Genomic DNA, 56189 nt, shown 5'->3' on the forward strand with positions numbered 1-56189 from the left:
GATTGAATTCCAGAAACCCTCATCGCTTACGCGTTGAGGGTTTTTGTTTGTCTGGGGTTTATTGTTCGATGTGCGTTCCCTGCCTGACTCTCCGCTGCAATGCAGCCAGAGACTCCGCGAGGTTTAGTGGAACGCCCCCATCCCTGCCAGTCTGCTGCCGGGTCGCAGGTGGAAGCTGTGCAGCACCGGCAGGCTTCCGTCTGACTGACGCGGCGCATCCCACCCCGTATCGGAGACATCCTCAAAGTCTGCGTCGGTTACCGGCGTTGGCAACGTCCAGGAGTTGTGTGCCATATCCAGTCCTTCGGTGTTAACGGTCAACCGTCCCTTGTAGGCGATATTGTTGGACAGGTTGCCGAGAGGGATCAGCGAACCATCCGGGGCGATACCTGCCATGTTGTAGTTCACGCCATTTGCAAAAGCCGTGTTGTTGATGAAGTCCAGTGCCAGGGTATGGTGATTGGCATAGAAACCAGCGGACTTATTGTCAAAGGCAACGGAATTACGGACGATGTGTTTCACGCCGTCAGGCACATACTTGCCACCGTATCCACCGGCTTTGATGCCATTGCCGTTACCTGCTTCAAGTTTTGTGCGCGTGCCAGGCAGGTAACCTTGCTGCCATGCCCATGAGCTTTCGATAGTGACTGGCGAGAAGGCATTGATCAGGTCAAAGCCGTCGTCGGAATTGGCCCACGCTCTGCAACCGCGGAATACATTGCCAGGATGGCCCGCCTTGATATGCGCGCCGAAGCCGTCTGCACTCTGACCTGCGCCGTTTGAGGTGTAAGGATCGTAGTTGTGGTGGGAGTCGGTATTCAGTACCAGGTTATAGCCGCCGTTCTGAATGAACAGGCCGGGTCCCATGTTGTGATGCAGATTGAGTTGCTCGAAGGTATTGTGGCTGCCGCTGTTCCAGATGCCCCATGACTCGTGGTTGAGATGGTTTTCCGGTTGTTGCGGCACGCCGGTCACCTCCAGCCCCTTCAGGTGTAGCCAGCTACCGGTAACGTTGAAGCCTTTGACGCGACAATCGTCTTTCATGGCTGAGAAATCGAAAACCGGTGTTTCGCCTGGATAGGCCCAGTAGCGTATAGGTTTGTTTTCGCTGCCGCTGTTGTTCAGGGTGATGGCATTGACGGTGTCTGTACGGGTGGCGCAGCGGTTGATGCCGGCTGTGTAGGCATAGAGGCCGCCGCGAAAGTACACCGTGTCGCCGGCTTTTGCGGCTTGCTGTGCTTGCATGATGGTACGTAACGGTGCGCCTTTGCTACCCGCCGCGTGATCATCGCCATCGGGGGCCACGTAGTAGTCAGTTGCTTGCGCTGTTGCAGCACCGACCAGCAAGACCGTCAACAGTATCGTTCTCATGGGGTCACTCCAAGCCTGCCTGGTGTAATCGTATGCGTGTTTGCTGCACCTCATTATGAATTCGATGAATAAAGAGTCTGCTCGCCTGAGGCCTGCAACAGGGCCTTCTCAATTCAAAGACAATAAAAAAGGCCGCACTCACATGCGGCCTTCTGGTTACGTCAATCAGCCCTTAAGAGGCCAGTTCCGGAACCTCTGGTTTCACATCGTCACGACGCTGAATGTACTTCCAGTCCGCTTCATCAATGTAAATACCATTGGGTCCGCTGCCGCCTTCCAGGTCGATGGCGACGTGGGCCGAGACCTGTGGCTTCACACTGGCCAGAATTGGAACGAAGCCCAGTTGCAAACTCGTTTCCAGCAGGGCTGCCTGATTCTTCTCGTCGATGTCTGCGGCTTCGTCGAGGTAGTAAGGCAAACGCACCCGACCGGCCTGATCGCGATCCATCAAGTGCAACAGCAGGTACATGTTGGTCAATGCCTTGATGGTCATCGTGGTGCCGTTGGAGGCTGCGCCATCGATATCGGTGTGGATAACCGGCTGGCCATTGACCTTGGTGATTTCGAAGGCCAGCTCGAACAGGTCTTTCAAGCCCAATTGGTTGTGGTTGGCAGCCACAAGCCGCGCCAGATATTCCTTGGCTTCTTCGTTCTTGTTGTCCTGCTCTGCGCTCTGGCTCAGGTCAAAGACCGACAGCGTTTCGCCTTCTTCGTACTGCCCGGCACTGTGGATGATCTGGTCAATGTGCTTGAGCGCTTCCTTGTTAGGAGCGAGCACGATACGGAAGCTTGCCAGGTTCGAGACCTGACGCTTGTTGATCTCGCGGTTGAACAGCGCCAGTTGATGCTCAAGGCTGTCGTAGTCGCTACGGATGTTGCGCAGGGTACGTGCGATATCCGTGACCGCAGCGCGACGAGCCTTGCCCAGCGTAAGCGCTTCGTCGGTACGGTGCGCATAGGCATTGATCAATAACTGCAGACGACGCTCCATGTCGTCCTCGCTGTCGAACTTGGCCACACCCTTGAGGCGAACCTGTGCATACAGCGCTTCGATCTGCCCATCGCAGCGCAACAGACCCTGCCAACTGTCCTGATAGTCGTTGAGCAGCGGCAACAGGTTATCCATGGAATCATCGATAGGGTCCATGAACGGTGTGCCGAACGGCAGGTCTGCGGGCAGCAACTGACGGCGACGTAGCGCGTCGTCCAGCGTGCGTTGCTTGGATTCCATATCGCCGATCTGACGTGCGATCAATTGCAGCTTGGCGGACAGTTGCTGCACGCGCTCGGTGAACGCGTCGCTGGAGCGTTTCAGTTCATCCTGAGCGGCTTCCATCTGCGCCAGCTCTTCCAGCTTGGTGGATTCCTCTGCGCTCAAGGTCTGGCAACGGCGGAAGTCTTCAAGCGCCTTTTGCGCATCCAGCACCTGCTGATACAACGCTTCGGTCTGGGTCTTGCTCGCCGAACGGTCGGCAGCGACAGCCTGCTGGGTTTTCAGTTGTTTGAGTTCTTTCTCCAGTCGCTCTTTCTGATCGCGCAACGCGGCACGATCGGCCAGCGCCTGCAGGGCAGGAGGCTCGATGCTCGACAGGTTGATGGTCAGCCCCGGTACCGCGAACTGATCGCCCTTGAAGCCATCCAGAATGGTCTCAAGCGACTTGACCCACGCATCGCCATCATCCAGTGCAATACCTTGCTCACCCAACGGCAAGCTGAACAGCGCGCTGTTGAACAGGCGCATCAGACGTTCTACATCCGGCTGGGAAAACTCTTCACGCAGACGGGCATAGCTGTTGTTGTCCGCATGGTCGAGCTGTTGCTTGACCGACTTGAGGCGTTTTTCCAGATCGCGCAGACGCTCGTCCAGGTCTTCGGCGCTGAACTGCCGGGACTGCGCCAGCGCACCGGCCAGCTCATCGTGAGCGTCCTTGGCGGCGAGCAGCTGTTGCTCCAGCACCTTGACGTCATCGACCAGCGCAAAACGATTCTTCAGCACCGACAGCTCGCCGACCCAGCGCTGGATGCTGCTGATCTCGCGCTCCAGGCGCATCAGCTCCTGAGTGCTGCTGCGCTGATCGTTTTGCATCTCATCCTGCTGGGCACGGTAATGCTCAGCCTGAATGACCAGCTCTTCCTTGCGCGCACCGGAGTAATCTGACCAGGTGCCGAGCAGTGAGTCGAGGATCGGTGAGAGACGATGCAGCTTGCCGCGCAATACATCGCGCTGCTTGACGCCAGCGGCCAGCGCCTCGACCAGAGGACCCGCCAGCACCAGCGAGTTGTAGTCCTGTTCCATACGCCGCACATCGCGGAAGGCTTCTTCGCAGGCGGCAATATAGTCGACGCTGCCCGAACGCAGGCTGTGCTCGAAGGCATCCAGAAACAGCTGCTTGAGTTTGGCGGCGGTGATTTCACGCATGTGCAGCAGGTTGATGAACAGCGCGCGGAAGGTCTTGAGGCTCTGCTCGCTGGTGGAGCGCAGCGGGATCAAGGTCAGGTCCAGCGGGATCGACGTGTGGCCGCCGACCAGCAGACGGCGCAGTTCGTCAGGCTTCAGCTCGTAGGCTTTCAGGCCCTGGCTTTCCAGGTTGCTGAACAGCTCTTTCTGACGCAGGCAGGTGTCGTTCTTCTGGTAATGACCCAGATCCAGCTCGCCGGCATAGGCGAAGAACTGATGACCGAAGCCGCCGCCCGGACCGCGACCCACGACGCCGATGACATGCGGGCCGTGAGGCAGGGAGACTTCCACCAGAATGTAGCTGGTGTCGGAGGCGAAGTAGAAGCGCCGCGACTGCTCCAGGCTGTACTTGCCGAAGCTCATGTCCGACATGCGCGCCAGAATCGGAAATTGCAGGGCGTTGATCGAGGCGCTTTTGCCGAGGTTGTTCGCGCCATACACCGACAGCGGGTTTTCCAGCGGGAACAGGCCGAGGCTGTAACCGGCAGTGTTCAACAGGGCAAAGCGGCGGATGCCATAACGTTCCTGGCTCATGTGTCCATCTCCTGTCGTTGCTCATCGGCGATTGCCCGGGCCAGCGCCTCTTCCTCGGTCTCTTCGCCGAATTCAGCCAGGTCCAGCGGGTCATCGGTTTCCAGCAGCTTCTCGTCGCTGTCGTCATCGATGAGCACAGGCGTTGGCAGGGGCAGGGCGCTATACAGGCTTGCTGCCAGATCGCGGTCCTGTTGCACCGACAGGCACACATCGAGAAAACGGTGCATCGGCGGCAGGAAGCGGTAGATACCCACTTCCTCACTGGCAAAGCCCAACTGCGTCATGCGGCGCATGATCTTTTCTTCAAGCTCTTCAGGGGTCTGTACTTCAGCCTGGAGAAACAGGTCGCGGTACTTTTCCAGCATCGAAGGCAGTTCGTCGCGGCCCAGGCTGCCACCGTCGAGCACCGACATGGGGTCACGGCCCTGATCTGCCAGGTGTTCAACGAGGATGAAGGTGAACAGCGCCAGACGCTGGGCGGTCTTGTTGACCTGTGCGGCAGCCAGTTCAGGCACGAAGTAATAAAAGCCACGCGTGTCGCAGACCAGTTCAAAGCCCAGTGCCTTGAACAGCGTACGGTACTGGTCCTGGCAGTTGGAGAGCTGGGCGTACAGCTCCGGATCGCGGCGGCTGATGTGATAGCCCTTGAACAGCTCGCGAAAGATCGGCGCGAGCTGGGACATTTCGGATAGATCAAGATGCATGAACGGTGCTCTCGGAATGCTCGGCCTGCTCGTCTTTTGCAGCGAGCAGGGCAAAGGAGCGCAGGCTGACGCGGTGCTCCCGGGTGAAATATTCGCGACGCTCGAGGCGTTCACGGGCGAAGCGCTTGTCCCGCGACAGGCGCGAGAACCAGTAGAGCAGCTCGTCGGTTTCGCCGGTCGGCTCCTGCTCCAGCAGCCAGACCATCAGGTCAGGCATCGGCAAGGCGTCTTCACAGCGTTCGAGCATCTCCTTGACCGTCCGCGGTGCGCGTGGCGCCTGGCCCTTGCGGGTGCCGCTGGCCTTGGGGAATCTCGCGGGTTTGGGTTCAAAGCGCGCCAGGGCATACACGTAAGCCTCGACCTGACTGGCACTGCCCAGAAACGTGCTTTGCGGACGGGTAAACATCGGCATGGCAGCCTGAGGCACCGCATCCAGCCCCTTGCGGCGAATGGCAGACAAGGCCAGCGCCGCGCCGCGTGTAACCGCGTTATGGCGACGCGCTTCTTCGCGCAACGGCAGCAGCAGTTCGCGCGCATGGCGCAAGGTCAGCTGGGCGCTGGTCTGCATTTCCAGAATGCGCGCGTGGGTGCGCAGCAGCATGTCGTCGTCGACCAGGTGACCGAGACGTTGTTGCTCGGTCAGCAGGCGCAGCAGGACGTTCTCGACCTTGCGCACGCCCTGTTCGAACGCGCCATCCGCGTTGACCAGCTGAATCATCGGCTCGACGTATTCGTCCCACGTCGCCAGCACTTCGGCATAACGCTGGCGCAACGGGATCTGCCGGTCACTGGTCTTGGCCCGGTCGGCCACGGCGACCAGCGCCTGTTCGTCGTTGGCGAGCTTCTTCAGTACGTCGCGCACGCGCATGTCCAGCAGCCGCAGCTGTCTGGCCAGGTCGTTGGCGTCGCGAACCTCGAATGCGTCCTGAATGTAGCCGGCCAGTCGCTCCAGGTGGCGCAGGTAGGCTTCGATTTCCAGGCACAGGCCCAGACGGTGCTCGCGGCGCAGGTACGACAGGAAGTCATGGATCTGTGCGTTGAGCTCGAAACGGTTCGGGCTTTTCGCGACGGGCACCAGAATGTCCAGACGGATCCACACGTCCAGCAGATTGGTGATGTCTTGCGGAGTGCTGTCCTGCTGCTGAGCGCCCAATTGCAGGCGCAGCTCGCTCAGGCTCAACGTACCCTGGTCGAAATGTTCGCATAAGGGCTCAAGAAGCGCCCAATGCTCGGCAAGGGCGCGCAGAACGCGCTTGGGTTCGATCATCGTTAGGCCGACTGTTGGCAAGTGAAAAGCGGCAATTGTACTGCATCAGCCGACTGATATTTCACCTGCGGGCGATATGCTGCAGCGCAAAAAGGCGAACAACGCTAGAATTGCGCGCTTAACTTATCCACAGGTGGCTGACCCTTGCTCAACGAGTCCCGTCGCCGCGCTTATTTGACTGCCATGCAGGTGGTCAACTGGCTGCCGCGCACAGAACTGCCATTCGCCGCGCCGTCGCGTCCGCAACTGCTTGTGCCGTTGCCGCCGCCGGTCGAGGTGCAACGTGTCGCGCTTGCTGCTTCGCCAGCGGAGCACGCTGCGCCTGCCGAAACGTCGAACGTCGAGCCGATTGCCCGGCAGCCCGAGCGCCCGAGGGTCGAGGTGCCGCGCCCTTCACTGGCCAGCACGCGCACAGCGCCCCCGGCCGCCGAAGAAGCCGAGCCGGCGCCGCCCAAGGCGCCGGTGGTACCGCCACCGCGCTTTGCCCTGCAATTGTTGCGCGCCGGACGCTGCCTGTTACTGGTCGAACTGACCACCGGTCAACCGTTTCAGAGCCGTGATCCTTCCTACCTGCTGCTCAAGGACATGCTGCGCGCCGCCGGTCTGCCCGACAGCCCGCAGATCATCGGCGAGCCCGTGCGCTGGCCGTTGCTGGTCCGCGGCCAGATGGACCAGGGCCCGGAAGCGGCGCGTGATTTCGTGCAGGGCTTCGTCGGCGCGCGGCTCGAGGACGAGCCCTGCGCCTGCCTGTGGCTGATCGGTCTGCCGTCGATGAAATACGCCGGTGAAGCCGATGCCGAGTCTTACCACCGTGAACTGCAGATCGAGGGTCTGGGCACTGCCTGGGCGCTGCCAGGTCTTGAATTACTGATGGACGAGCCTGAGCGCAAGGCGGATGTCTGGAAAGCCATGCGTCGGCTGATGACGCGCTGGAAATCGATCGATGAGTGATGCCGTAACCTTCCGCCGCATGACCGAAGCCGACATGGACGCGGTGCTGAAAATCGAATACGCGGCGTTCAGTCATCCCTGGACACGCGGCATCTTTCTCGACGGGCTAAAGTCCTACGAGATCTGGCTGTTGTTCGAGGGCGCGCAGCAGGTCGGGCACGGCGTCATTCAGGTCATCATCGACGAAGCGCACCTGCTCAACATCACGGTCAAACCTGAAAACCAGGGGCGTGGTCTTGGCCTGTTGCTGCTCGACCACCTGATGAAACGCGCTTACCAGCTCAATGCACGGGAATGCTTTCTGGAACTGCGTGACAGCAACCGTCCAGCCTATCGTCTGTATGAAAACTACGGTTTCAACGAGATAGGCCGGCGTCGCGATTACTACCCGGCGGTCGGCGGCCGTGAAGACGCAGTAGTCATGGCCTGCACGCTTTTCGAGTAGTACGGCGCTGTCAGCGCTGGGTGTTGCCGTCCAGCGGTTCGACAATGGCCAGTTCTTCTTCGTCCAGGCCGTTGCCACCGCCAATGTCATCTTCATCGACAACCGTAACGTCCAGGTCGGCCGGGACGTCTTCGCTTGGCTCGTTCGGTGAGCGAGCGCCGTCTTCATGGATCAGGGTTTCCGGAGACAGATCATCGTCAGTCGAATGATGGTCATCCGTGGAAGCCCCCGTCAGGCCTGCCTCACGCACGCGTTGATCCGGAATTTCATGTTGCAGCTCGCCTTCAGGGATAAGATCGCCGATACGGCCCGGTTCTTCCTCGTCGAAATCGAGTGTTTCCATGGAGCCCATGCGGTCTTCGTTATCGTCGATGGGTTCCGGTTCGGTGGCACCGAACGGACGGCGTGAATCATTCATGGGAAATCCTCATTTCAGGTGGTCGTAAAAAGTGGACCGGCCATGACTTTGAAGATTCCTTTTTTGTTGACCGTGACTTGAAGGATCTGACACCAGTCCAAGGCTGGGCATCATTATCGAGGCGTCAAAGCATGAACGAGCTACAAGACCTGATTGATAACAATGCACGCTGGGCCGATGCGATAAAGCAGGAAGATCCTGAGTTCTTCGCCAAACTGGCCCGCCAGCAAACCCCTGAGTTCCTGTGGATCGGTTGCTCCGATGCACGCGTTCCGGCCAACGAAATCGTCGGCATGCTGCCGGGTGATCTGTTCGTGCACCGCAACGTGGCCAACGTCGTGCTGCATACCGACCTGAATTGCCTGTCAGTGATTCAGTACGCAGTGGACGTATTGAAGGTCAAACACATTCTGGTCACAGGCCACTACGGTTGCGGTGGTGTGCGGGCGTCCATGCAGGACCGCCAGTTCGGCCTGATCGACGGCTGGTTGCGCACGATTCGTGACCTGTATTACGAAAACCGCGAGTTGCTGGCCAAGCTGCCGACCGAGGAAGAGCGCGTCGACCGCCTGTGTGAGTTGAACGTGATTCAGCAAGTGGCCAACGTCGGTCACACCAGCATTGTGCAGAACGCCTGGCACCGTGGGCAGAGCCTGTCCGTGCATGGCTGCATCTATGGCATCAAGGATGGCCGCTGGAAAAGCCTCGACGTGACCATCAGTGGTTTCGAGCAATTGCCCCCGCAGTACCGTCTGCGTCCGCAGGACTGACAGCTGCTTATCGTCAGCCAGCCTGTGGCGCAGGCTGGCTGGCGAGTTTCAACCCATCACAGCACGAAACGCTGCACCATCAGGTTCAGATCAGTCGCCAGCATCGACAGTGCGTTACTCGCGACGGTGGTCTGCTGCGCGCCCGATGCGGTCTGGCTGGACAGGTCGCGAATACTGCTCAGGTTGCGGTCCACTTCAGTCGCCACTTGGGCCTGCTGCTCTGCGGCACTGGCAATCAGCAGGTTGCGGTCGTTGATGGTGGCGGTTGACTGGATGATCACTTGCAAGGCTTCGCCGGTCGAGGCGGCCTGTTCCATTGTCAGATTGGCCTGCGTCGCCGTGTGGCGCAGCGAGCTGGCGGTTTGTTGGGTGCTTTGCTGCACGCCGCTGATCAGCCCTTCGATTTCCGCGGTGGATGCACTGGTGCGCTGCGCCAGTGAGCGGACTTCATCGGCCACCACGGCAAAGCCTCGCCCGGCTTCGCCTGCACGAGCCGCTTCGATAGCCGCGTTCAGCGCCAGCAGGTTGGTCTGATTGGCGATTGCGCGAATCACGTCGAGGATGCTGCTGATGCTCTGGGTACGTTCGGCCAGCCCTTCAGCCTGATGCGACGAATCCAGCACATTCTCGGTCAACGCCTTGATCGACAGAATGGTTGCCGACAGCTTTTCCTGCCCTTGTGCCGCCGCCCGGGTTGACGCCTCCGATTCGGTCACGGTATTGCTGGCGTTGCCTGCCACTTCGATGGCCGCCTGGCTCATCTGATTGACCGCGACAGCGGCCTGCTCGATTTCAGTGTTCTGCAGCTGCAGATTGAGCGCACTGGCTTCGGCGATGCTGCCCATTTCCTGAACCGACTGCGACAACTGCGTCGCCGCTGCGTAGATCTGGTCGATCGTACTGTGCAGGTTGGTACGCATGCGCCCGAGCGTGATCAATAATTGTGCGGTCTCGTCCTTGCCGTCCGGTATCGGGTGTTCGCTCAGGTCACCATCGGCAATGGTGCTGGCGATGTGTAAGGCCTGCCGCACCGGATGGATGATGCTGACGCTCAGGCGCCAAGCCAGCAACAGGGTCAGTACCAGAACCAGGCCGATGGCGCTCAGCGCGATGATCCGGGTCTGTTCATAGCTGGCACCTGCGGCCTCTACAGCGGCGGCCGCACTCTGCTTGTTCAGTTCGCGCAACAGCTGCACCTGCATGTCCATCAGGTCACCCTGCAGCGAGAGCACGGTGTTGGCCAGCGTCCTGGCCTCGTCCAGCTTGTTCTGCTCGATCAGCGCGATCTGATCCTGCAAGCCGGGCATGAAGGCCTTGTAGGCATCCTGCAACGCGACAATCGAGTCATGCTCAGTGCTCGACTGAACACGCGCCAGGTATTCCGAGAAGCCTTTCTCGACCTCGTTCCTGAGTTGTTCGACATTGATCTTGCTGTTGATAACGGCACCCGGATCGTCGGCGTTGGCGATCAGACGGGTGGTTTCGCTGCGCAGTTTGACCAGGCCGATAGCGATGGCATCGGCGGTGGCGATACTGGGCAGGGCGCCGCTCTCGACCGCCTCGCCCTGGGTGCGGATAGCCTGCATCTGCAACAGGCAGAATACGCCAAGCGCGACCATCAGCAGGGAGGTTATAGCGAAGCAGATCACCAGGCGCAGCGTGATTTTGAAGCGGCGCAAGAGTGTTGGCGTTGTGGCTTGCCGACGTAGGAAACGAGGCAGAAATCTTTTCACGGCACACAACCCCTATAAACACACGGACCTTCTCGGAGAGCCGTTTATAGGGCAATTGTGTGATGTCTTTATGACATCTACTGAATGATGGGTAGGCAGCCGACGATTCATGGCTGAGGGGTCGCAACTTCCTCCATCAGCTCATCCAGGAAGCGCTTGAGCCGGTGGTGCCGGACTTTCGCCAGCTGTGCGCCGGTATCGGTCTGAAAACCGTCAGCCAGGTGCAGCAGCTTGGTGTGGAAATGATCGACGGCGAAATTCAGGTCGTCATAGGGGCGCCGGCTGGCATGCGGGTCATACGGGTCGTAGAGCGCTTTGCCGAGCCGCCCTGATACGTAAAAGGTGCGTGCCACACCGATCATGCCCAGCGAGTCGAGGCGGTCGGCGTCCTGCAGTATTCTGGCCTCGAGGGTCAAGGGGGTGATCGCCGCCGAGAAGCTGTGCGCTTCGATGGCGTGGGCGACAGAGGCGATGCTTTGTTCATCCCAACTCATCTCGGTCAATAATTCACTGGCCCGCGCCGCCGCCAGTCGCGATGCGCTGGCGCGAAACGGCGAGTCTTTCTCGACCGAAACGCAATCATGCAGCAGCGTCGCGGCAATCAGGACGCGGGCATCGCCGCCTTCACGGTCACGAATGGCGCAGACGTTCTTCCAGACACGCAGCAAATGCGAGACATCGTGCGAGCCGTCGATTTTCTCTGCATGAGTGTGGGGTATCAGCAGGTTGGCCAGATCCTCGAAGGGGGTGAAGCTGGCGGCGGTCATGCGGTGGTCCTCGGGCGTCTGGTCAGGCATCAGCATTACAGACAATGCCGCCCGATAAAACCCTGTCACTGATCAAGAATATGGCTGATCTGGCCGACAAGCAGCCCCGCACCCCGGGCGTTGAGGTGGTTGAAGTCCTTGTAGTACGAATGCAGGTCGCCGATCAGGCATTGCCTGTCCTTGCAGAACGCGTCATCCAGCGTGATCAGGCTGATGTGTTTCGATTGGCTGGCACGCAGGAACAGCTGGCGGGTGAAACGCTGCAACAGGTCGTGTTTGTCCATCGGCACCGACAGTTCGCTGACCCGCTTCAATGCCTGCTCATCGCTGTCCGAAGCGTCGCGCGCCAAGCGATAGTAGAGACTTTCAGGGTTGATCATTTGCTGCGGCACCTGCGCAACGATGAACACCTCGGCGCCGATACTGCGGTAGGCCTCGATCGTGTGTTCAAGGGCCTGGCTGAATACCCTGCGCGAGGTTTCCCGGCTTTTCTGCGGATCGGTGCGCGAGGTCAGGAAATACTTGCTCATCGTCCTCTCGCTGTAGTCGTCGCCGGTATACAGCGTCCAGCGCGCCACCAGCACGACCTTTTTGATCCGCTGCCGCTTCACGTAGTCGAATTCCCGATCGGCCAGCGCTTCGCAGACCCCGGCAGCGTAGTTGCCGTTGGCCACGTCCACGCCGAGCAAGGGCAGGCAGCCGCCCAGACCGATGTGCGCGAGGGTTCTGCCCTGATCCCGGGCGGCGGCGTCGAACGTCGATAACAGCGCTTCAGAATGGCTGTCGCCGAACAGCGCCATGTCCGGCGCGGCCTGATCGTCAGCGAGTCCGAACAGGCAAAAATCGACTTTGCCGCCTTTGCCGGCCAGTGGCTGGTCGCATTTGTCGCGTATCAACGGGTCGGCGAATGCCTGATGCAACTCCGGATCGACGGCGAAACGCTGGGGAAAGCCGTTATTCACATAGCCGAGCAGCCCCAGCGCGACAAAGAATGTGGAGGCGGCGCCTGCCGTGGTGAAAATCTGACTGCGATTGAAGGTGCCGGCCTTGCGAAACGGCTGCTCGACGAAACGCCAGCTCAGCCAGGCCAGCACCAGAGACACAAGGGTAAGCGCCAGCATGAACGGCAGGCCCGGCTCAGTCAGGTTGTACTGGCGGGCAAAGGCAAAGACGGGCTGATGCCACAGGTAGGCGCTGTAGCTGAGCATACCGATCGCGACGGGCACACGTGAACTCAGCGCTCTTCCAACCCAGGTCTTGCCATGGGCGAAGACGATGATCAACACCGCGCCCAGTACGGGCACCAGTGCATTAAGGCCGGGGAAGGGCGTGCTGCTGTCGAAACCGACCACGGCATAACCGATCAGCAAAAGCCCCAGTAAAGTCGCCGCCTGATCTACAACGCTCGCGCGCCCGATGCTGCGCGGCCGCCAGGCAAAGTAGAAGGCGATAAACGAGCCCGCCAGCAATTCCCAGGCGCGTGCCGGCAGCAGATAAAACGCGTTGCTGGCGTCTTGATGGGCGCCCAGTTGCGCCAGCGCCAGGCTGGCCAGGGCGACGACCATCAGCAGTACGATCAACCTCTTGCGGCCCAGGCCCCAGGCCAGCATCAAGAGCAGTGGGAAGAACAGGTAATACTGTTCCTCCACCGCGAGCGTCCAGGTGTGCAACAGCGGTTTGAGTTCTGCCGTGGCGTCGAAATAGCCGCTTTCCAGCCAGAACAGCACGTTGGATGAAAAGGTCGGCACCGCCACCAGACTCTTGGCGAAGTATTTCAGGTCCGACGGATCGAGCGTCAACCACGCGACAGGCAGGCAGATCAGCATCACCACGAACAGCGCAGGCAGGATGCGCCGCGCGCGTCGTTCATAAAAGTTGATCAGCGAGAACCGGCCTCTGATCTTCTCCGCGAGGATGATCGAAGTGATCAGATAGCCGGAGATCACGAAAAAGATGTCGACGCCCACGAATCCGCCGCTGAACAGCGGCATGCCCGCGTGGAACAGAATGACCGGGATGACCGCGAGCGCGCGCAGGCCATCGATCTCGGATCGATAGCCGAGCGCCGGGTTGTGAGGGATGCCCATGTGATGTGCTCATGCAGTAAGTGGCAAGAGACGGTAAATGCACGCTGCAATAGCTACCGCCAACGCGAGGCGCAGGGGTCGTGTAGCGAGAGGAAGAAGAGGCGTTGCCAGACAGAGCGTGCTGTATTTTTTAGTTCAGGTCCTCGCTTCTGTCCAATGACTGAAGCAGGTTTATGACGACAGATCAGTCTCTTCCCACCTGAAACGGGAAAAGCCCTTTATAATGCATGGTTTTACCCCTCCTCGATGCGAGAACCATTGTGAGCTTACCGTCCTGCCCGAAATGCAATTCCGAATACACCTACGAAGACGGCAGCCTGCTGATCTGCCCGGAATGCGCCCATGAATGGTCTGCCGACGCCGCTGGCACCGATGCGTCCGACGAGGTGAAAGTCATCAAGGACTCAACGGGCAACGTGCTGCAGGACGGCGATACCATCACCGTGATCAAGGACCTGAAAGTCAAAGGCTCCTCGCTGGTGGTCAAGGTCGGCACCAAGGTCAAGAACATCCGCCTGGTCGATGGCGACCATGACATCGACTGCAAGATCGACGGCATCGGCGCGATGAAGCTGAAGTCGGAGTTCGTCCGCAAGGTTTGATTCTGCCGGGTAATGGCTTTAGCCTGAACGCCTCGCCGGTCCTTCGACTGGCGGGGCGTTCATGTTTCCGGGCGCGCCAAGGCTGTTTTTCCTGAACAGGTGAATACCGTGCCGAAAACCCCCGCCCCCTATCTGAAGCCCGATGAATGTGTCGTGCTGTTCGATGGCGTCTGCAAGCTGTGCAATGGCGTGGTGAAGTTTCTGATTCGCCATGACCCGCATCAACGTCTGCGCTTGGCCGCAGTGCAGTCGGAACAAGGTCAGGCATTGCTGAAGTGGGCCGGGCTGCCACTGGACGATTTTCATACCATCGCGGTCATCGTCAACAATCGGGTGTTCGTGCGCTCGGATGCCTTTCTGCACATCATGGGGCTGTTGCCTGCGCCGTGGCCGCTGCTCAAGGTGCTGGGAATTTTTCCACGCTTTCTGCGGGACTGGGCCTACAACCGCATCGCGCTCAACCGATATCGCCTGTTCGGGCGCTATGATCACTGCCTGTCGCCATCACCCGAGGACCGGCAGCGCTTCCTGGGTGACTGACGACCGGCGGTCATTTGTAAAGTCTGTCACGCACGCACGGGTTGTGATCCACTCTGGCGGTCCGTAGAATTCGAGTCATCTGGCTTCACTCCCCATATCCACAATAATCCACTTTGCACACTGCGCCCGATTCAGAAGGTCGAGCGGAGCGTTTTTGCGTTGGTTTTTCAGTGGGGCGAGCCGCGGTTTTGCATACAGGTGTCAGGCGTGGTGTTCATGCGTGGCGATCGGCCTTCGGGTCGGAACATTTTCAGGGCGTTGTGATTCTTGATAACTTCACCTCCAAACGAGCAGGCAGGTAGCTGGCTTGGCGTATTCGCGCTGGCCTTGGCGGCCTTCATTTTCAATACCACCGAGTTCGTGCCGATCGGTCTGCTGAGTAACATCGGCCAGAGCTTCGAAATGACCCCGGCCCAGGTCGGGCTGATGCTCACGATCTATGCCTGGGTTGTGTCGCTGATGTCGTTGCCGATGATGCTGGCGACGCGCAACATCGAGCGCCGCAAGTTGCTGATGTTCGTGTTCGGCCTGTTCGTGGTCAGCCACGTCCTTTCCGCGATTGCCCCCAGCTTCGCGATCCTGCTGGTAAGCCGGGTCGGTATCGCGTTTGCACATGCGGTGTTCTGGTCGGTCACGGCGTCGCTGGCCGTGCGCATCGCACCGCCCGGCAAGCAGGTTCAGGCGCTGGGCCTGCTGGCAACCGGTACGTCGCTGGCGATGGTATTGGGTATTCCGCTGGGCCGCGTGCTGGGTGAAGCCTTGGGCTGGCGCACCACCTTTCTGGGCATCGCCGCCATCGCTGCGCTGGTAGTCTTCCTGCTGGTTCGTGCGCTGCCCTTGTTGCCCAGTCAGAACTCAGGCTCGTTGCGCAGCCTGCCGATCCTGTTCAAGCGCCCACGGCTGATGGCGATCTACCTGCTGACCGCCATCGTGGTGACCGCTCATTTCACCGCCTACAGCTATATCGAACCGTTCACTCAGACCGTGTCCCTGCTCAGCGGCGAAATGACCACGATCCTGCTGCTGGTCTTTGGCGGGGCCGGGATCATGGGCTCGATCATCTTCAGCCTGTTCAGCGATCGCTTCCCCAACGGGCTGTTGATCACGGCCATTGGCACGCTGACCCTGTGCCTGCTGATGCTGTTGCCGCTCTCCGGTGATGCCGTGACGCTCGGCACGCTGACCATTATCTGGGGCATGGCGATCATGTGCTTCGGCCTGACCTTGCAGGCGCGCGTACTGTCGCTGGCACCCGATGCGACCGATGTGGCGATGGCGCTGTTCTCGGGCATCTTCAATATCGGTATCGGCGGCGGCGCGCTGCTCGGCAGTGTGGTCAGCAGCCATCTCGGGGTTGCCAATGTCGGCATCGTCGGCGGCCTGCTGGCCCTCGGCGGGTTGGGGCTGTGCTGCTACACAACGCATCACTTCGGCAAGATCCGGCCTGCTGCCGAGATGCAGGCCGAGAGCAAATAGGACGGGCATAAAAAAGCTCGCTGACGCGCAATGCGTTCAGCGAGCTTTTTGGTCTGACTTGAGGGTCAGGCTTTAAGACGACCCAGCCACTCCAGCGACGTTCTCCAGATACAAATCCCCAGGAAATACGCCGACATCGCCAGCCACAGACCCATGACCACCGGGCCATTGTGCGGGTGGTTGATGATCAGCAGTGCGCTGGACAGCAACCATACGGTGGTCACCGCGATATTGAGCGGCATGAAGCGGCGCACGCGGAACGGGTGCAGGAACTTCATGCGGGTCATGGTCAGCAGCGCCAGGGCGATGATGGTGATGAACGTCAGCCATGGGGCCGGTGACAGAATGTACAGGCACAGTGCAACCACGTTCCAGGCAGCGGGGAAGCCTTGAAAGTAGTTGTCCTTGCTTTTCATGTCGACGTTGCAGAAACAGAACAGCGACGAAACCAGGATGACCGAGACGCTCAGCAGCAGCGTGTAATCCGGCACCGGTATGTAGCGGTAGATGAACAATGCCGGGATGAACACGTAGGTCAGGTAGTCTATGACCAGGTCCAGTACCGAGCCGTCGAAGTGTGGCAGTACCGACGTGGTGTTGACCTTGCGAGCCAGTGAGCCGTCGACTCCATCCACGATCAGGGCCGCGCCCAGCCACAACAGGCAGGCTTTGGGTTCATTGTTGAACAAGGCAATGGTCGCCAGGAACGCAAGGACTACGCCGGTGGCGGTGAAGCCATGCGCCCCCCATGCGTTGAGTCTGGCTATGCGTTGATTGGTTATCACGGGGGCGCTCTCCAGGAAGTAATGCTTGCCAGGGTGTGCCGCAACCTGACCGGTAGCAACTATCGACCCGGCAATTGCCGATAAGTTTAGCGGTGACTATCCCTTGTTTCCCGGTTGTTTTCCAGAAAGCCACGCTCTGGGTCAGATCGCTGGTCTCTGTATTCTTCCGGTTCGACGAAACAGGTAGGCGCATCACCGTTGGCATTGAGTTGGTTGATCAGGGTCGGCTGGCCCTGTTCATTGAACAGTACCTGCCCGACACCCGCCGAGTTCCATAAGCGTTCACCGACCTTGCTGTGCTCGGGCGTGCGCGGAACAACCTTCATCAGGCGGCGCTTGGTGAACCAGTTAAGAGGTGAGCGGGGAGAGTATAACCAGCGATTCAGCCGATCAAAAGTGTCCAGCAGACGACGGGGGAATTCATTCTTGATGCCACTGCTGGTGATTTGCCAGATATGAGGCCCGCCACTGCGTTGGCGAATCAGGATTTCGTAGACGAACGAGTAATGCACATCGCCCGACAGAATCACGTAATTGCCCGGGGTTCTGGAATGGCGAAAGATGTTCAGAATCACGTTGGCGGCACCGCGATGTGCCATCCAGTTTTCTGCATCGACCAGTAACGGATAGCCGCACCAACTGAAGATGCGTTGTATCGCCTCGATCAACTTGACGCCGAACACCGGGGCAGGTGAGACGATGATCGCTGATTTATGGTCGATCAGCTCCTGCTGCAGTTCGCTGAGCGCTTCCCAGTCGAGCAGGCCGGACGGGTGATTGAAGTTCGACTCGCTGCGCCAGCGCCGGGTGCGGGTATCCAGTACCACCAGTGCCGGGCTGGTGGGTAACACGTAATGCCATTGCTGAAACTTCAACAACTGATCAATCAACTGGTCCTGGGCCTGGCTGTCCAGCCAGTTGTCGTTCGACACGGCGTCGGTGCTCAGGGCATGAGCCTGCTTGACCAGACCGTTGAGCGCATCCGGGTTATTGCCCCAGCCCTGGCACAGCAGGTAGGCGAGCAGGGCGTTGCCGATGATGCGTTTGGAGAATGGATGGCCGTACGCGGTTTGCTCCCAGTTCGCCGACAGGTTCCAGTCATCGGTGATGTCGTGGTCATCGAAAATCATCATGCACGGCAGATGCGCCATCGCCCGTGCCACGCCGCTCAGGCCGGCGGCAAACGCCTCGACCAGGTGCTGTTCCCTGGCGTAGCGCTCGACTTCCCCGTCTTCCAGTTGCGGCCTGCCGGGTTCGATCAGGGTCCAGGGCGTGGGTGACCAGACCAGCAGGTACATCGCCATGACTTCCGCCAGGGTAACCAGATGGTTATCCGCTGTGCTGCTGGTGAATACCGGTTTGCTGGTGCCGCCGAAGAAGCGCTCGCGCAGTGTGTCGTTGCTTTTCAGGGCCGGCAGCAGGTCGGCACGCTGGTAATAGCTGGCCGGATGCGCATAGAGACGAGGACTGTCATCGACGATGGCACCGTCGAGTCGCTCATCGAACAACCCCAGCCGTTCGATCAAGACATGGATGGCGCGCAGCATCGGCCCGGCAACATCGTCGGCGTAAATCTGATCGCCGCTCATCATCAACAGCGCAGGGCGTTGCAGCGGTTCCTTGATATCAGCCAGCAGGCGGTCTACGCAAAGCAGACCTTCGGCTGCGCTGTGGTGCGGCTTGCGGCACGAGCCATGCAGCAGGTGATCAATGCTGCTGCGCACCACGAAGTTCGGGTAGCGGTTGCCCTCGTACAGCAGGTGCGGCGCCCACTCGGCAATACCGCCTTCGTCCTCCACCCGCAGGTCGTAATCGATCCAGGTGTCGCGGGGCAGTTCGGCTTCCAGTTGCAGGTCGATCAGGTGAATGAACGCCTGGCGCCCGACTGCAATGACCTGACATTGACTGTCGTCGAGTACGTAATCGTTGAAGCCCGCAGAGGGATCATCAGTAGCGGCATGGCGTAGGCGCACGGTAAGGCGCAACCGACGGGACCCTACCAGCCACAACACCAGGCGGCCGGCTTCCTGACGGCGCAATAACGGGCCGGCAAGGATGGACGGCAGCGAAGTGAGTTGTTCGATGGAAGAAGCGGACATCCTGGCTTATGGCTCTGGCGGGACACAGGCGGGGATGGTAACGCAACAGGCCCGGAAAGTTCTTGTTACACCACGCGAGCGCATGTTTCCGGACATTGCAGACAATGCGAAACGGTGCGCTCAGCCTTGCTCATATGAAGACTTTGTTAACCGCCTGCAGAGTGCTCTGAAAATGCCGAAATACACCTATGCAGAGGGCATCAGAATTCCATAAAGTTTTATGGCGTTATGCCATGTTCGCTCATGAGGGTTCCGCTATGAAATGGTTTTACAACGCAAGGCTGTCCGCCAAGCTTTTCATGTCTTTTGCGCTGTGTGCGCTTTTCACCCTTGGGGTGGGCGTAATAGGCAGTCGCGGCATCAGTGCCTTGTCCAGCAGCCTGGATAACGTGTTTACCAACAGCCTGCTGTCGGTCACAAAATCCGGAGAGGTCACGGCCTCGGTCATTGCTCAGAACCGTGATCTCTATCGTTTATTGGCCGCCATGGCAGGCAATGCGCCGCAAAGCGTCAAGGACGATATTCTCGCGAGCATGAGCGCCAACAAGACTCAAGCTGAAAAAAGCTACGCCACCTACCGGGCTACGCCGCTTGACGATGACGAGCGCGCTGCCGGTGATCAGATGGACAGAGACTGGCCTGGCTATCAGGCACTCATCGAGCAAGCCAAAAGCGTTGCCCTGTCCGGGGATATTGCCGGGGCAAGAGCGATCATCGACGGTGATGTACGCAGCGGTTACCTGAAGGTCATGGATCAGCTGACCACCATAGTCAACTCCAATAATCGTCAGGCGGGCGAGGCCGCTGTGGCTTCTGACCAGACACAGAACTCTGCGCAACGAAACCTGTACATCGGCATCGGCTTGTCATTCTTTGCCGCGTTTGTGATGGGCCTGTTCATAAGTCGTGCCATCAGCACACCAATCAATACTGCGGTGACCAATGCCCGGCGAATTGCCAGCGGTGACCTGACCCTGCCGATTGCCAGTCAATATCACGACGAAGCCGGCATGATGCTGGTCGCTCTGAGCGATATGCAGGACAACCTGAAAAGCACGATCGGGCAAATATCCAGTGCTGCCGACCAGTTGGCCTCGGCTGCTGAAGAACTGAATGCCGTGACTGAAGAAAGCAGTCGCGGTCTGATCCGTCAGAACGATGAGATTCAGCAGGCCGCTTCGGCTGTGAACGAGATGACCGCTGCGGTCGAAGAGGTCGCGCGTAACGCCATGTCGACGTCGGAAGCGTCCCGCCAGACCAGTACCGACGCTGCCGCCGGTCGTGATCAGGCCCGCGATGCGGTGAATGCGATCAACACCGTCAGTGCCGAGATCAGCAGTTCGACCACCATGGTCGAAGAGCTTGCCGGGCGCGTCCGTGAGATCGGGCAGGTGCTGGACGTGATCCGTGGGATCGCCGAGCAGACCAACCTGCTGGCCCTCAACGCTGCCATCGAGGCCGCGCGTGCCGGCGAACAGGGGCGCGGCTTTGCTGTGGTGGCAGACGAGGTGCGGGCGCTGGCCGCTCGAACCCAGGCGTCCACTGGCGAAATCGAAACCATGATCGGCAGTGTTCAGGCCAGTGCCGATCAGGCCGTGCGGGCCATGGCCAACAGCCGCACCCTGACCAGCAACACGCAAACCCTGGCTCAGGCCACAGGGCAGTCGCTGGAGCGCATTGCGCAGAGCGTCGCCGAGATCAACGACCGCAACATGTTGATTGCGACGGCCTCCGAAGAGCAGTCCCACGTTGCGCGCGAGGTGGATCGCAACCTGGTCAACATTCAGGACCTCTCCGCCCAGACTGCCGCAGGTGCTCATCAGACCAGTGCTTCAAGCCAGGAACTGTCGCGTCTGGCCATTTCCTTCAACAATCTGGTAGGCAAGTTCAAGGTCTGACGTAAGTCTCAGGCCGTTGTGTTCGGCAGGCGCTTCTGGAAAAAGAAGCGCTTGTTGCCGGGTGGATAGTCGTCAATCTGGCCGAACTCGGTGTAACCGTGGCGGCGATAGAAATCGGGGGCCTGGAAGTCGAAAGTGTCCAGCCAGATCCCCGTGCAGCCCTTTTCGACCGCCAGATCCTCGGCCATCTGCATCAAACGCGAGCCCATGCCTTGCCCGCGGGCTTGTTCGGGAACGACCAGCAGTTCGATGAACAGCCACTCATAAAGAATGCGAGCGTGCAGCCCGCCGAGGACTTCCCGGGTTTGATCATCGCGAATGAACATCGCCACTTTCTCGGACTTGCCGTCGCCCGCCTGCTCGGCGTTGAAACGTTTCAGTGGTTCCAGAATCGCCAGACGATCCTCTTCCGTAGGGTTGGTGCTGACGTCAATGTGAATGCTCATGCGATGGCTCCCAGCCTGGGTGTGCGCCGAGATTAAAGTGGCAGGGGCGCGGCGTAAAGCAGGATCCTGCGGGGTGTCATTTCACGCGAAGCACACGCAATTACGTCCGGCGCGCTTGGCTGCGTAGAGGGCATTGTCAGCCGCGCCAATCAGGTTCTCGGCACTGGTCAGAGGCGCTGTCGCACAGGCCACGCCGAGGCTGATGGTGACCAGCGCGTTTTCGCCCAGCACCGGATGCGGCAACTTGAGCTCGGCAACCGCACTCTGCAGGGCCCCGGCCACTTCCCTGGCCTGCACGACATCGCCGATCATCAGCACCAGCACCTCTTCGCCGCCGAACCGGAACGCCACAGCACCATGGTCATGCGCGCTTTGCTGGAGTTTCTGACAGAGCAATCTGAGGCAGGTATCCCCTTGTGGATGACCGTAGTTGTCGTTGTAGGATTTGAAGTGATCGATGTCCAGCAGGATGATGGCCACGTTCGCCGGTGCATTGCGAGCGTGTTCCCAGACTGACGCCATCACTTCGTCCTGATAGCGTCGATTGAACAGTCGGGTCAGCCCATCGGTACGCGCGAACTCCATCAATTGCACTTGAAGCAGGCGTCCGCGAAGCGCAAACAGGTAGCTCATGCGGCTTGCCCGCTCCAGAAAGTAGGAGGCCATCAGCAACAGTGCCACTGTCGAAACAAACAACACGGCATTGGCCTGCCAGATCACAAAATCGGCGAAGTCGGCAATGTAGGTGGTCACCAACTGGATGATCAGCATGCATGACATGGCGACAGCGGCATGGCGCAACGGCAATTGCTGGATCATGGTGCAGTAGACCATGATCAACAGCATGCCGAGTTGATAAAAGATTTGATAAGGGCTGTCGCTGTGAATCATGACCAGCATTGGCATGAGCGAGCACACTACCGTGGCGAATGCTGCAATCGTTTCCATCGCCCAGCGCGTAGCAACCCGTTGGGCCAGCATCAGCAGCGCGATAAACATCGGCGTAATCAGGCACAGACGGCCCACCGCGACATAGGCAAAGACATCCCGCAATATCAACCAGTCGCTGATCAGAAACAGGTTGTAGACCAGACTGCCGCCAATCCCTACCGCCGTCAGGAACTCGCGCCGCGGCAGCCGGGTTTCTTCCTGATAGCGTTGCTCAAGAACACGGCTGAAGCGTAACGAGCCAACACCTGAAGTGATCGTCTGCTCGACCTCGGCAAGGAGTTGCGCATCTTCAAGGCTGGGACGTTCAAGGGCAGAAACGAGCATGTGACACCGGGACATTAACATCGAGAGACATAGGACATCACGGATGATGTCTTAGTGCTATCAATGTATCTTGCTGCCATACCAAAGTCGACCGGTGGTGGCTGCTGCCTCTATGGGTAAGGCTGCAACCAGCGTTCTGCATCTTTGGTCATATCGTGCAGGAGAACGGTGGGTTTCTCGTCGCAACATCAGCCGGCAGCAGGGCGAGGCAGAGGTATCTGAAAAATGACTGCTTGCACTTCAGATTCCGCATCTATAGTGGTCTTATGCTTCGACTCAAACAAGGTGGGCTGCTTTCGAAGCGGGCGCGTCGGGATGCATGAATTTATCTCGGCATAATAAATGAAGCCAAGCGAACCCAGATCGAGCTCCTATTTATGAATACACCTGAAGAATCTGTAATTATCACGGGCATCACTGGCCAGGATGGCGCGTACTTGACTCAACTTCTGCTGGAGAAAGGTTATAAGGTTTACGGCACCTACCGCCGCACCAGCTCGGTCAATTTCTGGCGTCTCGAAGAGCTTGGCGTAGCCAGCCATCCGAATCTGCACCTGGTTGAACATGACCTGACTGATTTGAGTGCCAGCATTCGCTTGTTGCAAAAAGCCGAACCTACCCAGATTTACAACCTGGCGGCGCAGAGTTTTGTCGGTGTTTCCTTCGATCAACCGATAACGACTGCCGAAATTACCGGCTTGGGGGCAGTCAACCTGCTCGAAGCGATACGCATCGTGGACCCGAAGATACGTTTTTATCAGGCATCGACTTCCGAAATGTTCGGCAAGGTGCAAGAAGTCCCGCAGGTCGAAAGCACATCGTTCTATCCGCGCAGCCCTTATGGCGTTGCCAAGCTTTATGCCCACTGGATGACGGTCAACTATCGGGAGTCTTATGGGATTTTTGGTGCCAGCGGCATTTTGTTCAACCATGAGTCTCCGCTGCGCGGCAAAGAGTTCGTCACCCGCAAGATAACGGATTCTGCCGCACGCATTTCACTGGGTATGTCGCAACTTCTGGAGTTAGGTAACCTGGACGCCAAGCGTGACTGGGGGTTTGCCAAAGAGTACGTGGAAGGCATGTGGCGCATGTTGCAAGCCGACGAGCCCGACTCATTTGTACTGGCGACCCACAGATCCGAAACGGTTCGTGACTTTGTGGCAATGGCGTTCAAGGCTGTCGACATAGATCTGGAATGGAAAGGTAGCGCGGAGAACGAGCGGGGCATCAATGTGGCGACGGGCGAGACGCTCGTTCAGGTCAATCCCAGGTTCTACCGCCCTTCTGAAGTCGAGTTGCTGATAGGCAATCCGGAAAAAGCCAAACGGGTGCTTGGTTGGGAAGCAAGCACTAACCTTGAGCAGCTCTGTCGGTTGATGGTGGACGCAGATCTGAAGCGTAATCAGCAAGGTAGATCGTTTTGAGCAACCCTTTCCAGGCTGTCCGACTCGAGCACTCAGGTGCTACTGATCACCACGGCACGTGCAACGGGGCCTGATGAATCAGGCCATTTCAGTTACCTCATCGCGCCAGTAATTCAATAGCGTTGCGAGCGTATCCTGCAGCTTGGTAGCAGGCTCCCAGTCAGTCGCCCTGCGGATAGCGGAGTTATCGCCGAACGCGCTGGGTATGTCGGACGGCCGCATTCGGTCAGGATCGTTGACCACCTCTATCGTGCTTGAGCTCAGAGCCGTGAGTTGATTGAGTATGGCCTCCATACGTATGGGCTCGCCGCGGCAAATATTCAGGCACCGAGGGTGGGCTTGTTGCGTGTCGGCCATTTTCAACAGGGCGACGTACGCATCGCACACATCACTTACATCGAGAAAGTCTCGCGCTGCTTGCAGGTTGCCGACTTTCAACTGTGGTGCCTGCCTGCCTGCTTCTATCAAGGCGATCTGACGAGCAAATGAGGCGGTTGCGAAGTCGGCTGATTGCCCGGCACCAATATGATTGAAAGGGCGTACGACGATACCTCTCTGTCCGCGACGAAAGCTCTCGTGGAAGGCCGTTTCAGCAGCGAGTTTGCTGGCGGCATACGGGTTCATAGGCCTGCATACGCTGTTCTCGTCGAGGGCAATACCCTGCTTGAATGCCTCGCCATAGACTTCCGATGAGCTCACAAACAGCACAAATGCCTGCGGACTCTGGCGTTGCAATGCCTGCAGAAGATTCATACTTCCCATGACATTGGTTTGCCAGGTCATCAAGGGGTCCTCAAAACTAGTGGGTACGTGAGTGATTGCAGCCAAATGTACAACATGAGTGAGGTTTGATCGGGACACTGCACGCTCTAAGCCAGAGGCATCGCGAATGTCACAATGCAGCGATTCGGTAGCATGAGCGGACTCAGGAGACTCAGGACTCACCAGTGCAACCACATGATGTCCTGCCTGCTGTAGCTTTCGACACAGCATCTGCCCGACGAAACCGTTTGCACCAGTGATCAGAATGCGTTGCATCGTGTGGCCTCCTCATGGGCATGCTGCAAGTAAGTGAGTTTAGCAAGGGCGGGTCGATCCGTTTGACCTGCTGCGCATGCCCTTTGTTTCGCCTTCAAGGCGCTCTTCAGTAGGCTGGTATATTCCAGGGTTTTGCCGTTACAGCCCGCACGTGCCGGGACAACATACACCAACCCCATCTGCCACCATCAGACGAAATGCCTTAATCCCGTCTACGCTTGTGTCGATATATACGTACAACCTCACTATGGGTGCCGTCATGTTCAACACTCGCTTGAAAAAGGAATTACAGGCACAAAAGGCCGAGTTATCCATGTACCGGCAGATGCAGAAAGGGATGGATGCGCAAATGGTCTGTCTGACTCTGGACGCCAGCTACCACATCGTCCACGCCAACGACAACCTTCTCAGTACGCTTGGCTACTCGCTCGAGCAAGTGCTGGGCAAGGATCTGGACCACTTGGTGCCCACTTACGTCAAACAGCTTGATTGCTACCGCAGTCTCAAAGTGGCGGTGCAGAAGGGCGAGTCGGTCATCGACAGGTACCGTTTTCTGCATGCCGATGGCCGGCTGATATGGATTCGCGCCCTCTGGCAGCCGGTGCTGGATGAGCAGGGCAGACTGATGACGTTGCAATGCTACGGATCGGACATCACCCAGATCGTCGAGACCGCTGCCGAGAACTCTGCGTTTATTCAGGCATTGTTGCGCTCCACCGCCGTGATCGAGTTCAACCTGAGCGGCCAGGTACTGACTGCCAACGATCAGTTCCTGCGTGGCATGGGTTACAGCCTGGCGCAGATCAAGGGTAAGCATCACAGCATGTTCTGTGATCCGGCAGAAACCTCTCAGGCGTCGTACCGGGAATTCTGGGCGATGCTTAACCGTGGCGAGTTCGTGGCCGGACGCTTCAAGCGTATCGATAGCAACGGGCGTGAGGTCTGGCTGGAAGCAACCTACAACCCGGTCCACGATGCTCAGGGCAAACTCTACAAGGTGGTCAAGTTCGCCACGATGGTGACCGACCAGGTGGCGCGCGAAGAAGAGGTCAGTCAGGCCGCCAGCGTGGCGTTTGAAATCTCCCAGCAGACCGACGTCAGCGCCCAGCGCGGCGCGGATGTGGTGCAAAACACTGTCCAGACCATGCGCAAGATTTCCGAAGAAATGCAGACGGCCTCCTCGGGCATTGAAGCGTTGGGCAAACAGTCACTGCTGATCAATTCTATCGTGCAGACCATTGGTGGCATTGCCCAGCAGACCAACCTGCTGGCGCTCAACGCCGCCATCGAGGCCGCGCGTGCCGGTGAGCAGGGCCGTGGCTTTGCCGTGGTGGCTGACGAAGTCCGCCAACTGGCAGGCCGCACCAGCGCCGCAACCGAAGAAATCGTCAGCGTCGTGCAGCAAAACCAGACGCTGGCCGATGAGGCGGTACGCGGCATGGCCAACAGCCGCACTCAGGCGGAGCAGGGATTGGTGCTGGCCAACGAGGCCGGTGCAGTGATCGTCGAGATTCAGGAGGGGGCCAAGCAGGTGGTGGGCGCCGTGGGGCGGTTTGCCAATCAGTTGAAATGATCCTGCTGTGCCTCCGCTGCATGGCGCAAACGCCTAAGGCCCGTCAATGCGGGCTTTAGGCGTTTCAATGTTGACTCATGTTCAGGCGTCACACCGCAACAGCCCCCGCCTTGCCAGCCTCCACCACAAAACGCTTCAGCGTCGACAAGCTCGCCGCAGGGGCCAGCACATCCGACACCACTTGAAAGCGGGTCTGCATGTGCTGTTCGTTCAGGTCGACTGCCACGTAGCCGCGTTGACGGCTGTCGAAGAACTTCACGTGTGGGTTGAGGCCGAGAATGCTGTTGAAGGCGTCGAACGGTGGCCCGCTGGAGGTTACCGAAGTGCCGACGAATTCGGTGGCGACGATGGCTGAATCCGGATTGCCTGCGTCGGCGTGCAGGTCGGTGGTCCAGAACGAATGGATATCGCCACCCCAGAACACCGGGTTGCGGGTCTGGTGGCGTTGCAGGGAGGCCAGCACGCGCTCGCGGGTGGTCATGTAGCCGTCCCAGCCGTCGGTCCAGTGGCCCTGCGCCTGGGTCTTGAGATCGCGCTGTTCCAGTGGCGCGACCAGCAAATCCTGGGCAATGACATTCCACTGTCCGGGAGACTCGGCGAAGCTGCGGTCCAGCCAGGTTTCCTGTTCCCAGCCGAGCATGGTGCGTTTCGGGTCACGCAGATCCGGGCAGTCGCTGGGCGCGACGTGACCTCGACGGCTGCCGTTGGCCTGGATGCAGGGTTGCTCTGAGCGGTACTGTCGACCATCCAGAACGTGAAAACGTGCCAGACGCCCATAGTCGAGGTTGCGGTAGATACGCATTTCCTGTCCTTTGGGCAGGCTGCTGGCGCGCAACGGCATGTGTTCGTAAAACGCCTGATAGGCGGCGGACCTGCGGCGCAGGAAACTGTCCACCGGCACGTTGGGGTCCTGTGACCACTGGGCGGCGTAGTCATTTTGCACTTCGTGGTCGTCCCAGGTGGCGACGCTCGGCGCACAGGCATGCAGCGCTTGCAGGTCGGGGTCGGTCTTGTACTGCGCGTATCGATTGCGATAGCCCGCCAGGTCCATAGGGTCAGGTGTCGCGTGGTGACGCGGGAACCGAGGGATTTCCGAGGACACGTTCATCTCATAGATGTAGTCGCCAAGAAAGAACACCAGATCCGGGCGCTCCGCGGCCAGGTGTCGATAGGCGCTAAAGTACCCTGCTTCCCAGTGCGAGCACGACACGAAGCCGAACCGCGCCGAGACCATCGCGCTTGCCAGCGGTGCAGTGCAGGCCTGACCGACAGCGCTTTGCGCCCCCAGGCTCTCGAACTGATACCAATAAGGACGCCCAGGCTGCAAGCCGCTTACTTCGACATGCACCGAATGGGCAAGGCGCGGGTGGGCGGTGGCCTGTCCTGTGCGGACTACGTGAACCATGGCCGCATCGCTGGCGATCTTCCAACGCACCTCAACGGGTTTGTTCAGCCCGCCATCACCCGAGGGCGTCATCACCTTGGGCGCCAGGCGTGTCCATATCACGAAGCCGTCCGGCAACGGATCGCCAGACGCCACGCCGAGCGTGAACGGGTAATCGACCCCCGCGCTGCGCGCAAACGGGCTGAGGATCGACAGCAACGTGGCACCGGCGACTCCGGTAATGATGCGTCGACGGTCCGGGTTGAAATCGGTCATGACGTGGCCTCCGATGATGCGTATTCGGAGCGCAACAGTCCGAACAGCAGCATGTTCTTGAACACACCGTTTTTCAGAAATGCCTCTCTGGTACAGCCCTCATACGATAACCCGCACTTCTCCAGGACCCTGGCGCTGGCCGGGTTGTCGCTGAAGCACTGGCCGGCGATGCGGTTGAGGTTCATGTCCGTGAAGCCATGCCTCAGCAAGCCTTTAGCCGCTTCGCAGGCATAACCCTGATTTTGGTATTGGATTCCTGTCCAGTAACCCAGATGGCCGCTGCGATGCGACAGCGAAAGGCGTAGCGAGACGATCCCGGTCAACGCTCCGCTTTCCTGAAGGTGAACCCCGAGGCTCACCGTCTGACCGGCGGCGTACTGGTCATGGGTCTGTGCGATGAATGCCCGCGCATGCTCAAGGGTGTAGGGGCTGGGCAGCGCAGAGGTCATGGCCGCAATGGTCGGTTCGTCGGCCAGGTGTGACAAGGTGAGTGCTTGTTCAGGCTGTAACGCAGCGAGCAGCAGACGCGAGGTTCTGATAGTGGGCAGCGGGTGACTCATCCGTATTTTCCGTCGGGTTGAATGCTCAAACGCTGGCGCGTTGTTATGGCATTTCCGTGACGGCCTCAAGAATCATTTAAGTGTCATGAGATGTACAGGTAACAGCCATGTAACAGTCATGTATCGGTCTTGTAAAACCAACCGATCGGTCATGTTCGGTTGCTAGATTCTCGGCCTCTAACAAGAAAGCGAGAGGCTGGCATGAGAACGTGGGACGAACCTAAAAAGCGCAAGGCGCACATCGAACTGATCCCCATGATCGACGTGATGATGTTCCTGCTGGTCTTTTTCGTATTGGTAAGCCTGAACGTGATTCCAGCGTTGGGGATGAAAACCCAGTTGCCGAGTGCCAGCAGTTCACAGCAGCTCAAGCCGCAGAACAAATCGATCCTGACGCTGGGGCTCAACGGCGAATTACAGCTCGACGGCAAGGCGACCACGGTCGACGCCCTGGTGCCTGCCTTGAAGGCGCTGGAAAAACCCGACAGCAAAACCACGATCATCGTTAACAGTGACAAGGGCGTGGAAGTCGCCCGGCTGGTCGAGATTATGGACACCCTGCGTCTGGGTGGCTTCACGTCAGTCTCCATCGCCACGCGCAAATCCTGACCATGTATTTTCTGTTTCGTGTACGTCAGTGGCTCGGCGGCCTGCCTGCGCTGGTGGCGCTCATCGCAATCGTGATCGGTGTGCAGACCCGTCCGCTGAAAATGGAGCCGGTCTACGACGAGTCGGCCGTGGAGCTGGCGCTGATCGAGCCCGAGCCGCCTGCGCCCGAGCCCGTCGTGCAGCCCGAGGCGCCTGCGGTACAGCCTGACGAGCCGCCACCTCCGCCACCTGTAGTCGAAAGCGAAGAAGCCGAACCGGCGCCACCTCCACCGCCGCCCAAGCCCGTTCCCAAGCCAAAACCCAAGCCGGAGATCAAGCCAGAACCCCGGCCTAAGCCCTTGCCCAAACCGGCAGTGGCAAAACCCGTCGAGCCGGTTCAGGCACCCAGTAAGCCGATCGCCAGCGCCCCGGTTGCGCCGCCGTCACCGCCTGCGCCACCCGCACCACCGAAGGTCGACACCCAGGGTATGGAAGGTGGCTACCTCAAGGGGCTGCGCAGTGAACTGGACGGTTACAAACAATACCCGACTGGCCGTCAGGCCTCACTGGAGCGCCCGAGCGGCGAGGTTGTGGTGTGGTTATTGGTCGACCGCCAGGGGCGAGTGCTGGACTCCGGCATTCAGACCCAGGCCTCCAGCATGCTGCTCAACCGTGCAGCCGCCAACAGTCTGCGACGCATCAAGCAGGTCAAGCCGTTTCCCGAGCAAGCCTTTGGTGGACGCAGCGAACAGCGCTTCACCGCCACCTTCAACTACAGCGTGCAATAGCACTGACAAGGAACAAAGTGATGAAGTTTTCCAGAATTCACCTTGCGTTGGTCGCCGCGGGCATGAGTCACGGCATGGTTATGGCCGACTCGAGTGGCAGTGACGTCGGCACCATTGGTGTGCAAGGCAGGGCGACGGTTGGGGGTGGCTACATGGTGCAGGAGGAGAGCATCAAGGCGCGCTCCACTGTCACCAAAGAAGCGCTCGACAAGCAGACCGCAACAGGTAACGCGATCGACAAGCTCAAGTACACACCGGGCCTGAACATCTCCAGCGAAGACGCCACGGGTCTGTCCGGCTTTCGCTTTACCATGCGCGGTCTCAACTCCGATCAGGTCGGCATGTCGGTGGACGGTATGCCGATCAACGACTCCGGCAACTACGCGCTGTACTCCAACCTGCTGGGGGACCCGGAAAACATCGATCAGATTTTCGTGACTCAAGGCTCTGCCGAAAGTGACGGCCCGCACATCGGTTCCAGCGGCGGCAACATCGGTATCGTCACCATCCGGCCCACCAAGGAAACCGGCGCATTCGTCAAGCAGGTGGCGGGCAGCAACGGCACTTACAAGACCTTCGCGCGACTCAACACCGGAGAAATCAACGGGCTGAGCAACTGGCTGTCGATGTCTCACACCGAAGGTCAGAAATGGCGCGGCGATGGCGCGGTGCGTGCCGACAAGGTGGAGTGGAACAGCTTCTTCGACATGGGCTCGGGCAATACCGCCAACCTGATCCTCAAGTACCACGAGCAGGACAACAACAGTTACAGCCAGCTCACCAAGAGTCAGTTCCAGCAGAACGGGCGCAAGTTTGACCCTTATCCTTCGACGCCTGCACTGGGCAGCAACGGCAAATTGTCCAGCTACTACGAGCTGGCGCAGAACCCGTTCCAGACGTTCACCGGCGTGCTCAATACCCAATTCAAGCTGGCCGACAATCTGTCTCTTTCAGTCATCCCGTATTATTTCTGGGGTAACGGCAGCGGCGTGAACAGTTCTTCCTATGCGCTCAATCGCGGCTCGAATCAGAACGGTGTGTTCGACCTGAGCAACCTGCCGACGGCGGCGGCTTATAACGCAGACGGGTCATCGACCACTGGCGTGTATTACCGGCCGTCGCGCACGCAGACCTGGCGTCCGGGCATCACCACCAAGTTGAACTGGGACGTCAACGACGAGCACAGCGTACAGGTCGGCTACTGGTATGAACGCGCGCGCCAGTCGCAGACTCAGCCGTTCATCCGCCTGAAGAGCAATGGCAAGCCTGAAAGCATCCAGCCGGATTCGGACTACATGGTCGATGCCAACGGCAACGAGATCCAGGGCCGTGACCGCTATACCGTGACGCCTGCACAAAAAGTCTGGGCTCAGGACACCTGGTATTTCTCCCCGGACTGGACGCTGGTCGGCGGCCTGGCCTTCATGAACGTCGAACGTGAAGGCACCAACCACGGCAGCCTGACCGAGCGGCCGGAAAAACGCGACCAGACCTACAACAAGCTGTTGCCGAACGTCGGCCTCAAATACCAGCTGGATGAGCGCGACCAGTTGTTCTACAGCCTGTCACGCAACATGCGCGTGCCGCAGAACTACGTTCTGTATGACCCGGGCACCGGCTCCATCGACAGCAAGCCGGAAACCAGCTGGAACCACGAACTGGGCTGGCGCTACACCGAACAGGACATGACGCTGGCGGCCACACTGTTTTACCTGCAGTTCAAGGACCGTCAGGTGTCATCAAAAGACGTCAATGGCGACTTTGCCGACATCAATGCCGGTGCAGTCGACAACAGCGGTCTGGAATTGGAATGGAGTGGCCTGCTGCCGCACCATTTCAATTACTACACCTCGTACACCTACACCCGCGCCAAACAGAAAGATGACCTGACCGTGTTCAATAACGGTACCGCCATCGAACTGCCGACCAGTGGCAAGCAATTTACCAACGTGCCGAAGAACATGCTGGCCGCCAACCTCGGCTACGACGACGGAAGTTATTACGGGACCTTTGGCGCCAAGCTCACCAGCAAGCTGTATGGCGACCTGACCAACGACGAAAGCATTCCGGGGCGCACCATCTTCAATCTGGGCGCAGGTATCTACCTCCCGGTGGACAAGAAAATCGTCAAGGACGCCACCTTGCGTCTGAACGTCGACAACCTGTTCGACAAGCAATACCTGGACGGCGTGTACACCACCAAAACCAACGCGGGCACTTACAGCGGTTTCCGCGATGGCGACCCGGCCTACATCGTCGGGGTCGAGCGTACCGTCACCGTTTCTCTTGAAGCCAATTTCTAATTTCATTGACCAGAGGTCCGTGCCATGGACATGAATCAGCTTCACGACATCACCTTCTATGTGATGTACGCCGCCATCGCGATAGCAATCTTTGTCGCGATTGAACGAGGCATCTACTTTGCCTACGTGCGTCGCCAGTCGCGGGCCCTGCAAACGGCACTCGGTGCTTCGGTACACAGTGAAAAGGACCTGCCGGAGACGCTGACGCGCCGGACCAGCCTGCCACTGGAAATGGTCCTGCCGGTGCTTGCGCAAAAAAATGCACAGGGCTCGCGCAGAGATCTGGATGATGTCATCGAAACCCAGTACCTGAGCACGCGCGCACCGCTGGCCCGTAGCCTCTGGCTGATCGAAACCATCACCACCGCTGCGCCACTGTTGGGCTTGTTAGGGACGATTCTGGGCATCATCGACACCTTCAAGGCCCTGGCCAGTGCCGGGGTCTCCGATCCCGGGCAGATTTCCGCCGGTATCGGTACAGCGCTGTTCGCGACCGGGCTGGGTATTGCCATTGCCTTGTTCTGCGTGGTCTTTCACAACTACTTTCAGGACAGCCTGGAACGCATCAACGACCAACTCAAGATCCTGCTGATCCGTGCTTCCAGCGGCGCACGTGTGCATGACGAGGCCGAGCATCCGGCTGTTTCGGCTCAACCGAAATACCGCACGGCCTGATCCAAATAGCGGCGCGTGCCTCTGGCATTCGCCATCTTGTCTGTGTCTGGCGATGAGGCTCGCAATGCCCTTTTACCCTTCATATCGTCGACTGTCCCTGAGCTACCGCGCCGTGATCGCAGCGTTACTGCTGGGCAGTTCGTGCGCGCAAGCAGACTTCGCCATCCCGGGTTTCGAGCTGGTACATACCGTGCCGGTCGGGTCTGACTTGCAGACGCCTGACCTGCGAGCACCCGGCGAAGTCTGGCGCGAGCTGTTTGACGGGGCTCGCGAGCGTATCGACATCGAACAGTTCTATGTCGCAGACCACGCAGGCTCGGTCATGGACAAGGTGCTTGAAAGCCTGACGGCAGCCGGGCAGCGCGGAGTGAAAATCCGGTTTCTGCTGGAAGAAAAAGGCCTGAAACTTTCCGACCCGCAGACCCTTGAGCGACTGCGCGCGATCCCCAACCTCACCTTGCGCGTACTGCCCTACGCAAAGCTCACGGGCAGCGGCATCATTCACGCCAAATTCCTGGTCGTGGATGGCCGACAGGCGTTCATCGGCAGTCAGAACTTCGATTGGCGCTCACTGGAGCACATCCACGAAACCGGCCTGCGCATTGACGAGCCGACCGTCGTGGGCCAGACGCAGGCCATATTCGATCAGGACTGGCTTGCCCAGGCTGCCATTACCGAGGGCAAACCGGTTCCGGTGCCGCGCCCGGTCGATAGCACATCGCCCAACGGCAACTACCTGATCGCCAGTCCGCAGCGCTATAACCCGCCAGGGGTCGTCGACTCCCAGACCGAACTGCCCCGTTTGCTGGCGCAAGCCAAAAGCGAGGTTCGTGTCCAGTTGCTGGATTACGCGCCCCTGTCCTACGGGGCCGACAAAACCCGGCCTTACTATGCGGTCATCGATAATGCCCTGCGCAGCGCAGCCGCCCGCGGTGTGTCAATAAAACTCATGGTGTCCGACTGGAACACCGGCATGCCCGAAGTCGCCTACCTCAAGAGTCTGGCCCTGGTGCCCAACGTGCAGGTGCGCATCGTCACACTGCCGATGGCCGATCAGGGTTTTATCCCCTATGCACGCGTGATCCACAGCAAGACCATGGATATTGATGATCAGGTGGCCTGGGTAGGCACCAGCAACTGGCTGGGCGGCTACCTCGACAACTCGCGCAATCTGGAAGTGGTGATGCACGATAGCTCGATGGCCAGGCGCATCGGCCAACTGCACGAGCAGCTTTGGGATGGACCGTACGCCAAACCCATCGACATCAATCGCGACTACCCGGAACCGCATCCGGGCCAACCTTGACCGTAAGCAGATGGTTAGCCGAAAGGGTAGCGTTAGTGAGGGGGCTGACATGAGCTTGATCGTCCGTGCCATGGCAGACAGTGACTGGTCTTCGCTGGCTGATATGTTTGAACAACCGGTATTCCGTTGGTGGACGCTTCGCATGCCGTACCAGTCAATCAACGACATAAAAAAGCTTGTCGAAAGTCGAAGTGCTTCTGGGCTGTCCCTCGTTGCCGAGCGCGATGGCGTGGTTGTCGGCTGCGCCATGCTCTATCGTTTTCAGGGGCGCAGGCAGCACGTAGCTGATTTCTGGATGGGGGTTGCAGACAGTCATCATCGCCAGGGCATTGGTGACTTGTTATTGAACGAGCTCACCGCCACTGCCTGTCGATGGATGAATTTAAAGCGCCTGGAGCTTACTGTTTTCGTTGATAACAAGGCCGCTATCGCGCTGTATGAAAAGAATGGCTTTGTCATAGAGGGCACGCACAGGAAATTCGCCTATCGAGATGGCGAATACATAGACGCTTTCAGCATGGCAGCAGTCTACTGAGATCTTTTAAAAGAGCCTCGGAATGCAGCCTGTTTGTTATGAGGTCCGAAGTCGGGTCCGTGCAGCTCGTCCCTGACACTTAAAGCGGTGCGAACCAAGGGCGCCCATAAACCGTTTGAGCTATTCCACGCAGCACCGGCCCAACGCGTACCACTCATGAGCGCTGACTTGCTCGACTCCATCTTTCTCCTACGCCGCGTCTCCACATCATCCTGGCTGACTTTTCAGACAAACCCTAGGCCCCTCTGCCCGCTTCAGCCACAATGACACCTTTCACCCACCAGCCTGCTGCAGGCTGTAAACGGATTGGTGCTACTGATGATGCTCTCTTTCAAGCCATGGTTGCGGGGCCTGGCGCTGGTTTTGCCTCTGGCTGCGTTGCTGACCGCGTGTGACAAGTCCGACAAACCGGTGACGCCGTCTGCGCCGCCGCACACCACGTATAGCCAGGCTGGCTGGGACGCGCTGCCGGCGGTGTCGGACGCGGATTTGCAGGCCGGTTTTGCCTCGTGGCGCAGTGCGTGTGTCCGTTTGAAGGCCGATGCGGTGTGGGGGCCGACGTGTGCGGCGGCTGCGAGTCTTGCGGCTGCACCGGATGTTGCGCAGATCCGCACCTTTTTGCAGGAGCAGTTGCAGGTCTACAGCCTGCGCGCCGACGGGGGCAGTGCCGATGGTTTGATCACCGGTTATTACGAGCCTGTCTATCCGGGCAGTCTGACTCAGACCGCCACGGCCAATGTGCCGGTGTATGGCATTCCGGACGATCTGATCGTGGTCAATCTGGACAGCATTTATCCCGAGCTAAAAGGCAAGCGTCTGCGCGGTCGGCTTGAGGGGCGGGTGCTCAAGCCTTACGACGACGCTGCAACGATCAGCACGCAGGGCTTGAACGCGCCGGTGATTGCCTGGCTGACCGACCCGATGGATCTGCAATTCCTGCAGATTCAGGGCTCGGGGCGCGTGAGTCTGGAAGATGGCTCGCAGCTGCGTCTGGGCTATGCCGATCAGAACGGTCGTCCGTATCGCGCGATTGGTCGCTGGCTGGTAGAGCAGGGGCAGTTGAAGAAGGAAGACGTGACCATGGGCAGCATCGCAGCCTGGGCCAAGGCGCATCCGGAGCGGATCGGCGAACTGCTGGCGAGTAATCCCAGCTACGTGTTTTTCGCCCGTAACCCCGACAGTAATGAAGGCCCGCGCGGCTCGCTGAATGTGCCGCTGACCCCGGGCTATAGCGTGGCCATCGACCGCAAGGTGATTCCGCTGGGCAGTCTGCTCTGGCTCTCGACGACGCGGCCGGATGGCAGCAGCGTGGTGCGTCCGGTCGCTGCCCAGGACACGGGCGGTGCGATTGCCGGTGAAGTACGCGCTGACCTGTTCTGGGGGACCGGCGACGAGGCGGGCAAGCTGGCTGGCGACATGAAGCAGAAAGGCAATATCTGGCTGTTGTGGCCCAAGGGCATGCCGTTGCCTCAGTCCGCAGAAACAGCTCCTGCAGCCACCCCGGCTGCTGCCAGTCACTGAAATCCCTTCACCTCGATAGCTACCGTCCTGCTAAATGGATAGGTAGCTATCTTCTTCATGCACCCGTTTTCCTTCCAAATACGCTTGAGATAGCGAAATGCAATGGGGCGAGAGTGCTGCCAACAGCGCCGCCAGAGCCATCGGTTTGCAGGTGGAAAAAGCCGGCATTCAGGCCACTTCACAGCGTCAATTCCAGATTTAGACGTTACGCATTGCCGAGTGCCCCGGCGGACTCGACTGGTTGCCGTCGTCATTACAACCTGCGCCGTAAAGCGTGGCCGCCACGCAGATCACCGAGCTTGCCAATGAATCGACGGAGACAGCAAGCTGCCCAACGTCGCGCTGATCGGCACGTCGTTCTCGCGCAATTCGGGTTTTGTCGGTTTTCTACAGCGCGCACTCGGCGCCCCGATTGGCAACGTTGCCAACCTTTACTTTGACAACCCGGCCTTCCGCCAGACGCCGCCCAAACTGCTTATATGGGAAATTCCCGAGTGGGATCTGCAGACCATTTATGGGAGGGTCGACAAGTTAGATGTACCTGTAAAATAAAGCTCGGGCATACCCTGTTCGAGACAGGGTTACGATTATCAAGTCTCAGATGGAGGAACGCCCGGCTGAAGCCGGGCGTTCTTTAAATAGTGTAACTTTTATTCAAAAGAATATTTTTTTTCGGCGATGAAAGCGGGCTCCTTCCAGCTGGGTCCTTTAGACGTGCGACCATTTGCATCTAAAGCCAGAATGCCCTCACGGAAAAGTCGGGTGTAAGTTCCCCAAAGCTCACCGGACTGAAGCGCCTCAAATTTATAAGTGGTGTACAGTCTGTCTATCCGTGGTTGGGACGTAGTTAGAGCCAGGACTGCCAATACATCTGCCACGGTTTCGTTAATGATAATGTCTCTGATGTGGGTCATTTCATTGGCCTCTCAATGCGTCAGCATGATCTTGTTTGTCACCAGCCGATTGAGCCGCTTCGGTGTAAAGAAAATCACGATTTTCGTTAATTCTATAATCCTCAAGGGCTGCCGTATGAGCGTTATTCCATACGTTACCTTGCACGCCATCAGCCACCCCCAGTGCCCTGTAACGTTCTAATTCCCTGAGCTCGTGGGTGTAAAATCTTTTATCAGTATCCGTCACGGCTAACTCGCCGCGCAAAATTTTTTCCAGACGATCAATCATTATAGTATTTGCATCTGATGAGCCGAATCGGCCTGTGTGCAGCTTAACGAGATCAATGCCGTCCTGAGTGACTGAGGCGGTTGTCCAGTCAAGGTTTTGGGTGGGGCCGCCCGCTTTTTCAGGATCGTACATTCGACCGCTATGCTCTCCTTTGGTTGTTGCCCCTTCATAGGGGCTGTTGAACACGGCATAGACCGGAGGCAAACCCGAATTTAAAGGATAAACGTAAATGGCGTCCCGAATGTCCATCTGGCCGGTGGCGGGTAAAGGCTCGGCTTTCACCTCGATAGGTTCCAGTGTAATTCCAGCGTACGCCGGAGTTTCGACTGGTTGCGCCACCGTCGTCGTTGAGCTGTTTCCAGGTGCTGCGATTGGAAACGTCAAGGTGATGGGCGGGGTGTCCGAAGTGGTAAAGGTGTAGGCGTTGGCCACTGGGTCCAGTATCAGAGCCCTCACAGGCACCTTGGGAGAAAATCCGCCTTCGGCTTGTGTTGCCACGACTGAATACTTCGACTGATCGCCGTAAATTCTATAGGGCATATCGACCGTTCCACCCGTTGCCGCCACGTCATTCAAGGCGTCGGGCAGATCAGGCATCAGAACCCTGGCCGGAAGGTCCAGCATTCTTTCCGGTAACTCTCCATTGCCAAGCGAAGGGGAGTACAGCAACGTGCCGATGCCTACGGCTGTGGTAGAGCTGACAGCCGTGCCTGCGAGAGCCGTTAATATTTCGATAGCGGCTTGAATGGTAGCGTCCAGAAAGAGACCGGATCCTGCTGTAACGGAAATGACTCCTGCAACTGCACCCAACTGCGGTGTACCCGCTTCCGGGAGCCTGAGCGTCTTGCCCGCTTCTAGCGCTTGAGCTTCTGCCGTCACGCGCGCGTGCTCGTCAACGTCACGCTGGGCCTGCGTCTCTGCCTCCATACGAGCTTGTTCAGCCGCTTCGGCAGCTACTCGGCGAGCTTCTGCTTCGGCAGCAAGAAGAGCCTGCTCATCCGCTACTCGCTTGGCTTCAGCCTCCACTGCAACTCGGGCTTGTTCAGCGGTTTCGGCAGCAAGTCGAGCGTGCTCTGCAGCTTCAACGGCAAGCCTCGTCGACTCGGCTTCTGCCGCGATACGTGCGTCCTCCCTGGCCTGCGCTGCAGCAATAGTATGGCTCAGTGATACCGACCTCTCTGTGAGCATCCTGATTTTCTCTTCAAGAATTTTTGCTCTGTAGGCTGCTGTGACTGAGGCTTCCCAGCTTTTATAAACGTCAAGGGGAGAGCCCAGGTCTCTTCTTGTTTGAAAGATATTTAAAAAATCCACAGCGTTTTTTTTAATATCTACCGCCAATACATGCCTGCCAAAGAAAGCATGAGCGCCTTCGTTACTCTTGGCTAACTCAGCAGCGCGCTGTGAAATCAGGCTGTCCACCACGTTTTTTTCAATCGTAGACTTTTCTAACTCAGAGAAGGGGTAATCTCCTACGCCGGCAGAAATTTCCGCGTCAACGTCAGCCGGAAGGAGGGGCAAAAAGTCTATGTAAGACTGATGGATGTTTTGCTGTGTTGAAGAGGCCGTCACGATAATGGATATCGTGTACTGCTCGTTTCTTATACCCCTTTTACTGAAGAATGCATCCAGCTCATGGTTTGCAGGAATAGTGCCGTCCCATCGCAGCGGTCTGGCGATTACTCCGGCTCCTGACAGCGGGCCTAATGGCCTGGGCAACGGCTGGCCAGGTGTTACGATTGTGGGTGGAAGAGTAATGACGTTTTGCGGCATGTGCTTATCCTTAAGGTTTAAATCGCCCAATAATATCTCCTTGATATTAGGTAGTATTAATAGTCACGAAGTGCGGTACATAGGTATAGGTAGTTGTTTTTTTGTTCAGGCTTTCAGGCACGCAATTGAAACGCATGCTGGTGTAGGACTGGTCAGCGGCCGCACGTAGTGTTGCCGGTTTTGTAATCCATCGCAGTGTTAAGGCGTTACTTCTGGTGCTGAATGCATTGGTCGCGGCGTACATTGCTTTGAACCCATGGGACAGCAAGAGCGCCCCGTAACCGAGCTAACCGCTCAGCCAACTCACTTCAAGCGCGGATCGACCACAAACTCCAGCTCTTTCGCCGTCGCCACAACCGCCCTGAATTCCGGATGCTGGACGTTGAGCAGGTAGTTGGACTCGCGCGGAATGATCACGCTGGGCACCGCCAGTGCCAGGCTCTGAGCGGAGGCCAGCCAGTCGTCGCCGAACGAGGCGGTTGCCGGTGGCGCGGGTTCTTCACGCCAGTCGCGGGGCAGGGTGTCCGGGCGTGCATTGAGGACGTGCTCCTCGGCAATCTGCAGTTCAAGCATCGTGTAATGTTGAGCCACAGTGGCGTTGTTCAGGTGTACCAGCACTTCCAGCAGGGCCAGTGACTCGCTGCCCGCGCAGTACACGCAGGCGTTGCCCTTGCTGTTCCAGCGTCCGCCATAGAGCTTGGCGCCTTCGCCGTCGAAGGCCTGCGCCAGCCATTTGCGCTTGACCAGTCGATAGACCGCTATCACGCCACGACCCCGTGCTCCAGGCGGCCGATCAGGTCGAGCACTGCCTGAGCCTCCGCCGAGGTCGCGAGCATTTCCAGCGGCCTGCGAGTACCCAGCCCGTAGACCGGGTTGGCCAGCCACAGACGAGTCGCTTCGGCGTCGTTTTCGAACAGATCCAGCGCCGCCTTGTACACCGCTGCCAGGCGGAACAGCCGATCGCTTTCCTCGGCATTGAAGCGGCGCACCTTGAGACGTCGCTGCAAGGTCGCCGGAGCGATGCCCAGATGTTCGGCCAGGGTCGAGCGGTTCAGGTCGGTGTAATGCGCCAGACGTTCGAAGACTTCATACGGCAAGCCGTCATGCAGCGCCGAGTACAGCCGCGCGCCTCGTGCGGGAATGCCCAGGTGTTGCCAGAAATCGTCCTGCCGGGGCAGGGCTGGATGATAGTCGCGTATGGGCAGAGACATGGCACACCTGTCTATCGAGTGATTGCTATTAAATCTATCAATTGATAATAGGCACGTTTCCGACGTCGCGACAGTGATTTACAGCAACGGATAGCGAATAAAACTACAGAAACTCCAAAAATCACCGACTTAAGCTATAGGTTTAGTTTGAATGTTGCTGATCTCGCGTTATAGGCTCGAAGTCAGTCGCTTCCGATGGTGCCGTCAAACGTATACGTGCTGTCCGCCGTGGTCAGCCTGATTTTCCTGCAGTGAGAACCACACGATGTCCACGCTTGCGCTATTGATATGCGATGACTCGAACATGGCGCGAAAGCAGCTGTTGCGCGCGCTACCTGAAGACTGGGATGTGTCGGTCACGCTGGCCACCCAGGGGCAGGAAGGCCTGGAAGCGATTCGTAAAGGTCAGGGCCAGGTGGTCCTGCTCGACCTGACCATGCCGGTGATGGACGGTTACCAGACGCTGACGGCGATTCGTGCCGAAAACCTCGACGCCAAGGTGATTGTGGTGTCGGGCGACGTGCAGGACGAAGCCGTGCGTCGGGTCATGGAGCTGGGCGCGCTGGCGTTTCTGAAAAAACCTGCCGACCCGGACGAACTGAAAAGCACACTGGAGCGCCTTGGTCTGCTGGGCAAGCCTGCGGTGTCGCCGGTTGCACTGCCGGCCCTCAACAACAAGGGCGGGGTGATCAGCTTTCAGGATGCGTTCCGCGAAACCGTCAACGTAGCCATGGGCCGTGCAGCGGCGTTGCTGGCCAAGGTACTGGGTGTCTTTGTGCAGTTGCCGGTGCCCAACGTCAACATGCTCGAAGTTGGCGAGCTGCACATGGCGCTGGCCGATGCGCACAGCGATCAGCGCCTGACTGCGGTGTGTCAGGGCTACATCGGTGGCGGTATTGCAGGCGAGGCGCTGCTGATTTTCCACGACTCGGAAATTTCCGGTATCTCGCAGCTGATGGGCGGCGATCACTCCGACAGTTCCGACATGGAGATGCTCCTCGACCTGTCCACGATCCTGATCGGTGCCTGCCTGAGCGGGATTGCCGAACAGATTGACATTGCCTTTTCGCAGGGCCACCCGCAATTGTTGGGCGCGCAGGGCGGCATCGACGAGCTGATCCGCATCAATCAGCAACGCTGGAAAAAGACCCTGGCGGTCGAAATCAGTTACAGCGTGGAAGGCCACAATCTGCATTTCGATCTGCTGATGCTGTTCACCGAAGATTCGGTCGAGCTGCTTACCAAAAAACTCGCCTACATGATGAGCTGACCCATGAGCAACGCTATTGAAATCAACGAGCTTCATTGGTTGCTGGCCGTCACGCAGAACATTGACGTAGGCATCGTGGTGCTGGACCTGAACTACCGCGTGACGGTCTGGAATACCTTCATGGAAAACCGCTCGGGTGTGGTGCCCTATGTGGCCATCGACAAGACTTTTTTCGAGATTTTCCCGGAGGTCAACGCGAAGTGGTTCAGCAAGAAAATCGATAACGTCGTGACCCTCGGCACGCCGGCGTTCACCATCTGGGAGCAGCGGCCGTATCTGGTGCGTTTCAAGAATTACCAACCGATTACCGGGCAGGAGGAGTTCATGTATCAGAACACCACACTGTTCCCGCTGCGGTCGACCACCGGTGCGATCAGCCATGTGTGTCTGGTGATCTATGACGTCACCGACGTCGCGGCCAACCGCAATCAGTTGCTGGCGGCCAACGACAAGCTGCAGCAACTGTCGGGCTCAGTGAAAAGCTGACCCGCGCCCGGGCTTGGCGATGAATGAAACCGGCACTGCGGGCTTGATCCCGCTCGTGCTAGGATCGCGATTTTTCCGCTGACGCTCAGGGACATCATGCGACCTCAAGCCACCCTCACTGTTTTGCCTGTCGAGCGCCCGCTGGTCGGGCGTGTCAGCCCGCCGGGCTCCAAGTCGATCACCAACCGTGCATTGTTGCTGGCCGGGCTGGCCAAAGGCACCAGCCGCCTGACCGGCGCGCTGAAGAGTGACGACACGCGCGTGATGTCCGAAGCCTTGCGTCTGATGGGCGTGCAGGTCGACGAGCCGGATGACAGCACCTTCGTGGTCACCAGCAGCGGGCACTGGCAGGCGCCGCAACAGGCGCTGTTCCTCGGCAATGCCGGGACTGCGACACGCTTTCTGACCGCGGCACTGGCCAACTTCGAAGGCGACTTCGTGGTGGATGGCGACGAATACATGCGCAAGCGCCCGATCGGCCCGTTGGTCGATGCCTTGCAGCGCATGGGCGTGGAGGTCAGCGCACCCAGTGGTTGCCCGCCGGTGGCCATCAAGGGCAAGGGCGGTCTTGAGGCCGGTCGTATCGAAATCGACGGCAATCTGTCCAGCCAGTATGTGTCGGCACTGCTGATGGCCGGTGCCTGTGGCAAGGGGCCTGTGGAAGTTGCCCTGACAGGCAGCGAGATCGGCGCGCGTGGTTACCTCGACCTCACGCTGGCGGCCATGCAGGCGTTCGGTGCCGAGGTTCAGGCCATCGGCGACGCCGCCTGGAAAGTCTCGGCTACCGGCTATCGCGCTACGGATTTCCACATCGAACCGGATGCCTCGGCGGCCACCTACCTTTGGGCTGCGCAGGCCCTGACCGAGGGCGCTATCGACCTGGGCGTGGCCAGCAACGCGTTCACTCAGCCTGATGCACTGGCCAGTCAGATCATCGCCAGCTTCCCGAACATGCCGGCCGTGATCGACGGCTCGCAGATGCAGGACGCGATTCCCACGCTGGCCGTACTGGCCGCGTTCAATCGTCAACCGGTGCGCTTTGTCGGCATCGCCAACCTGCGGGTCAAGGAGTGCGACCGCATCTCGGCACTGTCCAACGGCCTGTGCGCCATCGCACCCGGCCTGGCGGTCGAAGAGGGTGACGATCTGATCGTTACCGCCAACCCGGCGCTGGCAGGCACTACGGTCGATGCCTTGATCGATACCCACTCCGACCATCGGATCGCCATGTGCTTTGCACTGGCGGGCCTGAAGATTGCCGGCATCCGCATTCTCGACCCTGATTGCGTCGCCAAGACCTACCCGGGGTACTGGGATGCGTTGACCTCATTGGGTGTGAGTGTTCAGCGCTGATAGATCAGGTTTATCGGCCCGGGAAGCCTGTAGGATTTCGAGACATCTTGAGCTGGCAGTCTACGGTTGTAGATACTATGTTTATACGTTGGGGTTGCATGCCTCGTGTGAGGTATCTACAGTATTGCTACGTTATGAGGTGTCTTTATGGAAGTGAAAATTCAGCAATGGGGCAATAGCGCTGCAATTCGTTTGCCCGCAAACGTGCTCAAGCAGATGAGCCTGTCTAGCGGCGATGTCCTTACGCTTGATGCGTCTGCAGAAGTCATCACGCTCAAACCCGCTAAAGCAAAGTTGCATTATCGATTGGCTGACTTGATGGCAAAATGTGATTTGAGCGCGCCTGAACCCACAGAATTGGCCGAATGGAACACCATGCAGCCAATTGGACGTGAGGTTTGAAACGGGTCAAATTCAACCGGTCGGATATTGTGCGACTGAACCTGAATCCAACCGCAGGCCGTGAACAACAGGGCGATTTTCGTCCAGCGTTGATTCTGACGCCTGCGGCTTATAACGCATCGGGCCTTGTAATTATTGTACCCATCACGCAGGGCGGCGACTTCGCTCGGTATGCCGGTTTCGCGGTGCCTTTAAGCGGTTCAGGTACCAAAACGCAGGGTGTCGTTCTTTGCAACCACATTCGAACCGTTGACCTTGAGGCTCGTGGCGCAAAGCGTGTTGAGTCAGTTCCCGAGATGATAATCGACGATGTGCTGGCTCGCGTTCAAGCCCTTTTTGAATAGCAGGTTCTGCTAGTTGCCTGGCTCCTCAATCTGCTCGCAGCCGTTTTTCAAATCCCGAAAAACGGCTGCATCATCCGCGCCAGCAGTCCCTGAAAACGCAGCTTCGATTCAGTGGCCAGCACGCAAATGCATTCCCGGTCAGGGTAGGCAATGGGCTGGTGATGGATATGGCTGTCCAGATCGGCCACATCGTTGAGTCCGAACTCTCCCTGTACGTCGTAATACGCGCCCTTGAGGACCATGGTCATCTCGCCGCTTTCGTGGCTGTGCACCGGCATGCTCACGCCGGGGGCGATTTTCAGCAGCATCAGGTTGCCCTGTTCGATGCCTTCAGCGCGTACACGTTTTACGCCGGGGATCAGGGTCTTCCACTTTAATGTGCTCAGGTGTCGACCAAAATGCGCCTGCATGCAGACCGGCATCAGGTCCGGGTCCTGATTGGCCGCCGGCATCGAATGCATAGCGGGTACGAGCCCCGCTTGCTGCTCGTCAAGCCGCGCGAGCATGGCCGATCGGCCCTTGAGTGGCACCACACTGCTGGTGTGCTGCTGCATCAACACACCGCCAATGGCCTCGGCCTGCCTGAGCCGCGCCCGGCACTCGGCGCAGCGCTCCAGGTGCGCGGCAGTGACTAACGAGATGACCTGCGACAGCGCCCCTGCGGCATAGCTGACCAGCGTGGCGTCGTCCGGATGATGTTGTGGGCCCATCATGATTCCTCTATCCGCGAGCGCAATTTTTGAAACGCCAGGCGCAGGCAGGACTTCACGGTGCCAAGCGGCATACCCAGGCGTTCGGAAATCTCCCGGTGGCTGAGCGCTTCGAAATATGACATTCGCAACACTCGGGCCTGATCGGCGGGCAGGTTCTGGATGGCGATGTTGAGTTGTTGCTCCTGGCGCTGGCTGTAATCGAGTGTCCGATCTACAGGGGCCTCCAGACGCTCGAGTTGTTCCAGCGAATTCTGCACCTGCACCCAGCCACGGTCCTTGCGCACGCTGTCGATGTAAAGGTTGCGTGCGATGCGAAACAACCATGTCCCCAGGCTGGCCTTGGCCGGGTCGAACGAGTCGGCCTTGTGCCACAGTTTGAGCAGCACTTCCTGCACCAACTCTTCGGCCTGACCTTCTGGCACATTCAGCCCGGTGAGGTAGCGCAACAGGCGCGGAGCGAAGTGATCGTAAATGCGCATGAAGCTGTCGCGGTCCCTCTGGCGGGCCACGGCGGTGACTTCATCGATCCAAAGTCGGGTGATTGTCGATTCGCTGTGAGAGGGGGACAAGTGACAGAAGGTCCTGAGACTGGCAGTTATGCGCATGATCCACCTTCTGATCACCATTGTGTGGGTTTGGTTCGCGATGCAGAGGTGTTACGTAACGGGGTGGGGGGTGGATCATAGGATGTGACGAGCGGCGTGGAGGCATTTTACAAGTGCGGCCATGACAATGACCACGGGCCGGTCATGCAGACGGTCACTGTCAATTCTGCCAGTAGCCCAACGAGCGCTGGCTGTTTAATGTGTGATCTGGATGTTATGAAGGTCAGGGAGACCATTATGGACACTCACGTTGCACGTGCTTCATCTACGCTGGCCAGGCTGGCCGGTGTACTGCTGGTCATCGGTTGTATGGGCTTTTTTGCGCCTGAACGAGCTCAGGCTGAGGCTGTAAACCTGGTTGTCTGTACAGGAACTCACACTGGAACTTTTTCGCCAGGCCTGACCAACGCCAGCCAGCCAATCAATGTGACGACGACAAGCAGCTGGGGGACTTGTGTGTTGCCTCTCGGCACAAGTGCGTCGTCCAGCCAAAGCTTTCAGGCGCCCTTATCCTGCAACGCTCTGCTGCAGAACACGACCGATGTAACGTGGATCATAAAGTGGGGTGATGGAGAGACCAGTACCTATAATTTCGACGCGACTTACAACGATACCGGTGGTCTGAACAAAACCGTAGTGGGTATCGGGGAAATTGTGGCTGGCCGTTACACGGGCTCCACGGCAATAACGACCTATGTGCTTTTCAATCTGGAGCTTAACGCGTGCGCCACGACCACGGGTGTCACCAGCTTGAGTGGCCCTTCTACATTGACGATTATTCAGTAATCTGTGGCTGGGGAGCGCATGGATAAAGCTTGCTAGATTTTTTTTGTACTGCAGACTGACCCTCAACCCCATCGACTCCCCCTGCCGCAACAGCTTCAACCCCGGATGCCCAGGCAAATGATGGGCATTGACCGGGTGGCTGACGAGCTCAAAACCAAGAGGCGTTGCAGATATCGCCTTGAGGTCATTGGCTTACCCAGTCTTCTACCCTCAGCCCCTCGACGCGCTGGAATTCACGCTGGTTGTTAGTGATGACAACCAAGCCTAGAGAGCGGGCGTGTCCTGCAATCATTTGATCGTACGGGCCGATCGGTGTGCCCGCTCTGGCCAGTTCGGCTCTGATCATGCCGGTATGAGCCGCCGCGTCGCTGTCGTAAGGGAGCACTTCAAGACGCGCCGTCCAACCCTCAACAAGGGCAAGATTTCTTTCGGACTCAAAGACTTTTCTGCGCCGTAGACAAGCTCCATCAATGTGATTGCGCTGATACGTAGCTGTCCGTGATGGAGGTTGCAGGCTTCACGCACCGAAGCTGGCTTGTTGTTTATAGCGAAAATGCAAATGTTGGTGTCAAGCATGTACTTGAGCATCAGAGCGATTCGCGCTGCTGTTCGGCTGGTTGTCCGCGCTCTGCCATGAAATCATCACTGACACTTTCACCATCGAACCAGCTGTTCCACATTTCACCGGCGGGGGAAATAATGCGGGTTCTGCCCACGGCTATAACATCGACACGTTTCACGTCGTCGGGCAAGGCCACCGCTTTTGGCAGTCGGACAGCCTGGCTTCGATTGCTTTTGAAGACTGTGGATTGTTCCATGAGTGATTCATCCTTGGCTGATGTTTCGGATGAATAAGAATATGTTTTTTTGGGATATGTCAACGGAATATCCCGACTCGTTCTGTAACTTGAAATGAGTCACCAGGACACTTATTCATAACCCCCGCTTCAGGTCCTTGTAACGAAGACTGAACTCCAGCGTCACTGACTCTCCCTGCCGCAAGAGCTTCAACCCAGGATGCCCCGGCAAATGATGGGCGTTGACCGGGTGGCTGACGGGCTCGAAACAGAAGAAATCCAGCCCCGGCGGGCAGAACACCAGAAAGTATTCGCTGCCGGTGGCCTGGCAGTGCAATTCGTAGCCCAGGTCCGGCTGGCTGATGATGCTCTGGCCATCCCAGCCGGTGAAACCGTTGTCCAGACGTGTGTCGGGCAGAGTGTTGCCGTGACGGAAGTCCCACTCGGCGGGCAGGTCCTGCAAGGCGCGGGGCAAACCGCCTTCGTCGCATAGCCAGACCTGTGCAGCCCTGGCCTGCAAACGAGTGTGGGCCGTGCGTGGCAAGTACGGGTGCAGGCCCAGCCCGTGCCAGATGGCGCGGCTGTCCTGATGGGTGGTGCTCAGTTCGATGCTCAGCGTGCCCTCACGCAGGGTGTAGCGCAGGTGCGCGCGGTAGGCGAATGGCGTCTGGCTGTCGAGTTGCAGGCAGACCTGCTCTGCGCGCTGTTCGATGACGGTCCATGTTTGCTGCCAGGCGCTGCCATGGATCGGCAGCGGGTCGTTGGCGCTGTTTGGTTCCAGGGCCAGCCAGCCGTCTGGTGTCTCGAAACCGCCGTTGCCGATCCGGTTCGACCACGGCGCCAGCGGGTAGCAGGCCAGGCGACGGGGCGTCCCGGCCGCCAGAGCCTGTTCGTCGCTAGGGCGCAGCAGGGGTTGCCCGCTGGCCAGGACGCTCCAGTTGACGATACTGCCGCCGATGTCGGGGGCCAGTGTCAGGCGGGTCAGGCCATCTTCAAGGGTCAGTACGTTCGTGGACATGCTTCAAAGCCTTTCTGGATGATTGAGGGTCAGGCGACCGGGCGCGACGCCAGGTCAGCAGCACGATGCCGCTGACCACGATCAGCCCGCCGACCACCTGACCGCTGCTGAGCAATTGATCGAGAATCAGCCAGCCAAACAGCAGGCTGGCCACCGGCTCGATATTCATCACTGGCGCGTTGCGGGCGATGTCCAGCCGTGCCATGCAGATGAACAGCAGCGAGAAACCCAGCCCGTACAAAACCACCAGACTGGCCAGTGCGCTCCAGCCGACAGAACTCGTCGGCAGACCCACGCCGCCGGGCAGCACGCCGCTGCTGCCGGCGATGGCCGCGACGACGAACACCACGGCCATGGTCAGCATGCTGCGTACGCTGCCGCGCATGCCCGCCAGTTTGTTATCGGTAATCCACAGCGCAAAGGCGAACACCACCGCAGCGGTCGACGCGTAGGCGACGCCCTCCAGCCATTGCGGCTCGCTGCTGCCGGGGTTCGACAGGCGCTGTGGCACGTCCAGCGCCAGCGTCAGGCCAAACAGGATCAAGCCCATCAGGCCTGCTGCGCGCCGTGTCGGCCTGGCTCCCCCCAGTGCCCAGGTCAGCAACGCCAGCAGGATCGGCGAGACATTGACCACCAGCAAGGCCAGGGCCACCGGAATACGTGCCACCGCCGAGTAGATGCAAAAGCTCTGAGTGGCGATCAGCAACCCCAGAAGCAGCTGCCAGCGCCAGGTGCTGGCGGGCAGACTGAGCCTTTCACGCTGCCAGAGCACCAGGCTGACCAGCACCAGCAAGGTGACGCCGGAGCGACAAAGGATGGCCAGCAGCAGGCCGGTGTCATGATCGAAGGCAATGCGCGCCGCGATGTGGTTGCCGGCAAACGAACAGGCCAGCAGCGCCAGGATCAGCACGGCAATGTGTCGCGGAAACAGGGCAGGGGCAGACATACGCAAACCAGCCTCCTTGGCTGGACAACAGAGGTGCATGCCGGAGCGCTTTCAAGCGCTCCGGCAGCCTTGCAGCTGGAGACGTCAGAGCACGACGCTCGGCAGCCACAACGAGATGGCAGGAATGTAGGTCACCAGCATCAGCACCAGGAAAAGCGCGACATAGAACGGCACCAGTGCTTTTACCGTGGCTTCGATGGTGACCTTGCCCACCGCAGCACCGACGAACAGCACCGCGCCTACCGGCGGGGTAATCAGCCCGATCCCCAGATTGACCAGCATGATCATGCCGAAGTGCACCGGATCGATACCGACACCGACGATGACTGGCAACAGAATCGGGGTCAGGATCAGAATCAGCGGCGCCATGTCCATGACCGTACCGAGCAGCAGCAACATCACGTTGATGCACATCAGGATCACGTAGCGGTTGTCCGACAGGGTCAGGAACGCGGTGGTGATCTTCATCGGGATTTCCATCAGCGTCAGGATGTAACCGAAGCTGGCGGCAAAACCGATCAGGATCATCACGATGGAAATGGTGCGTGCCGCCCGGTGCATCAGTTTGGGCAGATCGCGCCATTTGTAATCGCGGTAGATGAACATGGTGACAAAGAACGCCCAGAGCACGGCAATCGCCGCCGACTCGGTGGCCGTGAAAATCCCCGACAGAATGCCGCCGAGAATAATGACCATGGCCATCATCCCCCAGAGCGCTTCACCGGCGATTTTCAGCGCCTGACGCAGCGGCACCACTTCACCCTTGGGGTAATTGCGCTTGCGCGCGAAGATCATGCACAGGCCCATCATCACCGCGCTGAGCAGCAGCCCCGGCAGGATCCCGGCCATGAACAGCGACGCGATCGACACCGTGCCGCCTGCCGCCAGCGAATAGAGCACCGAGTTGTGGCTGGGCGGAGTCAGCAGCGCCTGCACCGAGCCGCTGACGGTCACTGCCGTCGAGAAGTCGCGAGGGTAGCCGTTGCGTTCCATCTCCGGGATCAGCACCGAGCCTACCGAGGCCGTGTCGGCCACCGAGGAACCCGAGATCGCGCCGAAGAAAGTCGAAGCCACGATATTGACCAGCGACAGCCCGCCACGCACGAAGCCCACCAGCACCGCAGCAAACGCGACCAGACGTCGCGACATGCCGCCTTCGGCCATGATCGCGCCGGCCAGCACGAAGAACGGAATCGCCAACAGCGAGAATTTGTTCACCCCGCCCGCAATCTGGATCATCAGCGCATCGGCCGGGATGTCGATCCACCAGGCGCCGATCAGGGCTGAAAGGCCCAGCGCGTAGGCCACCGGCATGCCGATCAGGATCAACGCGATAAAGCTGCCCAACAGTATAAAAGCGTCCATTTATGCAGCACCTTCGCTTTCTTCAATGACGTCGAAGCGCATCACTGCGCGATGACTCTGGTCACCCAGAAACAGTCTTTCCAGGACGAATACCAGCGTCACGAGGCCGCCAATGGGGATCGGCAGATAAGAGATGCCGACGCGCAGAAACGGCAGTTCGCCGACGAATTGATTCCAGGTGGTGGCGCACAGCTTGAAACCCTTGAAAATCATGAACAGGGCGACGATCGCCATCAGAATCTGCACCACTACGCTGGCGACTCTGCGCACCTGCTGCGGCATGCGGTCCACGGCCATCGACACGGCCATGTGCGCACCGGCCCGGTAACTGGCGGCGGCGCCGAAGAAGGTAAACACCACCATCAGCAGGATGGCAGTGGGTTCCGGCCAGCTGGAGCCGCTGCCGAGGATGTAACGGGCAAAGATGCCCCAGGGAATGATCAGGGTCATGATCAACACCGACAGACCGGCAATGCCGATGCAGATCCGATAAAGCGTGTCGTTGATGCGCAATAGCGTATTTTTCATAAGGCTCACCACTGCGGCGGCGAACGAGCTGGTGCTCGTTCCCGCTGCGTAATCGGACAGGCTTATTGGGCCGCTTGGGGGTTGCTCGCCGCCAGTGCCGGATCGGTCTGGACCGCTCCGATGCGGTCGATCAGACCCTTATATTTCGCACCGTATTTGTCGCGTACCGGCTGGGTCGCGTCGTAGAAGGCTTTCTTCTGCTCGGGCGTCAGCGTGATGAACTCCACGCCAGCAGCCTTGAGCTTGGTCTCGGCATCGGCTGACGACTTGTCCCACAGCACGCGTTCTTCCATCTGCGCTTCACGTGCGAGCTTTTTCACCAGTGCCTGCTGCTCGGGGTTGAGCTTTTCCCACGTGGTTTTCGACATCACGATGGGCTCGGGCAGGATCAGGTGTTCGGTCATGGTGAAGAACTTGGCGTTCTGGTAGTGGTTATGCTGGAAATACGTCGGCGGGTTGTTTTCCGCACCGTCGATGACGCCGGTCTGCAGGGCGCTGAAGATCTCGCCGGTGGCCATGGCGATGCCGTTACCGCCCATGTCGTTAATGGTTTCGATGAACACCGGGTTGCCCTGAACGCGGATTTTCATGCCTTTGAGGTCGGAGATCTGGCGTACCGGCTTCTTGGTGTACAGGTTGCGGGTGCCGCCATCCATCCACGCCAGGGCGACCATGTTGAATTCGGAGTTGCTGATCTTGTCGAGGATTTCCTGACCGATCTGGCCATCGATGATGGTGCGCATATGCGCCTGATCACGGAACACGAACGGCAAGTTGAAGACGTTAACGTCCGGCACTACCGGGCCAACGATGCCGAGGCTGACGCGGGTCATCTGCACGGCGCCACTCTGGACCTGCTCGACGACCTCCTTCTCGGAGCCGAGCACACCGCCTGCGTACATCTTGAAACTGATCTCGCCCTTGGACTGTTCTTCGAGTTTCTTGCCCATGTTCTGCTCTGCCACGACCGGCGCATAACCAGCAGGGTGAACCTCGGCGAATTTGATTTTGACGTCTGCCTGGACCATGCCTGACACACAGAAGGCCAGCGGAAGTGCTGCGATGAGAAGCGTGCGTTTGAAATCCATGGATATCTCCGATTTTGTTATTTTTGGTCGAGCTACGGGATTTTCGGTAGGGCGCTGTCAGCCCTGAAACGTGGGTTCCTCCAGGCCTTTGACGCCAGGTCGCAGGGCGAACACACCACCGGCCAGTGGCTGATCGCCAATATCGCCACCCGGGCGAATCGACGTCACGAACAGGGTGTCCAGGTTGGGGCCGCCAAAGGCACACATGGCTGGCTTTTTTACCGGCACGACCAGCGAGCGGTCGAGTTTGCCGGAGGGAGTGAAGCGGTGGACCAGGCCTGCGTCGTTGCCACAGATCCAGTAGCAGCCGTCGGCGTCGATCGCCGCGCCGTCTGGGCGACCCAGGTGATGGTTCATGTCGACGAACAGACGGCGATTGTGTGGCGTGCCGCTGTCGGTGTCGTAATCGAACGCCCAGATCTGCTGCACGCTGGGGTGCGAGTCAGACAGGTACATGACCTTGCCGTCGGGGCTGAACGCCAGGCCATTGGGGACGATGAAATCCTTGAGCTGTGCGTCCAGTGTCTTCTGGCCGGCACTGTAGCGATACAACGCACCCACCCTCGCACCGGCGGCCATGTCCATGAACATGGTGCCCGCCCAGAACCGACCCTGTCGGTCGCAGCGGCCGTCATTGAAGCGCATGCCTGCCTGCGCGTGTTCGACGCCGGCCAGAAGCGTGCTGATCAGGCTGCCGTCTTCGCAGGGCTGCAAATGAAAGATTCCGTTCTCCATCCCCGCCACCCAGCCACCCCGGCTATCGGCGGCGATACAGGCCAGCATTTGCGGCGCTTTCCAGCTGCGCGTGCTGTCCTGATTGAAGTCCCAGCGATGCAGCTCGCCCTCGGGAATATCCACCCAGTACAGCGCTTGATCACGCACGCTCCAGACCGGGCTTTCGCCGGTGGCGTTCTGTGCATCGACAATCAGTTCGGCATCCATGACGGTTCGTGTCTCCAGAGTGCTGCGAGAGGAAAGCGCTGCTTATTGGTCGCCGAACGGTCCTGAAGCGACAAAGGCACCGCCCTGGTAGAGCATTGCCGGGTCATCGGCTGCCGGCAGCGGCTGGGCGTCGACCTTCTCGCGGAACACTTCCGAGCTGTCCTTCGGGGTGTAATCCAGTTTGCTGGCCAAGCGGTTGTCCCACCACACGGTCTTGTTGTCCGAAACGCCGTAGACCACGGTGTGGCCCACGTCTGGCGTGTACAGCGAGCGCTCGATCAACTGGGTCAGGTCGCCAAAGCTCAGCCAGGTGCTCATCATTCGGCGGTTTTGCGGTTCAGCAAACGAGGAGCCGATGCGGATGCTCACGGTTTCGATGCCGTAGCGATCGAAGTAGAAGCTGGCCATGTCTTCGCCGTAGGACTTGGACAGACCGTAGTAACTGTCCGGACGGCGAGGGGAGTGCGCGTCGATGGTCTCGGTCTGCTTGTAGAAACCGATCACGTGGTTGGAACTGGCGAAGATCACGCGTTTCACGCCGTGCCGGCGGGCCGCTTCGTAGATGTGGAACACGCCGCAGATATTGGCACCGAGGATCTCTTCGAACGGTCGCTCGACCGACACACCGCCGAAATGCACGATCGCATCGACGCCTTCGACCAGTTGGTGTACGGCATCCTTGTTGGCCAGATCGCAGACCTGAACTTCTTCACGGTCGTCGACAGCGGGTGCCATCTCGGCAATGTCGGAAAGCCGCAGCACGTTTGCGTAAGGGCGCAGTGTTTCGCGCAATACCTTGCCCAGGCCGCCTGCCGCGCCGGTCAGCAGGAGGCGATTGAAGGGAGTTTGAGTGGTATGAGCCGATGCCATGAGAGAAGTCCCGATTGTTATTTTTGTCATCTGTTGTCGTATGACTTGCCGGATTATCGGCACCGCATACGCTGATTGTCAACGCGGCCAAGGTCTAAAAACGGGCTGGGCACGCCCTTGGCCGGATACATTTGTAACAAGGCAAAACCTGCCGTCGCCGACAGGCTCTGCCACCGCTTTCAGAGCAACGAAATAGGGTAGCTGACGAACACGCGATTCTCGTCGAATTCGTTGGTGCTGAAATCGCGACGCAGGCTGGAGTTGCGCCATTTGACGTTCAGGTTCTTCAGCGCACCGCTTTGTACGGTATAGGCCAGTTCGGATTCCCGGCCCCATTCCTTGCCGTCGGTGATGTTGCCGGTGTGCACATTGTCGCCGCTGATGTAGCGGTTCATCAGGGTCAGGCCGGGTACGCCCAGCGTCGCGAAGTTGTAGTCGTGGCGCAGTTGCCAGGATTTCTCTTTGGCGTTGTCGTAGCTGGAGTTGTAACTGTCGTTGGCCAGCGTACCGCCACTGGTACCGTTGACGCGCATCCACGCGGTGTCGCCAGTCAGTTTTTGCAGGCCGACATAGAAGGTGCTGCCGCCATAGCGGGCCGAGAGCAGCGCGTAGGCCGTCTTGTTATCCAGGTCGCCGGCCAGTTTGTTGCCGTCTTCCTTGCCGATGAAGTAACCCAGATTCGCGCCCAGGGTCCAGTCGCCGAGCGGCTGGCTGTGCAGCAGGTTGAAGAATTGCTGCTGGTAGATGTCCTGCAGTTCCGAGTACCAGACGCCTACCTGAGTAAGCTTGTCGTTGAAGACATACTCGCCGCCGCCGAAGTTGAAGCGGTCCGAAGTGAATGCGCCTCGCCCGTTCAGCGACATGTCTTCCATGCTCGCGTCGTTGCGCGGGCTGTTGCCGCGGAATTGCCCGCCATACAGGGTCAGGCCGTCGATCTCCTTGGACGTGACCTGACCACCGCGAAACGTCTGCGGCAAGGAGCGACCGTCATCGGAGCGCAGGATCGGCAGCACTGGCATCCATTCACCGACCTTCAGTTCGGTCTTGGAAAACCGCGCCTTGCCTGCCACGCCCAGGCGTCCGAAATCATCGGCCGGGCGACCGTCGCTGTGGATCGGCAGCAACTGAGTGCCGCCCGTACCCTTGCCGCCATCGAGCTTGACCGAGTACAGGCCCAGCACGTCAACCCCGAAGCCCACCACGCCCTGAGTGAAGCCCGACTTGGCGTCGAGAATGAAGCTTTGTGTCCATTCCTCGGCCTTGCCCTGCGGCGCGGCGCTGCTGGGATAGGCAGGATTGGTGAAATTACGGTTGAAGTAGGCATTACGCAGGTTGAGCGTGGCCTTGGTGTCGTCGACGAAACCCTCGGCCATGCCGAGCATCGGGAAAATCAGCGTCATGCCGCCGACGCCCAGCAGGATGCTTGAGCGGGTAGTGTGAGATGTCATTATTGTTGTGCTCCCTTGTTTAGTGAAACCTTCCCCTTTCCTGGCCGCGCGCAAGCGGCGGCCGACACCTTCGAGGATTACGTGATGCCTGTCGCCAGGCATGGCCTCGACCTGCAGACGGCCGAGTACCGTTCGCTGTGTTTCAGCGAATGGTGTGCATCGAGAAAGGTGTCTGGTAGTGCGAGTGTTCAGTAAACGAGGTGTCACCGATCAAGGCTTCGATGATTGAGCCCTTGCTGATCGAGCGGGCAGGCGCGGCGTGAGTGTTCATGATGGACAGGCCTCGGTGTTGTTTTTATTTTTGGCGTTATAGGTTGTCGTACAACTGCGGGGATTATTTGCTGACCGTTGCCGCGTTGTCAACGCACCCATGGTCGAGGTTTAACGATTCACCGGTCATTTACGGCGCCACTGAAAGCAAAATCAAATGCGAGTGAACGCTGCGGGCGGGTGTGCAGTCCACCCGAT

51 protein-coding genes and 6 pseudogenes are annotated in these 56189 nt (G+C 58.9%); 24 read left to right on the top strand and 33 right to left on the bottom strand.

Annotated features, from left to right (window positions below):
- Positions 1 to 123 precede the first annotated feature (123 nt).
- The 4 genes from QRN50_RS18285 to mksB form a co-directional block, all read right to left on the bottom strand.
- Positions 124 to 1371, bottom strand: a complete 1248-nt coding sequence (locus QRN50_RS18285) for a right-handed parallel beta-helix repeat-containing protein (protein WP_032656656.1) — start codon at positions 1369 to 1371, stop codon at positions 124 to 126.
- A 172-nt stretch (positions 1372 to 1543) separates the two neighbouring features.
- Entirely contained in the window at positions 1544 to 4363 is a 2820-nt protein-coding gene (mksF, locus tag QRN50_RS18290; protein ID WP_011266671.1) for an Mks condensin complex protein MksF, read from the bottom strand.
- Positions 4360 to 5067, bottom strand: a complete 708-nt coding sequence (gene mksE / locus QRN50_RS18295; RefSeq protein WP_096126481.1) for an Mks condensin complex protein MksE — start codon at positions 5065 to 5067, stop codon at positions 4360 to 4362. The genes mksF and mksE overlap by 4 nt, the downstream gene beginning before the upstream one ends.
- Positions 5057 to 6334, bottom strand: a complete 1278-nt coding sequence (mksB, locus tag QRN50_RS18300; protein ID WP_003404706.1) for an Mks condensin complex protein MksB — start codon at positions 6332 to 6334, stop codon at positions 5057 to 5059. Before mksB ends, mksE begins: the two co-directional genes overlap by 11 nt.
- Before the next feature lie 144 nt (positions 6335 to 6478).
- Here mksB and QRN50_RS18305 point away from each other — a divergent pair, with 144 nt between their 5' ends.
- Both QRN50_RS18305 and rimI read left to right on the top strand, forming a co-directional pair.
- Positions 6479 to 7285, top strand: coding sequence for an energy transducer TonB (locus QRN50_RS18305; protein ID WP_096126480.1), 807 nt, complete (start codon positions 6479 to 6481; stop codon positions 7283 to 7285).
- Positions 7278 to 7730 carry a ribosomal protein S18-alanine N-acetyltransferase gene (rimI, locus tag QRN50_RS18310; RefSeq protein WP_024640208.1) on the top strand — a complete coding sequence of 151 codons (453 nt, stop codon included), beginning with the start codon at positions 7278 to 7280 and terminating at the stop codon, positions 7728 to 7730. The genes QRN50_RS18305 and rimI overlap by 8 nt, the downstream gene beginning before the upstream one ends.
- A 10-nt stretch (positions 7731 to 7740) precedes the next feature.
- On the opposite strand, the gene QRN50_RS18315 is transcribed toward rimI, so the two are convergent.
- Positions 7741 to 8148, bottom strand: a complete 408-nt coding sequence (locus QRN50_RS18315) for a serine kinase/phosphatase (RefSeq protein WP_096126479.1) — start codon at positions 8146 to 8148, stop codon at positions 7741 to 7743.
- A gap of 131 nt (positions 8149 to 8279) precedes the next feature.
- On the opposite strand from QRN50_RS18315, the gene can reads away from it, so the two are divergent.
- Positions 8280 to 8918 carry a carbonate dehydratase gene (gene can, locus QRN50_RS18320; protein WP_003345939.1) on the top strand — a complete coding sequence of 213 codons (639 nt, stop codon included), beginning with the start codon at positions 8280 to 8282 and terminating at the stop codon, positions 8916 to 8918.
- 56 nt (positions 8919 to 8974) lie between these two features.
- Here can and QRN50_RS25950 read toward each other — a convergent pair whose 3' ends face one another.
- The 4 genes and pseudogenes from QRN50_RS25950 to QRN50_RS18335 form a co-directional block, all read right to left on the bottom strand.
- A complete protein-coding gene (locus QRN50_RS25950) occupies positions 8975 to 9838 on the bottom strand; it encodes a methyl-accepting chemotaxis protein (RefSeq protein WP_373605091.1) in 864 nt (287 codons plus the stop codon).
- A pseudogene (locus QRN50_RS25955) lies at positions 9833 to 10651 on the bottom strand (MCP four helix bundle domain-containing protein); the annotation flags it as partial. The gene QRN50_RS25950 and the pseudogene QRN50_RS25955, both read right to left, overlap by 6 nt.
- A 107-nt stretch (positions 10652 to 10758) precedes the next feature.
- A complete protein-coding gene (locus tag QRN50_RS18330) occupies positions 10759 to 11418 on the bottom strand; it encodes an HD domain-containing protein (protein ID WP_011266675.1) in 660 nt (219 codons plus the stop codon).
- 65 nt (positions 11419 to 11483) lie between these two features.
- Complete coding sequence (locus QRN50_RS18335; RefSeq protein WP_096126477.1) at positions 11484 to 13505, bottom strand: acyltransferase family protein; 2022 nt, start codon at positions 13503 to 13505, stop codon at positions 11484 to 11486.
- 257 nt (positions 13506 to 13762) lie between these two features.
- On the opposite strand from QRN50_RS18335, the gene QRN50_RS18340 reads away from it, so the two are divergent.
- The 3 genes from QRN50_RS18340 to QRN50_RS18350 all read left to right on the top strand — a co-directional run bounded on the left by QRN50_RS18340 (position 13763) and on the right by QRN50_RS18350 (position 16123).
- Complete coding sequence (locus QRN50_RS18340; RefSeq protein WP_032607348.1) at positions 13763 to 14107, top strand: zinc ribbon domain-containing protein YjdM; 345 nt, start codon at positions 13763 to 13765, stop codon at positions 14105 to 14107.
- A gap of 108 nt (positions 14108 to 14215) precedes the next feature.
- Complete coding sequence (locus QRN50_RS18345; RefSeq protein ID WP_096126476.1) at positions 14216 to 14647, top strand: thiol-disulfide oxidoreductase DCC family protein; 432 nt, start codon at positions 14216 to 14218, stop codon at positions 14645 to 14647.
- A gap of 267 nt (positions 14648 to 14914) precedes the next feature.
- Positions 14915 to 16123, top strand: coding sequence for a sugar transporter (locus QRN50_RS18350; protein ID WP_096126475.1), 1209 nt, complete (start codon positions 14915 to 14917; stop codon positions 16121 to 16123).
- Positions 16124 to 16188: 65 nt separating this feature from the next.
- Here the strand turns inward: QRN50_RS18350 and pcsA are convergent, their stop codons facing one another.
- Both pcsA and QRN50_RS18360 read right to left on the bottom strand, forming a co-directional pair.
- The gene (pcsA, locus tag QRN50_RS18355; RefSeq protein WP_003404730.1) at positions 16189 to 16908 is read right to left on the bottom strand and encodes a phosphatidylcholine synthase; all 720 of its coding nucleotides are present in this window, start codon (positions 16906 to 16908) and stop codon (positions 16189 to 16191) included.
- Positions 16909 to 16994: 86 nt separating this feature from the next.
- Positions 16995 to 19007 carry an alkaline phosphatase D family protein gene (locus tag QRN50_RS18360; RefSeq protein ID WP_096126474.1) on the bottom strand — a complete coding sequence of 671 codons (2013 nt, stop codon included), beginning with the start codon at positions 19005 to 19007 and terminating at the stop codon, positions 16995 to 16997.
- Positions 19008 to 19264: 257 nt separating this feature from the next.
- Between QRN50_RS18360 and QRN50_RS18365 the strand changes: the two genes are divergently transcribed.
- A complete protein-coding gene (locus tag QRN50_RS18365) occupies positions 19265 to 20905 on the top strand; it encodes a methyl-accepting chemotaxis protein (RefSeq protein ID WP_011266679.1) in 1641 nt (546 codons plus the stop codon).
- A gap of 8 nt (positions 20906 to 20913) precedes the next feature.
- On the opposite strand, the gene QRN50_RS18370 is transcribed toward QRN50_RS18365, so the two are convergent.
- Positions 20914 to 21351: a GNAT family N-acetyltransferase gene (locus tag QRN50_RS18370; RefSeq protein ID WP_003404734.1), complete on the bottom strand. Its 438-nt coding sequence runs from the start codon at positions 21349 to 21351 to the stop codon at positions 20914 to 20916.
- Between the two features lie 81 nt (positions 21352 to 21432).
- Positions 21433 to 22626 carry a GGDEF domain-containing protein gene (locus QRN50_RS18375; protein WP_096126473.1) on the bottom strand — a complete coding sequence of 398 codons (1194 nt, stop codon included), beginning with the start codon at positions 22624 to 22626 and terminating at the stop codon, positions 21433 to 21435.
- Positions 22627 to 23003: 377 nt separating this feature from the next.
- Between QRN50_RS18375 and gmd the strand changes: the two genes are divergently transcribed.
- Complete coding sequence (gene gmd, locus QRN50_RS18380; protein WP_003404737.1) at positions 23004 to 24050, top strand: GDP-mannose 4,6-dehydratase; 1047 nt, start codon at positions 23004 to 23006, stop codon at positions 24048 to 24050.
- A 78-nt stretch (positions 24051 to 24128) separates the two neighbouring features.
- Here gmd and QRN50_RS18385 read toward each other — a convergent pair whose 3' ends face one another.
- Complete coding sequence (locus QRN50_RS18385) at positions 24129 to 25088, bottom strand: GDP-mannose 4,6-dehydratase (protein ID WP_024640199.1); 960 nt, start codon at positions 25086 to 25088, stop codon at positions 24129 to 24131.
- A 349-nt stretch (positions 25089 to 25437) separates the two neighbouring features.
- Between QRN50_RS18385 and QRN50_RS25960 the strand changes: the two are divergent.
- A pseudogene (locus QRN50_RS25960) lies at positions 25438 to 26076 on the top strand (PAS domain-containing protein); the annotation flags it as partial.
- A gap of 150 nt (positions 26077 to 26226) precedes the next feature.
- Positions 26227 to 26661 (top strand): annotated as a pseudogene (locus QRN50_RS25965) (methyl-accepting chemotaxis protein); the annotation flags it as partial.
- An 88-nt stretch (positions 26662 to 26749) separates the two neighbouring features.
- Here QRN50_RS25965 and QRN50_RS18395 read toward each other — a convergent pair.
- Together QRN50_RS18395 and QRN50_RS18400 are read right to left on the bottom strand one after the other, a co-directional pair.
- Positions 26750 to 28321 (bottom strand): alkaline phosphatase D family protein, encoded by a 1572-nt coding sequence (locus QRN50_RS18395; RefSeq protein WP_096126472.1) that lies wholly within the window; start codon positions 28319 to 28321, stop codon positions 26750 to 26752.
- Positions 28318 to 28881, bottom strand: a complete 564-nt coding sequence (locus tag QRN50_RS18400; protein WP_024660594.1) for a GNAT family N-acetyltransferase — start codon at positions 28879 to 28881, stop codon at positions 28318 to 28320. The genes QRN50_RS18395 and QRN50_RS18400 overlap by 4 nt, the downstream gene beginning before the upstream one ends.
- A 201-nt stretch (positions 28882 to 29082) precedes the next feature.
- On the opposite strand from QRN50_RS18400, the gene QRN50_RS18405 reads away from it, so the two are divergent.
- From QRN50_RS18405 to QRN50_RS18445, 8 genes and pseudogenes are all read left to right on the top strand, one after another.
- A complete protein-coding gene (locus tag QRN50_RS18405; protein ID WP_003345964.1) occupies positions 29083 to 29490 on the top strand; it encodes an ExbD/TolR family protein in 408 nt (135 codons plus the stop codon).
- Between the two features lie 2 nt (positions 29491 to 29492).
- Positions 29493 to 30257 carry an energy transducer TonB family protein gene (locus tag QRN50_RS18410; protein ID WP_032656645.1) on the top strand — a complete coding sequence of 255 codons (765 nt, stop codon included), beginning with the start codon at positions 29493 to 29495 and terminating at the stop codon, positions 30255 to 30257.
- Between the two features lie 20 nt (positions 30258 to 30277).
- Entirely contained in the window at positions 30278 to 32560 is a 2283-nt protein-coding gene (locus QRN50_RS18415; protein WP_096126471.1) for a TonB-dependent receptor, read from the top strand.
- 24 nt (positions 32561 to 32584) lie between these two features.
- Positions 32585 to 33235: a MotA/TolQ/ExbB proton channel family protein gene (locus tag QRN50_RS18420; RefSeq protein WP_003404753.1), complete on the top strand. Its 651-nt coding sequence runs from the start codon at positions 32585 to 32587 to the stop codon at positions 33233 to 33235.
- A gap of 64 nt (positions 33236 to 33299) precedes the next feature.
- Positions 33300 to 34541 (top strand): phospholipase D-like domain-containing protein, encoded by a 1242-nt coding sequence (locus tag QRN50_RS18425; protein ID WP_024641692.1) that lies wholly within the window; start codon positions 33300 to 33302, stop codon positions 34539 to 34541.
- A 49-nt stretch (positions 34542 to 34590) separates the two neighbouring features.
- Positions 34591 to 35076: a GNAT family N-acetyltransferase gene (locus QRN50_RS18430; RefSeq protein ID WP_024641693.1), complete on the top strand. Its 486-nt coding sequence runs from the start codon at positions 34591 to 34593 to the stop codon at positions 35074 to 35076.
- Between the two features lie 318 nt (positions 35077 to 35394).
- Complete coding sequence (gene mltA / locus QRN50_RS18440; protein WP_054092111.1) at positions 35395 to 36597, top strand: murein transglycosylase A; 1203 nt, start codon at positions 35395 to 35397, stop codon at positions 36595 to 36597.
- 91 nt (positions 36598 to 36688) lie between these two features.
- Positions 36689 to 37149: pseudogene (locus tag QRN50_RS18445) on the top strand (alginate O-acetyltransferase AlgX-related protein); the annotation flags it as partial.
- Between the two features lie 363 nt (positions 37150 to 37512).
- Here QRN50_RS18445 and QRN50_RS18450 read toward each other — a convergent pair.
- The 3 genes from QRN50_RS18450 to parS all read right to left on the bottom strand — a co-directional run bounded on the left by QRN50_RS18450 (position 37513) and on the right by parS (position 40760).
- The gene (locus QRN50_RS18450) at positions 37513 to 39549 is read right to left on the bottom strand and encodes an S-type pyocin domain-containing protein (protein ID WP_024660599.1); all 2037 of its coding nucleotides are present in this window, start codon (positions 39547 to 39549) and stop codon (positions 37513 to 37515) included.
- A 303-nt stretch (positions 39550 to 39852) separates the two neighbouring features.
- Positions 39853 to 40314, bottom strand: a complete 462-nt coding sequence (locus tag QRN50_RS18455) for an RES family NAD+ phosphorylase (protein WP_003408520.1) — start codon at positions 40312 to 40314, stop codon at positions 39853 to 39855.
- Complete coding sequence (parS, locus tag QRN50_RS18460) at positions 40311 to 40760, bottom strand: type II RES/Xre toxin-antitoxin system antitoxin (RefSeq protein ID WP_011266691.1); 450 nt, start codon at positions 40758 to 40760, stop codon at positions 40311 to 40313. Before parS ends, QRN50_RS18455 begins: the two co-directional genes overlap by 4 nt.
- A 265-nt stretch (positions 40761 to 41025) precedes the next feature.
- On the opposite strand from parS, the gene QRN50_RS18465 reads away from it, so the two are divergent.
- The 5 genes from QRN50_RS18465 (at position 41026) to QRN50_RS18485 (ending at position 44615) form a co-directional block, all read left to right on the top strand.
- Positions 41026 to 42030: a response regulator gene (locus tag QRN50_RS18465; protein WP_003421645.1), complete on the top strand. Its 1005-nt coding sequence runs from the start codon at positions 41026 to 41028 to the stop codon at positions 42028 to 42030.
- Between the two features lie 3 nt (positions 42031 to 42033).
- Positions 42034 to 42516, top strand: a complete 483-nt coding sequence (locus tag QRN50_RS18470; protein ID WP_003404789.1) for a PAS domain-containing protein — start codon at positions 42034 to 42036, stop codon at positions 42514 to 42516.
- Between the two features lie 96 nt (positions 42517 to 42612).
- Positions 42613 to 43869, top strand: a complete 1257-nt coding sequence (gene aroA / locus QRN50_RS18475; protein WP_024652559.1) for a 3-phosphoshikimate 1-carboxyvinyltransferase — start codon at positions 42613 to 42615, stop codon at positions 43867 to 43869.
- Between the two features lie 147 nt (positions 43870 to 44016).
- Positions 44017 to 44271 (top strand): AbrB/MazE/SpoVT family DNA-binding domain-containing protein, encoded by a 255-nt coding sequence (locus QRN50_RS18480; RefSeq protein WP_024652560.1) that lies wholly within the window; start codon positions 44017 to 44019, stop codon positions 44269 to 44271.
- On the top strand, positions 44268 to 44615 hold the full coding sequence (locus tag QRN50_RS18485; protein ID WP_060400552.1) for a type II toxin-antitoxin system ChpB family toxin: 348 nt from the start codon (positions 44268 to 44270) through the stop codon (positions 44613 to 44615). Before QRN50_RS18480 ends, QRN50_RS18485 begins: the two co-directional genes overlap by 4 nt.
- 47 nt (positions 44616 to 44662) lie before the next feature.
- Here the strand turns inward: QRN50_RS18485 and QRN50_RS18490 are convergent, their stop codons facing one another.
- Complete coding sequence (locus tag QRN50_RS18490) at positions 44663 to 45325, bottom strand: ChrR family anti-sigma-E factor (RefSeq protein WP_011266695.1); 663 nt, start codon at positions 45323 to 45325, stop codon at positions 44663 to 44665.
- Positions 45325 to 45837 (bottom strand): sigma-70 family RNA polymerase sigma factor, encoded by a 513-nt coding sequence (locus QRN50_RS18495; protein ID WP_003345995.1) that lies wholly within the window; start codon positions 45835 to 45837, stop codon positions 45325 to 45327. The genes QRN50_RS18490 and QRN50_RS18495 overlap by 1 nt, the downstream gene beginning before the upstream one ends.
- 333 nt (positions 45838 to 46170) lie before the next feature.
- Between QRN50_RS18495 and QRN50_RS18500 the strand changes: the two genes are divergently transcribed.
- Positions 46171 to 46719: a hypothetical protein gene (locus tag QRN50_RS18500; protein ID WP_192873856.1), complete on the top strand. Its 549-nt coding sequence runs from the start codon at positions 46171 to 46173 to the stop codon at positions 46717 to 46719.
- A gap of 42 nt (positions 46720 to 46761) precedes the next feature.
- Here QRN50_RS18500 and QRN50_RS18505 read toward each other — a convergent pair.
- The 12 genes and pseudogenes from QRN50_RS18505 to QRN50_RS18560 all read right to left on the bottom strand — a co-directional run.
- Positions 46762 to 46872, bottom strand: a pseudogene (locus QRN50_RS18505) (aldose 1-epimerase); the annotation flags it as partial.
- Positions 46873 to 46903: 31 nt separating this feature from the next.
- Positions 46904 to 47307, bottom strand: a pseudogene (gene vapC / locus QRN50_RS18510) (type II toxin-antitoxin system tRNA(fMet)-specific endonuclease VapC).
- Positions 47307 to 47537, bottom strand: a complete 231-nt coding sequence (vapB, locus tag QRN50_RS18515) for a type II toxin-antitoxin system VapB family antitoxin (RefSeq protein ID WP_011266698.1) — start codon at positions 47535 to 47537, stop codon at positions 47307 to 47309. Before vapB ends, vapC begins: the two are co-directional and overlap by 1 nt.
- Positions 47538 to 47652: 115 nt before the next feature.
- Entirely contained in the window at positions 47653 to 48534 is an 882-nt protein-coding gene (locus tag QRN50_RS18520; protein WP_096126469.1) for an aldose 1-epimerase, read from the bottom strand.
- On the bottom strand, positions 48509 to 49480 hold the full coding sequence (locus tag QRN50_RS18525) for an EamA family transporter (RefSeq protein WP_096126468.1): 972 nt from the start codon (positions 49478 to 49480) through the stop codon (positions 48509 to 48511). Before QRN50_RS18525 ends, QRN50_RS18520 begins: the two co-directional genes overlap by 26 nt.
- Positions 49481 to 49564: 84 nt before the next feature.
- Positions 49565 to 50845, bottom strand: a complete 1281-nt coding sequence (locus tag QRN50_RS18530) for a TRAP transporter large permease (protein WP_003404808.1) — start codon at positions 50843 to 50845, stop codon at positions 49565 to 49567.
- On the bottom strand, positions 50846 to 51373 hold the full coding sequence (locus tag QRN50_RS18535) for a TRAP transporter small permease (RefSeq protein WP_058823293.1): 528 nt from the start codon (positions 51371 to 51373) through the stop codon (positions 50846 to 50848). It abuts the gene before it with no gap.
- A 62-nt stretch (positions 51374 to 51435) separates the two neighbouring features.
- Positions 51436 to 52461 (bottom strand): TRAP transporter substrate-binding protein, encoded by a 1026-nt coding sequence (locus QRN50_RS18540; RefSeq protein ID WP_096126467.1) that lies wholly within the window; start codon positions 52459 to 52461, stop codon positions 51436 to 51438.
- Positions 52462 to 52518: 57 nt separating this feature from the next.
- Positions 52519 to 53403 (bottom strand): glucurono-1,5-lactonase, encoded by an 885-nt coding sequence (locus tag QRN50_RS18545; RefSeq protein WP_096126466.1) that lies wholly within the window; start codon positions 53401 to 53403, stop codon positions 52519 to 52521.
- Positions 53404 to 53445: 42 nt separating this feature from the next.
- Complete coding sequence (locus QRN50_RS18550) at positions 53446 to 54273, bottom strand: NAD-dependent epimerase/dehydratase family protein (protein WP_003404814.1); 828 nt, start codon at positions 54271 to 54273, stop codon at positions 53446 to 53448.
- A 179-nt stretch (positions 54274 to 54452) separates the two neighbouring features.
- Positions 54453 to 55721 carry an OprD family porin gene (locus QRN50_RS18555; RefSeq protein WP_096126465.1) on the bottom strand — a complete coding sequence of 423 codons (1269 nt, stop codon included), beginning with the start codon at positions 55719 to 55721 and terminating at the stop codon, positions 54453 to 54455.
- A gap of 142 nt (positions 55722 to 55863) precedes the next feature.
- Positions 55864 to 55992: a hypothetical protein gene (locus tag QRN50_RS18560; protein WP_259639245.1), complete on the bottom strand. Its 129-nt coding sequence runs from the start codon at positions 55990 to 55992 to the stop codon at positions 55864 to 55866.
- Positions 55993 to 56189: the final 197 nt, after the last annotated feature.

It is taken from the genome of Pseudomonas sp. MEJ108 (assembly GCF_030208985.1).
In the GTDB taxonomy this organism is placed as follows: Bacteria; Pseudomonadota; Gammaproteobacteria; order Pseudomonadales; family Pseudomonadaceae; genus Aquipseudomonas; species Aquipseudomonas fragariae.

Excerpts from the sequence above, each read along its gene's own strand:
- vapB (WP_011266698.1), bottom strand. The coding sequence starts at position 47,537 with ATGGAACAATCCACAGTCTTCAAAAGCAATCGAAGCCAGGCTGTCCGA.
- QRN50_RS18480 (WP_024652560.1), top strand. The coding sequence starts at position 44,017 with ATGGAAGTGAAAATTCAGCAATGGGGCAATAGCGCTGCAATTCGTTTG.
- QRN50_RS18335 (WP_096126477.1), bottom strand. The coding sequence starts at position 13,505 with ATGGGCATCCCTCACAACCCGGCGCTCGGCTATCGATCCGAGATCGAT.
- QRN50_RS18410 (WP_032656645.1), top strand. The coding sequence starts at position 29,493 with ATGTATTTTCTGTTTCGTGTACGTCAGTGGCTCGGCGGCCTGCCTGCG.
- QRN50_RS25950 (WP_373605091.1), bottom strand. The coding sequence starts at position 9,838 with ATGCGTACCAACCTGCACAGTACGATCGACCAGATCTACGCAGCGGCG.
- parS (WP_011266691.1), bottom strand. The coding sequence starts at position 40,760 with ATGTCTCTGCCCATACGCGACTATCATCCAGCCCTGCCCCGGCAGGAC.
- QRN50_RS18530 (WP_003404808.1), bottom strand. The coding sequence starts at position 50,845 with ATGGACGCTTTTATACTGTTGGGCAGCTTTATCGCGTTGATCCTGATC.
- QRN50_RS18465 (WP_003421645.1), top strand. The coding sequence starts at position 41,026 with ATGTCCACGCTTGCGCTATTGATATGCGATGACTCGAACATGGCGCGA.
- gmd (WP_003404737.1), top strand. The coding sequence starts at position 23,004 with ATGAATACACCTGAAGAATCTGTAATTATCACGGGCATCACTGGCCAG.
- QRN50_RS18430 (WP_024641693.1), top strand. The coding sequence starts at position 34,591 with ATGAGCTTGATCGTCCGTGCCATGGCAGACAGTGACTGGTCTTCGCTG.
- mksB (WP_003404706.1), bottom strand. The coding sequence starts at position 6,334 with ATGATCGAACCCAAGCGCGTTCTGCGCGCCCTTGCCGAGCATTGGGCG.
- QRN50_RS18420 (WP_003404753.1), top strand. The coding sequence starts at position 32,585 with ATGGACATGAATCAGCTTCACGACATCACCTTCTATGTGATGTACGCC.
- QRN50_RS18535 (WP_058823293.1), bottom strand. The coding sequence starts at position 51,373 with ATGAAAAATACGCTATTGCGCATCAACGACACGCTTTATCGGATCTGC.
- QRN50_RS18415 (WP_096126471.1), top strand. The coding sequence starts at position 30,278 with ATGAAGTTTTCCAGAATTCACCTTGCGTTGGTCGCCGCGGGCATGAGT.
- QRN50_RS18450 (WP_024660599.1), bottom strand. The coding sequence starts at position 39,549 with ATGCCGCAAAACGTCATTACTCTTCCACCCACAATCGTAACACCTGGC.
- QRN50_RS18375 (WP_096126473.1), bottom strand. The coding sequence starts at position 22,626 with ATGCTCGTTTCTGCCCTTGAACGTCCCAGCCTTGAAGATGCGCAACTC.
- QRN50_RS18500 (WP_192873856.1), top strand. The coding sequence starts at position 46,171 with ATGGACACTCACGTTGCACGTGCTTCATCTACGCTGGCCAGGCTGGCC.
- QRN50_RS18550 (WP_003404814.1), bottom strand. The coding sequence starts at position 54,273 with ATGGCATCGGCTCATACCACTCAAACTCCCTTCAATCGCCTCCTGCTG.
- QRN50_RS18330 (WP_011266675.1), bottom strand. The coding sequence starts at position 11,418 with ATGACCGCCGCCAGCTTCACCCCCTTCGAGGATCTGGCCAACCTGCTG.
- QRN50_RS18540 (WP_096126467.1), bottom strand. The coding sequence starts at position 52,461 with ATGGATTTCAAACGCACGCTTCTCATCGCAGCACTTCCGCTGGCCTTC.
- QRN50_RS18360 (WP_096126474.1), bottom strand. The coding sequence starts at position 19,007 with ATGTCCGCTTCTTCCATCGAACAACTCACTTCGCTGCCGTCCATCCTT.
- QRN50_RS18385 (WP_024640199.1), bottom strand. The coding sequence starts at position 25,088 with ATGCAACGCATTCTGATCACTGGTGCAAACGGTTTCGTCGGGCAGATG.
- QRN50_RS18370 (WP_003404734.1), bottom strand. The coding sequence starts at position 21,351 with ATGAGCATTCACATTGACGTCAGCACCAACCCTACGGAAGAGGATCGT.
- QRN50_RS18365 (WP_011266679.1), top strand. The coding sequence starts at position 19,265 with ATGAAATGGTTTTACAACGCAAGGCTGTCCGCCAAGCTTTTCATGTCT.
- can (WP_003345939.1), top strand. The coding sequence starts at position 8,280 with ATGAACGAGCTACAAGACCTGATTGATAACAATGCACGCTGGGCCGAT.
- aroA (WP_024652559.1), top strand. The coding sequence starts at position 42,613 with ATGCGACCTCAAGCCACCCTCACTGTTTTGCCTGTCGAGCGCCCGCTG.
- mltA (WP_054092111.1), top strand. The coding sequence starts at position 35,395 with ATGATGCTCTCTTTCAAGCCATGGTTGCGGGGCCTGGCGCTGGTTTTG.
- QRN50_RS18285 (WP_032656656.1), bottom strand. The coding sequence starts at position 1,371 with ATGAGAACGATACTGTTGACGGTCTTGCTGGTCGGTGCTGCAACAGCG.
- mksF (WP_011266671.1), bottom strand. The coding sequence starts at position 4,363 with ATGAGCCAGGAACGTTATGGCATCCGCCGCTTTGCCCTGTTGAACACT.
- QRN50_RS18525 (WP_096126468.1), bottom strand. The coding sequence starts at position 49,480 with ATGTCTGCCCCTGCCCTGTTTCCGCGACACATTGCCGTGCTGATCCTG.
- QRN50_RS18545 (WP_096126466.1), bottom strand. The coding sequence starts at position 53,403 with ATGGATGCCGAACTGATTGTCGATGCACAGAACGCCACCGGCGAAAGC.
- QRN50_RS18400 (WP_024660594.1), bottom strand. The coding sequence starts at position 28,881 with ATGAGTCACCCGCTGCCCACTATCAGAACCTCGCGTCTGCTGCTCGCT.
- QRN50_RS18520 (WP_096126469.1), bottom strand. The coding sequence starts at position 48,534 with ATGTCCACGAACGTACTGACCCTTGAAGATGGCCTGACCCGCCTGACA.
- QRN50_RS18405 (WP_003345964.1), top strand. The coding sequence starts at position 29,083 with ATGAGAACGTGGGACGAACCTAAAAAGCGCAAGGCGCACATCGAACTG.
- rimI (WP_024640208.1), top strand. The coding sequence starts at position 7,278 with ATGAGTGATGCCGTAACCTTCCGCCGCATGACCGAAGCCGACATGGAC.
- QRN50_RS18470 (WP_003404789.1), top strand. The coding sequence starts at position 42,034 with ATGAGCAACGCTATTGAAATCAACGAGCTTCATTGGTTGCTGGCCGTC.
- QRN50_RS18555 (WP_096126465.1), bottom strand. The coding sequence starts at position 55,721 with ATGACATCTCACACTACCCGCTCAAGCATCCTGCTGGGCGTCGGCGGC.
- QRN50_RS18490 (WP_011266695.1), bottom strand. The coding sequence starts at position 45,325 with ATGGGCCCACAACATCATCCGGACGACGCCACGCTGGTCAGCTATGCC.
- QRN50_RS18425 (WP_024641692.1), top strand. The coding sequence starts at position 33,300 with ATGCCCTTTTACCCTTCATATCGTCGACTGTCCCTGAGCTACCGCGCC.
- QRN50_RS18560 (WP_259639245.1), bottom strand. The coding sequence starts at position 55,992 with ATGAACACTCACGCCGCGCCTGCCCGCTCGATCAGCAAGGGCTCAATC.
- mksE (WP_096126481.1), bottom strand. The coding sequence starts at position 5,067 with ATGCATCTTGATCTATCCGAAATGTCCCAGCTCGCGCCGATCTTTCGC.
- QRN50_RS18395 (WP_096126472.1), bottom strand. The coding sequence starts at position 28,321 with ATGACCGATTTCAACCCGGACCGTCGACGCATCATTACCGGAGTCGCC.
- QRN50_RS18315 (WP_096126479.1), bottom strand. The coding sequence starts at position 8,148 with ATGAATGATTCACGCCGTCCGTTCGGTGCCACCGAACCGGAACCCATC.